Source organism: Pseudomonas baetica, assembly GCF_019733355.1.
Lineage (GTDB): Bacteria > Pseudomonadota > Gammaproteobacteria > Pseudomonadales > Pseudomonadaceae > Aquipseudomonas > Aquipseudomonas baetica_A.
On record NZ_JAIHLQ010000027.1, the window covers coordinates 57672 to 104385 of the forward strand.

33 protein-coding genes (1 of these 33 running past the window's edge) are annotated in these 46714 nt (G+C 60.3%); 12 read left to right on the forward strand and 21 right to left on the reverse strand.

Annotation, left to right across the window (positions count from 1 at the left end):
- Both K5E40_RS22845 and K5E40_RS22850 read left to right on the forward strand, forming a co-directional pair.
- On the forward strand, positions 1 to 1542 hold the 3' portion of the coding sequence (locus K5E40_RS22845) for a nitrite/sulfite reductase (RefSeq protein WP_221732740.1). 117 nt of this gene lie to the left of the window's left edge; 1542 of the gene's 1659 nt are visible here — the last part of the coding sequence; the start codon falls outside the window, past its left edge; the stop codon is at positions 1540 to 1542.
- The gene (locus K5E40_RS22850; RefSeq protein ID WP_221732741.1) at positions 1526 to 2020 is read left to right on the forward strand and encodes a DUF934 domain-containing protein; all 495 of its coding nucleotides are present in this window, start codon (positions 1526 to 1528) and stop codon (positions 2018 to 2020) included. Before K5E40_RS22845 ends, K5E40_RS22850 begins: the two co-directional genes overlap by 17 nt.
- A gap of 67 nt (positions 2021 to 2087) precedes the next feature.
- Here the strand turns inward: K5E40_RS22850 and sohB are convergent, their stop codons facing one another.
- Positions 2088 to 3119: a protease SohB gene (gene sohB / locus K5E40_RS22855; protein ID WP_221732742.1), complete on the reverse strand. Its 1032-nt coding sequence runs from the start codon at positions 3117 to 3119 to the stop codon at positions 2088 to 2090.
- A gap of 204 nt (positions 3120 to 3323) precedes the next feature.
- Here sohB and K5E40_RS22860 point away from each other — a divergent pair, with 204 nt between their 5' ends.
- On the forward strand, positions 3324 to 4034 hold the full coding sequence (locus K5E40_RS22860; protein WP_221732743.1) for a histidine phosphatase family protein: 711 nt from the start codon (positions 3324 to 3326) through the stop codon (positions 4032 to 4034).
- 64 nt (positions 4035 to 4098) lie between these two features.
- Positions 4099 to 4413: an SCP2 sterol-binding domain-containing protein gene (locus K5E40_RS22865; protein ID WP_103302367.1), complete on the forward strand. Its 315-nt coding sequence runs from the start codon at positions 4099 to 4101 to the stop codon at positions 4411 to 4413.
- Between the two features lie 58 nt (positions 4414 to 4471).
- Here the strand turns inward: K5E40_RS22865 and K5E40_RS22870 are convergent, their stop codons facing one another.
- The 3 genes from K5E40_RS22870 to K5E40_RS22880 form a co-directional block, all read right to left on the reverse strand.
- Entirely contained in the window at positions 4472 to 4948 is a 477-nt protein-coding gene (locus K5E40_RS22870; protein WP_221732744.1) for a hypothetical protein, read from the reverse strand.
- Between the two features lie 98 nt (positions 4949 to 5046).
- Positions 5047 to 5553 (reverse strand): hypothetical protein, encoded by a 507-nt coding sequence (locus K5E40_RS22875; protein WP_221732745.1) that lies wholly within the window; start codon positions 5551 to 5553, stop codon positions 5047 to 5049.
- Positions 5554 to 5648: 95 nt separating this feature from the next.
- A complete protein-coding gene (locus tag K5E40_RS22880; RefSeq protein ID WP_221732746.1) occupies positions 5649 to 6566 on the reverse strand; it encodes a hypothetical protein in 918 nt (305 codons plus the stop codon).
- A gap of 118 nt (positions 6567 to 6684) precedes the next feature.
- Between K5E40_RS22880 and K5E40_RS35135 the strand changes: the two genes are divergently transcribed.
- On the forward strand, positions 6685 to 7032 hold the full coding sequence (locus tag K5E40_RS35135) for a hypothetical protein (protein WP_260455950.1): 348 nt from the start codon (positions 6685 to 6687) through the stop codon (positions 7030 to 7032).
- A gap of 253 nt (positions 7033 to 7285) precedes the next feature.
- On the opposite strand, the gene K5E40_RS22890 is transcribed toward K5E40_RS35135, so the two are convergent.
- Positions 7286 to 7588: a hypothetical protein gene (locus K5E40_RS22890; RefSeq protein WP_260455951.1), complete on the reverse strand. Its 303-nt coding sequence runs from the start codon at positions 7586 to 7588 to the stop codon at positions 7286 to 7288.
- 259 nt (positions 7589 to 7847) lie between these two features.
- Between K5E40_RS22890 and K5E40_RS22895 the strand changes: the two genes are divergently transcribed.
- The 4 genes from K5E40_RS22895 to K5E40_RS22910 all read left to right on the forward strand — a co-directional run bounded on the left by K5E40_RS22895 (position 7848) and on the right by K5E40_RS22910 (position 12936).
- Positions 7848 to 9566 (forward strand): hydrogenase maturation protein, encoded by a 1719-nt coding sequence (locus K5E40_RS22895; protein WP_221732747.1) that lies wholly within the window; start codon positions 7848 to 7850, stop codon positions 9564 to 9566.
- Between the two features lie 176 nt (positions 9567 to 9742).
- On the forward strand, positions 9743 to 10606 hold the full coding sequence (locus tag K5E40_RS22900; RefSeq protein ID WP_221732748.1) for a LysR family transcriptional regulator: 864 nt from the start codon (positions 9743 to 9745) through the stop codon (positions 10604 to 10606).
- 111 nt (positions 10607 to 10717) lie between these two features.
- Positions 10718 to 11863: a sterol desaturase family protein gene (locus K5E40_RS22905; protein ID WP_221732749.1), complete on the forward strand. Its 1146-nt coding sequence runs from the start codon at positions 10718 to 10720 to the stop codon at positions 11861 to 11863.
- Positions 11860 to 12936 carry an SMP-30/gluconolactonase/LRE family protein gene (locus tag K5E40_RS22910; protein ID WP_221732750.1) on the forward strand — a complete coding sequence of 359 codons (1077 nt, stop codon included), beginning with the start codon at positions 11860 to 11862 and terminating at the stop codon, positions 12934 to 12936. Before K5E40_RS22905 ends, K5E40_RS22910 begins: the two co-directional genes overlap by 4 nt.
- Positions 12937 to 13067: 131 nt before the next feature.
- Here the strand turns inward: K5E40_RS22910 and K5E40_RS22915 are convergent, their stop codons facing one another.
- Both K5E40_RS22915 and K5E40_RS22920 read right to left on the reverse strand, forming a co-directional pair.
- Positions 13068 to 13238 carry a hypothetical protein gene (locus K5E40_RS22915; protein WP_221732751.1) on the reverse strand — a complete coding sequence of 57 codons (171 nt, stop codon included), beginning with the start codon at positions 13236 to 13238 and terminating at the stop codon, positions 13068 to 13070.
- Positions 13239 to 13336: 98 nt separating this feature from the next.
- Entirely contained in the window at positions 13337 to 13579 is a 243-nt protein-coding gene (locus tag K5E40_RS22920; RefSeq protein ID WP_221732752.1) for a DUF465 domain-containing protein, read from the reverse strand.
- A 206-nt stretch (positions 13580 to 13785) separates the two neighbouring features.
- Here K5E40_RS22920 and K5E40_RS22925 point away from each other — a divergent pair, with 206 nt between their 5' ends.
- The gene (locus K5E40_RS22925; protein ID WP_221732753.1) at positions 13786 to 14307 is read left to right on the forward strand and encodes a DUF4142 domain-containing protein; all 522 of its coding nucleotides are present in this window, start codon (positions 13786 to 13788) and stop codon (positions 14305 to 14307) included.
- Positions 14308 to 14488: 181 nt separating this feature from the next.
- On the opposite strand, the gene K5E40_RS22930 is transcribed toward K5E40_RS22925, so the two are convergent.
- The 10 genes from K5E40_RS22930 to lexA form a co-directional block, all read right to left on the reverse strand.
- Positions 14489 to 17122, reverse strand: a complete 2634-nt coding sequence (locus K5E40_RS22930) for an excinuclease ABC subunit UvrA (RefSeq protein WP_221732754.1) — start codon at positions 17120 to 17122, stop codon at positions 14489 to 14491.
- 30 nt (positions 17123 to 17152) lie between these two features.
- On the reverse strand, positions 17153 to 19264 hold the full coding sequence (locus tag K5E40_RS22935) for a PAS domain-containing sensor histidine kinase (RefSeq protein WP_221732755.1): 2112 nt from the start codon (positions 19262 to 19264) through the stop codon (positions 17153 to 17155).
- Between the two features lie 134 nt (positions 19265 to 19398).
- A complete protein-coding gene (locus K5E40_RS22940) occupies positions 19399 to 20088 on the reverse strand; it encodes a GntR family transcriptional regulator (RefSeq protein ID WP_221732756.1) in 690 nt (229 codons plus the stop codon).
- Between the two features lie 213 nt (positions 20089 to 20301).
- Complete coding sequence (locus K5E40_RS22945) at positions 20302 to 20961, reverse strand: DUF799 domain-containing protein (RefSeq protein WP_221732757.1); 660 nt, start codon at positions 20959 to 20961, stop codon at positions 20302 to 20304.
- On the reverse strand, positions 20958 to 21326 hold the full coding sequence (locus K5E40_RS22950) for a DUF4810 domain-containing protein (RefSeq protein ID WP_221732758.1): 369 nt from the start codon (positions 21324 to 21326) through the stop codon (positions 20958 to 20960). The genes K5E40_RS22945 and K5E40_RS22950 overlap by 4 nt, the downstream gene beginning before the upstream one ends.
- Before the next feature lie 29 nt (positions 21327 to 21355).
- A complete protein-coding gene (locus tag K5E40_RS22955; protein WP_221732772.1) occupies positions 21356 to 22042 on the reverse strand; it encodes a CsgG/HfaB family protein in 687 nt (228 codons plus the stop codon).
- A gap of 263 nt (positions 22043 to 22305) precedes the next feature.
- A complete protein-coding gene (locus K5E40_RS22960) occupies positions 22306 to 25383 on the reverse strand; it encodes an error-prone DNA polymerase (protein ID WP_221732759.1) in 3078 nt (1025 codons plus the stop codon).
- Complete coding sequence (locus K5E40_RS22965) at positions 25380 to 26795, reverse strand: DNA polymerase Y family protein (protein ID WP_221732760.1); 1416 nt, start codon at positions 26793 to 26795, stop codon at positions 25380 to 25382. The genes K5E40_RS22960 and K5E40_RS22965 overlap by 4 nt, the downstream gene beginning before the upstream one ends.
- A 7-nt stretch (positions 26796 to 26802) precedes the next feature.
- Positions 26803 to 27420 carry a translesion DNA synthesis-associated protein ImuA gene (gene imuA / locus K5E40_RS22970; protein ID WP_221732761.1) on the reverse strand — a complete coding sequence of 206 codons (618 nt, stop codon included), beginning with the start codon at positions 27418 to 27420 and terminating at the stop codon, positions 26803 to 26805.
- Positions 27420 to 28037: a transcriptional repressor LexA gene (gene lexA / locus K5E40_RS22975; RefSeq protein WP_221732762.1), complete on the reverse strand. Its 618-nt coding sequence runs from the start codon at positions 28035 to 28037 to the stop codon at positions 27420 to 27422. Before lexA ends, imuA begins: the two co-directional genes overlap by 1 nt.
- 166 nt (positions 28038 to 28203) lie before the next feature.
- Between lexA and K5E40_RS22980 the strand changes: the two genes are divergently transcribed.
- Positions 28204 to 29862, forward strand: a complete 1659-nt coding sequence (locus K5E40_RS22980; RefSeq protein ID WP_221732763.1) for a phosphoethanolamine transferase — start codon at positions 28204 to 28206, stop codon at positions 29860 to 29862.
- 134 nt (positions 29863 to 29996) lie between these two features.
- On the opposite strand, the gene K5E40_RS22985 is transcribed toward K5E40_RS22980, so the two are convergent.
- Both K5E40_RS22985 and K5E40_RS22990 read right to left on the reverse strand, forming a co-directional pair.
- Positions 29997 to 30965, reverse strand: a complete 969-nt coding sequence (locus K5E40_RS22985; protein ID WP_221732764.1) for a Gfo/Idh/MocA family protein — start codon at positions 30963 to 30965, stop codon at positions 29997 to 29999.
- A gap of 24 nt (positions 30966 to 30989) precedes the next feature.
- Complete coding sequence (locus tag K5E40_RS22990) at positions 30990 to 31877, reverse strand: Dyp-type peroxidase (RefSeq protein ID WP_221732765.1); 888 nt, start codon at positions 31875 to 31877, stop codon at positions 30990 to 30992.
- Between the two features lie 359 nt (positions 31878 to 32236).
- Here K5E40_RS22990 and K5E40_RS35690 point away from each other — a divergent pair, with 359 nt between their 5' ends.
- On the forward strand, positions 32237 to 32407 hold the full coding sequence (locus tag K5E40_RS35690; RefSeq protein ID WP_409339143.1) for a hypothetical protein: 171 nt from the start codon (positions 32237 to 32239) through the stop codon (positions 32405 to 32407).
- Positions 32408 to 32484: 77 nt separating this feature from the next.
- Here the strand turns inward: K5E40_RS35690 and K5E40_RS22995 are convergent, their stop codons facing one another.
- Positions 32485 to 44985 carry a filamentous haemagglutinin family protein gene (locus tag K5E40_RS22995; protein ID WP_221732766.1) on the reverse strand — a complete coding sequence of 4167 codons (12501 nt, stop codon included), beginning with the start codon at positions 44983 to 44985 and terminating at the stop codon, positions 32485 to 32487.
- A gap of 202 nt (positions 44986 to 45187) precedes the next feature.
- Positions 45188 to 46297 (reverse strand): substrate-binding domain-containing protein, encoded by a 1110-nt coding sequence (locus tag K5E40_RS23000; RefSeq protein WP_221732767.1) that lies wholly within the window; start codon positions 46295 to 46297, stop codon positions 45188 to 45190.
- Between the last annotated feature and the right edge of the window lie 417 nt (positions 46298 to 46714).

Consider the following 46714-nt stretch of genomic DNA (forward strand, 5'->3'; position numbering starts at 1 on the left):
CGCCTGCAAAATGGCCTCTACATCCAGCGTTTCGCGCCGATGTTGCGAGTGGCAGTGCCTTACGGCCAACTGACTTCGCGTCAGACCCGCATGATGGCCAAGATTGCCCGCGACTACGACAAGGGCTACGCCCACATCAGCACGCGACAGAACGTGCAGTTCAACTGGCCGGCGGTGGAAGACATCCCGGACATCCTGGCGGAACTGGCCACGGTGCAGATGCACGCGATCCAGACCAGCGGCAACTGCCTGCGCAACGTCACCACCGACCAGTTCGCCGGTGTCGCTGCCGACGAAGTGATCGACCCGCGCCCATGGTGCGAGATCGTGCGTCAGTGGACCACGTTCCACCCTGAATTCGCTTACCTGCCGCGCAAATTCAAGATCGCGGTCAACGGTTCGACCGCTGACCGCGCAGCCATTGAAGTTCACGATATTGGCCTGGAGCCAGTGCACAACGAAGCTGGCGAACTGGGCTTCCGCGTGCTGGTCGGTGGCGGCCTCGGTCGTACTCCGGTCGTCGGCGCGTTCATCAATGAGTTTCTGCCATGGCAGGACCTGTTGAGCTACCTCGACGCCATCCTGCGGGTCTACAACCGTTACGGCCGTCGCGACAACAAATACAAGGCACGGATCAAGATCCTCGTCAAAGCGCTGACCCCTGAAGCATTCGCGCAGAAAGTCGATGCCGAAATGGAGCACCTGCGCGGTGGCCAGACCACATTGACCGAGGCCGAACTTCATCGCGTCGCCAAGCACTTCGTTGACCCGGACTACAAGGCGCTGGACAACCAGGCTGCCGAACTGGCCGCGCTGGACAAAGAACACCCCGGGTTCGCTCGCTGGCGCACCCGCAACACCCTGGCGCACAAGAAGCCGGGTTATGTGGCCGTCACCCTGTCGCTGAAACCGACCGGCGTTGCGCCGGGCGACATCACCGACAAACAGCTCGACGCCGTTGCCGATCTGGCCGAGCGCTACAGCTTCGGTCAACTGCGCACCTCCCACGAGCAGAACATCATTCTTGCCGATGTCGAGCAGAGCCAGTTGTTCACTCTGTGGGGCGAGCTGCGTGAGGGTGGTTTCGCCACGCCGAACATCGGCCTGCTGACCGACATCATTTGCTGCCCTGGCGGTGATTTCTGCTCGCTGGCCAACGCCAAGTCGATCCCGATTGCCGAATCGATCCAGCGCCGTTTCGACGACCTCGATTACCTGTTCGACATCGGTGAACTGGACCTGAACATCTCCGGCTGCATGAACGCCTGCGGTCACCACCACGTCGGCCACATCGGCATCCTCGGGGTGGACAAGAAAGGTGAGGAGTTCTATCAGGTTTCCCTCGGCGGCAGCGCCAGCCGGGATGCGAGCCTGGGCAAGATCCTCGGTCCGTCCTTCGCTCAGGAAGCCATGCCTGACGTCATCTCGAAGCTGATCGACGTGTACGTTGAACAACGTACCGAAGACGAGCGCTTCATCGACACCTATCAGCGTATTGGCATCGACCTCTTCAAGGAACGCGTCTATGCAGCGAATCATTAAGAACAACGAAGTCGTCGACGAAACCTGGCACCTGCTGCCGAAGGATTTCAACATCGACGAGATCAGCAACTGCGACGATCTGATCGTGCCACTGCAACTGTGGCGCGAACACAGCCGTATGCTCAAGGCCCGCGACGGCGGCCTGGGTGTATGGCTTGATGCCGACGAAGAGGCCGAGGAAATCGGTGAAGACGTTGCGCAGTTCCAGGTAATCGCGCTGAACTTCCCGGCGTTCACCGACGGGCGCAACTACTCCAACGCACGCCTGCTGCGTGACCGTTACGGTTTCAAAGGCGAACTGCGGGCCATCGGTGATGTATTGCGTGACCAACTGTTCTACATGCATCGCTGCGGTTTCGACGCCTTTGCCATACGCCCGGACAAAGACCCGTACGAAGCGCTTGAAGGCCTCAAGGATTTTTCGGTGACCTATCAGGCGGCCACTGACGAACCGCTGCCGCTATTCCGTCGTCGCTAAACCTGCGGGTTTGCCGCAGACACAAAAACGCCGGTCAATGACCGGCGTTTTTTTATGCGCGACTGTTTTACCAGAAACGTTGCTGGGTCAGACGACTCCACCAGCTCAACAGCACGCGATCCACCGAACCGCTAGCCGCCATGCCGATACGCTCTTGCAGGCTTTTACGCTCGGCGTAGTGCAGGTGGTAGACCTCGGCCTGTTTGGCCTTCTGCGCGAGGTATTCGTCGCTGGTCTTGAGTTCATCAACCAGTTGCTTGTCCAGCGCTGCAACACCAAGCCAGACTTCACCTGTGGCCACTTCATCGATCGCCAGTTGCGGACGATAGCGAGCGACAAAGTTCTTGAACAACTGATGGGTGATGTCCAGGTCTTCCTGAAACTTCTCGCGGCCCTTCTCGGTGTTTTCGCCGAACACGGTCAGGGTGCGTTTGTACTCTCCGGCGGTCAGCACTTCAAAGTCGATATCGTGCTTTTTCAGCAAGCGGTTGACGTTGGGCAACTGCGCGACCACGCCAATCGAGCCAAGGATGGCGAACGGTGCACTGATGATCTTGTCGCCGATGCACGCCATCATGTAGCCGCCGCTGGCCGCGACCTTGTCGATACACACGGTCAACGGCACGCCGGCTTCACGAATACGGGCCAGTTGCGAGGAGGCCAGACCGTAGCTGTGGACCATGCCGCCACCGCTTTCCAAACGCAGGACGACTTCGTCCTTGGGTGTGGCGAGTGTCAGCAGCGCGGTGATTTCATGACGCAGGCTTTCGGTGGCCGAAGCCTTGATATCGCCGTCGAAATCCAGCACGAACACCCGTGGTTTGGCTTCGGGCTTTTTCTTCTGCTTCTTCTCGCTTTTCTCGGACTTGGCCTCGCCCTTGCGCAAGGCCTTGAGTTGATCCTTGTCGAGCAGCGTTTGCTCAAGGCGCTCACGCAGGCCTTTATAGAAATCATTGAGCTTGCTGACCTGCAACTGACCTGCCGACTTGCGCCGCCCCTTGCTGCGCAACGCGGCAAAACTGGCGAGCACTACCAGAATGGCGATCACCAGCGTGACGGTCTTGGCCAGGAAACTGGCGTATTCGGTGAAAAACTCCACAGAGACTCCTTAAAACGATGCGTGGATGTAACACACACGCGGGATGGCGCCAGCATACCCATGCGCCGGCTCCTCGACCAGCCGTGAAACCTCTGGCAACACGCCTGTAACGGGCATTTCAAACAAGCGTATGTTTTTTCATTGACAGCTCCCCATCATCCTCATAACCTCGCCAAACCTTCAACGTACCGGGAAGACGCGGACGTGGGCAGCATCTATTTGATTCGACATGGCCAGGCCTCCTTTGGTGCAGACGACTATGACGTCCTGTCACCGACCGGCGTGCGCCAGGCAGAAGTCCTCGGCCAGCACCTCGCTGAACTGGGTATCCGCTTTGACCGCTGCCTCGCGGGTGACCTGCGTCGCCAACAGCACACGGCCACCAGCGCGCTGGAACAATTCACCGCGCAAGGCCTGTCGGTACCGATGCTGGAAACCGATTGTGCCTTCAACGAATTCGACGCCGACGCCGTGATCCGCGCCCTGCTCCCGGCCATGTTGCCGGACGAACCGGAAGCGCTCGACATCCTGCGCAATGCCGCGCAAAACCGCGGCGAGTTCCAGCGCATTTTCGCTTTGATCATTGAGCGGTGGCTGGCCGGCACTTACGACCCGCCGGGGCTGGAGAGCTGGCTGGGCTTTGTCGAACGGGTTCAGGCCGGATTGCACCGAATCCTCGAACAAGCTGAAAAGAATCAGAAAATCGCCGTGTTCACCTCCGGCGGCACCATCACCGCACTGCTCCACCTCATTACGCAAATGCCTGCGAAACAGGCCTTTGAATTGAACTGGCAAATCGTCAACACCTCGCTCAACCAGCTGAAATTCCGCGGTCGCGAGGTGGCTTTGGCTTCCTTCAACAGTCATGCACACCTGCAACTGTTGAAGGCCCCGGAACTCATCACCTTCCGCTGAGTCCGGATTACTGTGAACCTTGCTGTAATCAACCTGCTCTTATTACCCAAGAAAGGATCGAACCATGACCTCCGTAGCTGATGCCGTACAAGCAATGAAAGCCAAGTTCAACCCAGCCGCTGCTGCCGGTCTGGATCTGGTCTTCGGTTTCCGCATCGACGAGACCAAGAACTTCTCGCTGATCGTCAAGGACAGCACCTGCGAACTGCAAGAAGGCGAGAACCCGGACGCCCAGGTCACTCTGGTGATGGACGGCGAAACCCTGGAAGGCATCGTCGACGGTTCGACCGACGGCATGCAAGCATTCATGGGCGGCAAACTGCGCGCTGAAGGCGACATGATGCTGGCGATGAAACTGTCCGAACTGTTCCCGTCGTAAGACTACGATTCGGAAAAAAACAAATCCCGCCTTGGTGGCGGGATTTGTCGTTTCAGGGTCAATGGATGCCGGCGGCGTCCAGCGCCTTGAAGACCTGCCGATCGGCAACCTGGGGCTCACTGTCGGGGTACATCAACTGAACGCCGCCTCCGGGAAGGATTTCAGCGGTTTGCGCATCACGCGCGAAGGTGATGACATACCGCTCCCCCTGATACTTCAAGTAGATATTGTAATAATCCTGCGGCTGATCCGGTGCTGCGAAAGCACTGTAACGATAGCGGGGGCTTGGCACCGGCATCGGAGGATCCTTTCGCAACGACTCTCCACCCACGTCAGGATTCGCAGACTCCAAGGCCACAATCGCCGTAGCGACCAATTCATCGTTGTTTGCCGATACCAGAAGTAAAGTCAGGGTGCGTTGCAAGGTAACGGAGCTGACTTCGCCATTCACAACATCACGACGGTACATGCCGTTGTGAAACCACTTAGAGGCGTCAAAGCGGTTTTCTTCCTGGCTCCAATCGCCGTAATACATTAGAAGGGAGCACAAATTGAATAAGGGCTGGCACTGCGCGTAAGCGCCCAATGCCTTTCGATTTAATGAACGCAGTGTTCACATTCAACTAACAGCCCTTAACGGCGCAGGCTCTGAGCCTCGTCCAGTTCCTTGAATATCCGCACGTAATGCGCATCGGATTCCTGGTTCGGATAAACCAGTTTTGCACTGTTTTTATCGATCAGCTCTCCCGTTTGCGCATCTCGGCTGAAGGTGATGACAAACCGTTGATTTCCCAGATTCAGGAACAGGTTATAGAGATCGACTGGCTTGTCCGGCTTGTCGAACTTGCTGATCCAGTACCTGACACGCCCAGTCAGATCCGGTGGGTCGTTGATAAGCGAGTCGGTATTGACCTGGGGAAAGTCATACTCAAGCGCCACCCCTGCGATGGCGACGAGGTCATCGTTCATGTTCGCCGTAACCGGCAGAGGTTTATTGCGCAGCATGCTTTCGGCGCTTGCTTCGGCCGGGGTTTCCATGAGACGGCGGCTGTACATTCCGCTTGTAAACCAGCGAGTGGCGTCGAAACGATTATCGTCTGGACTCCAGATGCCGTAATACATCATTACTTTCGAGGACATTTCGTCTTCCTTGCCAACGAGATATAGACCCATCAAAACCGCGACGGCCAATAGCCCGATCGCACGAAAAACCGTTGGTTTTTTTATAGTTGAGGTCATTTGGCTGGTTTGTATTCGCACAGCTTTTTGGGAACGCCATCCGGTGTATTGCCAGATCGTACGCCATGGACAGCCCCCTCAGCGTCTAGGGGATATCCGAGTGTGTCGTTGTAATGTCCCCGTCCTTGAGCTTGTTTCAACAGCGCGGGATCTTTGCTGGCGGTGCGGTGGGCTGTCAACCGACGCTGGTAATCACTGAGATTCTCGCGGTAGGCACGGCTGGCGGCCTTGTCCGTTTCCTGCTTGGTCGGTGCCTGCTCCACCGCGGCACGATCTTCGTTGGTTCCATAGGTCTGGTCATACAGACTGCGCCGAGGAAATGCCCACACGGTTGTTCCAGTGGCATCAGCCATTATTTGCGCCAGACTGAGTTCAAAGTGCGGGTCTTCATTTTCCGCTACCTTCACGCTCGCGTTGATCCCTAATCCGGTTCGGCATGCGTAGGAATAGATCTTCGCGCCATAGGCGAACGCGTCAGGCGTAAACATGCGAGCCTGGGCATCACGTAAACGGTAGCTGTCACGTTTGTCCAGCTCGTACCCCAGTTCTATGCTGCCTACAACGCCGTGTGAAAAGAAATCCATTTGCTTGATTTCCCGACTTCTGCGTTTTCGACTCGCGACAAAATCAACCAACTGCGAAATTGAATCGTACTCGCGATACTCGGCACCATAACCCTCGGTCACGATCTTTTTGACTTCAGCCAACAGATTTGGGTCGTACTCATCCTTGAAGATCAGAAATGCCCGTTGAATAGAGTAACTCGGCGTAGACGGTGGATAGCTTTTGAGCTGACGTATGCCCTGGTTGATGAAGTTCATCATGTTGCCCCGCTGGCCACGAATATTCGCGATAAAACCCAGGTAGGACGCTCCCACTACCGTCACATAGTCCTGCGCCAGAGTCCCCTTCACTTGCGTCGTCGCGTGTTGATCGTTCGTCTGGCCCTGATTTTTTTTGGCGTTGCCACGTAAAACCTTCCTTAGTAAGCGATACCCAGAGCATCCAGGTGGGCGGCGGCTTCCTTACCCAATGCACGACAATGGAGGTCGGATCGGCAGTGAACACGCGTACGGCGTTGCCGTGGTTGTCAGTGTGGCCGACAAGGCGTTGGCCGTCTCCGGTTTCGATGCAATAGAGCATATTGGGAATCGCCTCGCCGGTGGTTTCATCAACCAGTTGGAAGCGTTCGCTGTGTTTGGGCACAGTCACGATAGGCGTGAAGGGTGCGGCGCTGACTTGAGTGCCCACGAACACGTCGCCAGAGCCGGTGATGATCATACCGCCATGGGCGGTGCCACTGCCGAGAAACGCAATGGGTTGGCCGTTGATCAGGATGTTGCCGATCCCTTCGGTGACCGATTCACCGCACGCCGTTGATATTCACGTTGGGCGAACCGCTGGTGCTTGGGTTGGTACCGTGACCGGTCACCGGACAGGCATTGAGATCGCTGAGTCGAGCGGCTGGTTTTGCCATCGTCTACTTCCTTGTATTGGCTAGGGCGCGGAATGTACCGGATCTATACCAGGGGTAAAAGTCTATCGCCGCCTATAAAGGCCGAATCTGGCGTAGCGAAGGACGCCGCCAGCAACTCACGGGTATCGGGATGGGCCCGGCAATCGCGTCCGAACCTTAGATCCTCGAGCCGCCGCTGCTGAGGATTTCGTTACGCTCAATCACCGCCCCGGTCAACGCACTGCCATCGTCCAAAGTGAAATCACGTCGTTCAGCAGTATCGGTCGCCAACTCCCCTGCATCCGGCAACCCGCCGTAACGCCGCCCGAGCAACCCGGCCAGCAGCACAATACCGAGCACACTCAAACTGCCGCTGATAAATCCACGACTGCTCGACGCCGCATTGAGGCTCTGCAGCAGACGGTTGCACGGCAACCAACGCAAAGTCGGATCGCACAGCAGGACCAGACTTGCGCCCATTTGTTCGATGACATGCGGATGCTAAGGATCGGCGGTACGCAAGACATCGAATGCAGCGCACGAGGCTCACGAATGGGAGGCCGGTAGCGCCAAGACCCGTAAAAAGAAGACGCTTCGTCGCCGCGCAAAACATTGGCTGACAGAACGTTGACCTCGATCACTGGCGCACGGGTGAGACTGATTAATCTTCCGGCTCCATCGAAGGCCAGGGAAGGCTCACCGGGAGCCTGCGGCTGATCCCATTCAAGGAAGAACTCTCATGCGACCACTCAACATCATTCTGCTGTCGTCGGCATTCAACGGTTTGACTCAACGCGCCTGGCTGGAACTTCGTCAGGCCGGGCATTCGCCCAGTGTCGTGGTGTTTACCGACGAAGCTTCGGTGTGTGAACAGATCGAACGCAGCGGCGCGGATCTGGTGATCTGTCCGTTCCTCAAGGACCGCGTGCCGCAAGTGCTATGGCGCAACACTGAACGTCCGGTGGTGATTATTCATCCGGGCATCGTCGGCGATCGTGGCGCCAGTGCGCTGGACTGGGCGATCACCCATGAGCTGTCGAGCTGGGGCGTGACCGCGTTGCAAGCGGTTGAAGAGATGGACGCCGGCCCGGTCTGGGCGACCTGCGAATTCAACCTGCCGACGGGCCTGCGTAAATCCGAGCTATATAACGGCCGGGTCAGCGACGCGGCGATTCGTTGCATCCGCGAGGTCGTAGAAAAATACGTCGAAGGTTTTGTACCCGTGTCGGTGGACTACACCGACCCGAAGGTGCGTGGGCGCTTGCAGCCGAACATGAAACAGATCGACCGTAGCTTCAACTGGCACGACAGCGCGCACTTCATCAAGCGCTGCATCGACGCGGCGGACGGCCAGCCCGGCGTGCTGGCAAGCCTGGCGGGAGGTCAGTATTACGTGTACGACGCGCACCTGGATTCGCGCACGGGCCTGCCCGGCGTAATTCTCGCCGTGCAGGACGATGCCGTGCTGGTCGCGACCGGCGATCAGAGCCTGTGGATCGGCTCGCTGCGGCGCAAACCGCAGCCTGGCGAAGAAACCTTCAAGCAACCGGCGCGGCATGTGCTGGCCGGGCAATTGGCCGATGTGCCGACGCTCGACAGGTCGATTGCTACCCAGCCGTTCAGCGACGCGGCCTATCAACCGATTCGTTACCGCGAATCCGGGCATGTCGGCGAACTGACCTTCGAGTTCTACAACGGTGCCATGAGCACCGAGCAATGCCAACGCTTGGTCCACGCGCTGCGCTGGGCCAAGTCCCGCGACACTCAGGTGTTATTGATCAAGGGCGGACGCGGGAGTTTTTCCAACGGTGTGCATTTGAACGTGATTCAGGCCGCGCAGGATCCGGGGGCTGAAGCCTGGGCGAATATTCAGGCAATCGATGATGTCTGTGAGCAATTACTGACGGCGCGACAACTGGTGGTCAGTGGCGTAACGGGCAGTGCGGGCGCCGGTGGCGTGATGCTCGCGTTGACGGCCGATATCGTCTTTGCCCGGGCCGATATCGTGCTCAATCCGCATTACAAAAGCATGGGGTTGTACGGCTCCGAATACTGGACTTACAGCCTGCCCCGCGCCGTTGGCCCGGCGATGGCCGAGCAACTGACTCAAGCCTGCCTGCCGGTCAGTGCCCACCAGGCCCTGCAACTGGGTATGGTTCAGGAGATCGGCCCGCGTTGCCCGGATGAGTTTTCGCTGTGGCTGCTGCAACGGGCCAACAGCGTTCTGAGTGACCCGACCTATGCCGCTGTGCGTGAACGCAAGGCCCGGGTTGATCAGATGCTGATCCAGCAATGTCGTGAAAGCGAGCTGCAGGAGATGCAGGAAGACATGCTCTACAACCGCAGTGGTTTCGCCGAGAAATGCGCCAATTTTGTTTACAAGCGCAAGGCGTGTGGCACGCCAGCGCGGCTGATCGCGGATTGGGCACGGGGGCATGAGATTGAGCTAACCGACTGATCTTCACCGTTCATGGTGTCCCAATCGCTGGCAAGCCAGACTCCCACAGGATCGACTGGCGCCCACATGCCTGTGTGCGACCACGACACCGTTGGGGGCTGGCTTACCAGCGATGATCGATGACGCGGTAGCCAGAGGGCCCTTACAATGCGCCCACCTCAAACACCGGCCCGCCCATGGACATCGACCTCGCCCGCACCTTTCTGGAAATCGTCCGCCACGGCAGCCTCGCCGCGGCGGCGCAGAAGCTGTTCGTCACACAAACGGCAATCACTGCCCGGGTGCAGAAACTCGAAAGCCAGTTGGGGAGCACCCTGTTCGTGCGCAATCGGGCCGGGGCGAAACTGACGCCCAACGGCGAGGCCTTTGTGGTCTACGCCAATCAACTGGTGCAGACCTGGGAGGCCGCGCGCCGCGATTTGCCGCTGCCCGAGGGTTATCACAACGTGCTGCACATCGGCGGTGAAGTCAGCCTGTGCAATCCGCTGATGCTCAGCTGGGCTGCCGAACTGCGCGAGAAAATTCCCGGGCATGCCTTGCGCATGGAAATCCGCGACGGCGAAAACCTGCTGCGCCAACTCGAACTCGGTGTGCTCGACGCGGCGCTGGTCTATCAGCCGGAATACTGGCCGGGGTTGCAGGTCGAGCAGGTGCTGGAAGAAAAACTGATCCTGGTGCGCGCGCCTGATCGCCCGGATCCCTACGTCTACATCGACTGGGGCCCTGATTTTCGCCGCCAGCACGATGCCGCTCTGCCGGAAAAAGCCAAAGCCGCGCTGAGTTTCAACCTCGGCCCTCTGGCCCTGCAATACATCCTCGAACACGGTGGTAGCGGCTACTTCCGCACTCGCGTCGTGCGCACCTACCTGGAGAGCGGCGCCTTGGAACCGGTGACCAAAGCCCCTGAATTCGGTTACCCGACCTATCTGGTGTACTCGCGCGATCGCGACTCAGCGACGCTGCAACAAGCCTTCGATCTGCTGCGCGAAGTGATTCGCAACGATGACGACTGGTCGCAACGCTGGAACCCCTTGAGTTAAGGCGGCCGCTATACAGGCGATCATGGCGCATGTGACCTCAAGGTCTGGCCTGCATAAACGACCGAATCGGCTAATCTGCCGGGTATAACAACGATCCCCGCAGGTGACGCAGTGAGGCAGACCACCGAGGCATTTCGCAGCCGCTACCGTGCGGCGATCCATCCGCTTTACAACCCGTGGTTGCATGGCGCCTTCGTGCTGCTGTTCGGCGTACTGGCCATCAGCATGTTCTGGAGCAATGTGCATCAGGTACAACCGCTGCAATGGCTGACCGTGCCGCTGACCCTGCTGTTCTTCAATTTCGGCGTGTATTGGGTGCATCGCCATCTCGGCCACCATAAAAAAGCCTTCGCGAAAATGTTCTACGCCCGACATGCGGGCGATCATCACAGTTTCTTCACCCCCGGCCACATGACCTACGACAGTGCCCGCGACTGGCGGGTGATTCTGTTCCCGGCCTGGCTGATCGTGATCCACACACTGTTCATCACCCTGCCGGTGTCGTGGCTGCTCGCGCAGGCCAATGTCAACGTTGCCGGGCTGTTCGGCGGCTGCATGGTGTTGGGCTATCTGACCTACGAGGTGTTTCACGCCTGCGAGCATCTGCCGCCGAACAATCCGCTGGCCCGGCTGCCATGGATCCGCCAGATGCGTCGCCTGCACGAATTGCATCACCGCCGCGAGCGCATGCAGGAATGCAACTTCAACATTGTCTTGCCCTTGATGGACTACCTGTTCGGCACCCTTTACTGGGAGCCGGAAACCACCCCTTTGAGCTATTCGAGAATGCCCATGACGCGCATGCAGCACCAGATCGATATCGCCGGTGAACCGATGGCTGTGCTTGCTTACGCCACCAGCGTCAGCCGCTGGCCAGAGTGGCACCCGTCTTCGCTGAAAATCAACGGCCCGCAGGGGCCACTGCATGCGGGTTCACACTTCGAGGAGGATATTCATGCGGGTGGCCGGCCAGGTCACTTGAGCTGGGAAGTCACTGAGTATCTGCCCGGTCGGCGCTGGTGTGCGCGGGCTCAGGGTGATCATGGGTTGTCATTGTTGCTCCGTTACGAATGCTCGACCGAAGGCAGCGGTACACGGTTTGTGCGCACGCTGGAGTATCGCTTCGAGGGTCTGGGCATGCGCATCGCCAATCAGTTGCTGCTCAAACGCCGTATTGGTCGCGAGTCGACGGCGTCAATGCTCGCGCTACGCGACATGGCCACGCAATCCATCGCATCGGCGAGGGCAAGCGCATGAAGTGGCGACATGGGTTGGTGCTGCTGATCATCCTCGTTTTCGCGTTTTTGTTGCTGATGCCTACCCGGGTTGAGCCGGTTGCCTGGAAACCACAGACCGCGCCGTCGCTGACCAATGGAATCTACGCCGAAAACCAAAAACTCAAAGGCGTTGCGCAGGTCGGCCCGAGTGACATCGAAGGGCCGGAGGCGCTGCTGCTGGAAGGTGAATTTCTGATCACCGGATTGCATGACGGTCGGCTGATTCGCAGCAGTCTTGACGGTCAGGAACGCCAAGTGCTCGCAGATACCGGCGGACGACCCTTGGGTCTGGCCCGACATCCCAATGGTTTGCTGGTGATCGCCGACGGCGTCAAAGGTTTGCTCTCGCTCGATGCACAAGGACGCTTGATTCCCCTGGCTACAGCCGCCAATGGACTGGCGTTCGGTTTCACCGATGATGTGGCCATTGATCAATCCGGGCATTACGCCTACTTCAGTGATGCCTCCAGCCGTTGGGGTTACGGCCATGACGGCGAGGCGATTATCGAGCATGGCGGTGACGGACGTCTGTTGCGCTATGACTTTCAGACCGGCAAAACCAGTGTGCTGCTGGACAAACTGGAGTTCGCCAACGGCGTGACCCTCGGCCCGGATGACGCCTATGTATTGGTCAACGAAACCGGCGCTTACCGCATCAGCCGCTACTGGCTGACCGGGTCCAAGGCCGGCACCCATGACCTGTTCATCGACAATTTGCCGGGGCTGCCGGACAACCTCGCCTTCAACGGCAGCGACCGGTTTTGGGTGGCGCTGTATGCACCGCGCAATGCCTTGCTCGATGGCACAGCCGGGTATCCGCTCGTACGCAAGATGATCGTGCGAGCGCTGACCGTGTTGCCCAAACCGATGGAAAAGCGCGGGTTTGTGCTGGGGCTGGATCTGGACGGCAAGGTGATTGCCAATTTGCAGGATGCCAGCAGCGGTAATTACTCACCGATTACGACGGCGCGCGAGTATGGGGCGTGGTTGTATTTCGGGTCGTTGAAGGCTTCGCATATGGCGCGTTTGCCGTTGGCAGATGCGCTTAAGTGAGCCCGCAGCATGAGCACTGGATTGACCGACGCTATCGCTGGCAAGCCTGCTCCCACGCGGTTTGTGAAACATCGAAAATCATTCGATAACCACAAACCTTTGGGAGCTGGCTTGCCAACGATGGCGGTTGGTCAGTTGCTGGACTTGTCGAACTTGTCGGGATCTTCGTCCTTCGGCAACCCCTCCAGCCCGGCATCTTCGTCCGGGTGAAAGGTGGTATGCGTCGGGCTATTGGGCTCGGGATGCGTCGGAACGGGGTCGAATGCGCCCTGCTCTTCACTGGGGAATTTGGGATCGGTCATGGGGCACCTCGCAAGGAGTCGATGAATTCGGACTCTGAACATTCGAGGTGCCGGGCGTGGTTGTCGTTCCAGTCAATCTACAACCGTAGGTCGGCGGATCAGGACGGGGGCTGCAAATGACTGACGATCTCGTCCTTGACCTTCAGACGCTTTTCTTTAAGTTTTTTCAGTTCATCGTCGCTGGGGGCATCCGAGGTGGCCGTTTCGGCCTTGACCACATCGGCATCAGCCTGGGAGTACTTGTTGATCAATGAATCCAGTCGTGGATCCTGGGTGCGTTTTTGCTGGATCTCTTCCTTCGTGCAGCTCAAGTCCTGAAACAGGTCATGGGGAACCGGCATGGAACACCTCCATCAGTTGATCGGGAGGCCAACGCGACCGATTGCGCTGGCCAGTTATCAGAATGGCCTTGGTTGAACGGTTCTGTCGACCACCTGTCAGACCAGCGGCGCCCGTTCGTCGCCCTGTCGCAAATGCGATAAAACCTTTGCTCCCGACGCGCCCTCCACTCCATAACGCTCACAACAAACTGCGTGGAGAGACACACATGGACGGATTCAACCTGCGTCACCTGGTACTGGCTATTACTTTGAGCACCGGCATGGGCAGCGCCTTCGCCGCCACCGACAATAACTTCGTCGATAGCGCCACCGCCGGCGGCATCGCCGAAATTGAGACAAGCCGCCTCGCCCTGGAAAAAAGCCAATCGGCCGACATCAAGGCCTTCGCCAACATGATGATCACCGATCACAGCAAGGCTAACGATGAGCTGGCCACAATTGCCAAGGCCAACGACATCGAAGTGCCGGACAGCACAACCCTGATCAAGCTGGCCAAGGAAAAGATCCTCGACATGCGTGATGAATCCTTCGACCCGGCCTACGCCAACAACCAGGTCAAGGCTCACGAAGAAACCATCGAGCTGTTCAAGAAAGAAGCCAACACCGTGACGGATGACAAGGCAAAAGGCGCGACTGAACTCAAAGCGTTTGCACAGAAAATGCTGCCGGCACTGGAAAAACATCTCGCTGCGGCGAAAGACCTGCAGGCCAAACATCCCAGCAAATAGAGGCCTTTGCCCGCACCCGGAGATGATATAGATCACTGAGTGGTGTTCTTTCGAGAGCACCCACTTCAAAGCCCACCATTTGATCCCTACCCCTTTGGGGAGAGGGGGACAAAACCCATTGGTACACACCAAACCTGTGGCAGCCAGCTTGCTAGCGATGAAGCCATTCGAGACAGCACATTTACCGACTCAAGGCTCGGGCAAGGAATGGCGCAGTCCGGCTCTTCCTGCTCGTAGCGACTTTCTGCGGCGTACCCGCCGCAACTATCTTGCCGCCCTGATCCCCCGCCCCCGGGCCGATGTCGATCACCCAGTCGCTCTGCGCGACCACGCGCATTTCATGCTCGACCACGATCACCGTATGTCCCGCCGTCACCAGTGCATCCAACTGCTCCAGCAACCGATCGACATCGCGCGGATGCAGTCCGGTGGTCGGCTCATCCAGCACATACAAGGTGGCGCCGCGCTGATTGCGCTGCAACTCGGTAGCCAGTTTGATCCGCTGCGCCTCACCGCCGGACAGTTCCGTGGCTGGCTGCCCCAGGCGCAAATAACCCAGACCGATGTCGCGCAGCACCTCCAGTGAACGCCGAATGCCCGGTTGCTCGATAAACACGCTCACCGCCTCATCGACAGTCAGTTGCAACACCTGAGCGATGCTCAAGCCTTGCCACATTATCGCCAGCGTCTGCGGGTTGTACCGTGCGCCATGACAGGTTGGGCACGGTGCATACACGCTGGGCATGAACAGCAATTCGACACTGACAAAGCCTTCCCCCTCGCACGTCGCGCAACGCCCCTTGGCGACGTTGAAGGAAAACTGCCCGGCGTCATAACCCGCCGCCCGCGCCTCGGGTGTCGCGGCGAACAGCTTGCGCACGTTGTCGAATAACCCGGTGTAGGTCGCCAGATTGGAGCGTGGCGTGCGACCGATGGGTTTCTGATCGACTTGCACCAGTCGCTTGATCGAATCCAGTCCGGCGCTGACTTGCCCGCCGCTGACCTGCGGTGCGTCGTCTTCGAGGGTGAGTTCTTCCGGCTCGTTATCAACCGCCGGCCGCCCCAGTTGCGCGCCGACCAGTTCCAGCAACGCCTGACTGACCAGACTCGATTTCCCGGAACCGGACACGCCCGTCACCGAAGTGAAGCAACCCAAGGGAAACTCCGCGCTGAGATTGGTCAGGTTGTTGCGGGTGATACCGTCGAGTTTCAGCCACGCTGTCGGCTTGCGCGCCGTCCGCGTCTGCCGTTGCGCTTCGGCAAACAGATAGGCGCGCGTCTGCGAATGCTCAATAGCGGCCAACCCCGCCGGTGGGCCGCTGTACAACACTTGACCACCCTGCTCGCCCGCCGCCGGCCCGACGTCGATCAACCAGTCGGCACGGCGCATGGTTTCCAGATCATGCTCGACCACAAACAGCGTGTTGCCCTCGGCTTTCAAGCGCTGCAAGGCTTCGAACAAGGCCTCGCCGTCCGCCGGGTGCAAACCGGCGGACGGTTCGTCGAGCACGTAAATCACGCCGAACAATTGCGAGCCCAATTGCGTGGCCAGTCTCAAGCGCTGCAACTCCCCGGACGACAAGGTCGGCGTGCTGCGCTCCAGCGCCAGATAACCGAGGCCCAAATCGGTCAGCGTACTGACCCGCTCGAGCAAGTCCTCGGCAATACGCTGCGCTGCCAGGCGTTTTTCCAGGGACAGGTTCGGGGTGTGCCGCACGTCCGGCGCGCTCGTGTGCCCACTGGCGCCGTGGGCCACACGCTGCTGACGGGCTTCGCGAGTCTGCGCATGGCTCAGGGTTTCGCCGCTCTCTTCGGCGTGGTCCAGATAGCTGGTGGCCGCCACGGGTTTCAGTACCTCTGCCACTTGCAGCAACGGCATCTGCGACAACTCGCCGATGTCATACCCAGCGAACGTCACCGACAACGCCTCGCGCTTGAGGCGTTTGCCCTCACACAGAGGACAAGGACTGCCGAGCATGAACTGCGAAACACGCTTCTTCATCAGCGCACTTTGCGAGTGGGTGAAGGTGTGCAGAATGTAGCGCCGGGCGCCGGTGAACGTGCCTTGGTAACTCGGCTCCATCTTGCGCTTGAGGGCAACGCGGGTTTCTTCCGGGGTCAGCCCGGCGTACACCGGAACGGTTGGGGTTTCTTCGGTAAACAGAATCCAGTCACGCTGCTTTTTCGGCAGCTTGTGCCACGGGATATCGACGTCGATGCCCAGGGTCACGAGAATGTCGCGCAGGTTCTGGCCTTGCCACGCCAATGGCCAGGAAGCCACCGCGCGTTGGCGAATGGTCAGGCCAGGATCAGGCACCATCAAGGCTTCGGTGACTTCATACACCCGGCCAAGCCCATGACACTCAGGGCACGCGCCCTGCGGGGTATTGGGCGAAAAATCCTCGGCATACAGCATCGCCTGCCCCGGCGGATAACTGCCGGCACGCGAATAAAGCATACGGATCAGGCTCGACAACGTGGTGACGCTGCCCACCGATGAACGCGTGCTCGGTGTACCGCGCTGTTGTTGCAGAGCCACCGCAGGCGGCAGGCCTTCGATGGAGTCGACATCCGGCACGCCCACCTGATCGATCAGGCGCCGCGCATACGGCGCCACTGATTCGAAATAACGCCGCTGGGCTTCGGCATACAACGTCGAGAAGGCCAGCGATGACTTGCCCGAACCCGACACCCCGGTGAACACCACCAACGCATCGCGGGGAATGTCGACGTCAACGTTCTTCAGGTTGTGTTCACGGGCACCGCGCACCCGAACCATGCCAGTGGGTGCTTTGGAGGTACGCTTGGAAGTCATCAGCCTGCCTTGGTAATGGAATGTTCAAGCTCAGCCACTGAGCACGTCACGAATCATCTGCAACAACGCTTCCGGGCTGTAAGGCTTGCTGAGCAAATGCGTGTCAGGGCTCAGTTGGTGATTGCGCGAGATGATGTCGCGGGTATGCCCGGAGGTGAACAACACCGCCACCGGTGGTACCTGCACTTTGGACCAGACAAACAGATCGGAGCTTTTGATCAGCCCCGGCATGACCACGTCGGTGAAAATCAGGTCCACGTCGCAGCCTTCGAGCAACATCTGCATCGCCACGTCGCCATTGCCGGCGGTCAGCACGCGATAACCTTCCTCGCGCAGCAACTCGACCGCCGAAGCGCGCACCGCGTCGTTATCCTCGACCACCAAAATTGTCTCGTGACCACCCCCCAACTGACTTTCGATGTTCGGCGCTTCTTCGCGGATCGGTCGCAGGCTGCGTGCAAAGTACAACTGCACGCGTGTTCCCTCACCTGGCGCACTGTCGATCTCGACGTGCCCGCCACTCTGTTTGACGAAACCGAAGACCATGCTCAGGCCCAGCCCCGTGCCTTGACCGTCAGCCTTGGTGGTAAAAAACGGCTCGAACACTTGTTCCAGCATCTGTGGCGGGATGCCGGGGCCCGTGTCGCTGACTGCGACCCGGACAAACTCTCCGGGGGTGATGCCCTTACCGACACAGAACTCGCCATCGAGAGCAACGTTGGACGCACTGAGCACAATGGTGCCCTCGCCCTTCATCGCATCCCGTGCGTTGATGGCCAGATTGAGAATGGCGTTTTCCAACTGATTGCGGTCGACGTTGATGTGCCACGGTGCTTGCGGCAGTTGCACATCAATCTGAATGGTTTCGCCCAGCGCCCGTTGCAGTAATTCACCGACACCTTCGAAAATCTGCTGCAGATTACACACCGCCGGTGACAACGGCTGACGCCGGGCAAACGCGAGCAATTGCGAAGACAACTTGGCCCCCCGCTCAACCGCCGCCAACGAAGCGCTGACCCGACGCTGCACGTTGGCGTTATTGGGCTCATGGCGAGCCAGCAAATGCAGATTGCCGGCGATCACCTGCAACAGGTTATTGAAGTCGTGAGCGACGCCACCGGTCAGCCCGCCGATGGCTTCCAGCTTCTGTGACTGACGCAACTGCTCCTCGGCGGCCAGTCGCGCACCGACTTCATCGGCGACACGCTGTTCGAGGTTGCGCGTGAATTTGAGCAGGGATTCTTCGGCAATCTTGCGCTCATGAATATCGATCAACACACCGGGGAAGCGAAACGGCTCGCCCTGCTCGTTGAATTCACAGGCTCCGCTGGCCTGTACCCACATATAATTGCCGTCCGGGCGCAAAACCCGGTATTCAGCGTTGTACGGCTCGCCGGTCTGCAATACCTGATTGACCCGCTCCTGCACCCAGGCCAGGTCATCAGGGTGGATCCTGGCTTCGGTGAGTTTCTGAGGCAGATCGGTCAGATCCTGATCCGCCGGGTACGAGAACGTCCGAGCAAAACGCTCATCCGCCGACAACACATCATTGCGCACATCCCAGACAAACGAGCCGAGCAAGGCGCCGGCATTCAGCGCCAGACGCACCCGCTCATTATCGGCGCGATACGCATCTTCAGCGGCTTGGCGCAGACGCTCGGAGCGCATGAACTCCGTGGTATCAACCACTATCGCCATGACCCCGGACGGCACCCCTTCATCGTTGGCGACAGGGCTGTAGTACAAATCCAGGCAGACTTCTTCGGGAATGCCATCACGCAGCAGCACCATGTCTTTATTGCGAAACGACAAGGTGCCACCGGCAAGACAGGTATCGACGACATGGCGGTTGAACTCGGCGACTTCCGGCCAGCCCAGCTCCACCGGTGAGCCCAACAAAAATGGATGGCGGCCACCGGCAAACGTCGAATAGGCGTCGTTGTAGATCATGTAGCCAGCACGGCCCCAGAGCATGACCAACGGCAACGGCGATGCCAGCATCATTTGCACGGTGCTGCACAGGCTGGCGGGCCATGTCTCCAGCGGCCCCAGTTCGGTTTGACGCCAGTCGAACGCGCAAATGCGTCCGGCCATTTCGCCTTTCCAACCTTCACAACCGTGGCTATCGGATAAAAACTGCATCGCCTGACTCAGTGTCCTGTGGTGGTTGCCCGATCAATCACTACGCCAAAACGACGCGGCGTCCTTGTGTTTCGAGCATCGCAGGTCGTATTGGTTTCATAAGAGGCATAGCCGGTTTCATATCCGCTTCAGGTTCAAACCCCGATCAGATGTTTCAGCGGGTGATAGCCCGTTTTCATCTTGGCGGCAACGTCGAGAATCGCTTTCTCGATGCCGTTCAGGTGCACGCACGTCAACTCGATCGCGGCGCTCTGATCGCCGGCCTCGATGTACTCGATCAGACGCAGGTGTTCGTTGTCGCGGCAGGCTTCGTGACTGTCGTCGTCCAATGCGGCGATGTACAGGGAGGCACGGGAAATCAGCTTCTGAAACCAGTCGAGCAGTACCGGGTTATTCAGGCTGCGTGCAAGTTTGAGGTGGAACTCACCAAGCAGATGAATCAGCCGCTCGTGGTCGCCGGCTTCATGGGCTTGATCTTCCAGCAACAGGTGATCGCGCAGCACCTGCATCGCCGCAGCGTCCTTGCGTCGACACAGCTCGGTGACAATACCGATCTCGATCAGACGGCGGGTTTCGAACAGCGAACGAATTTCTTCGTTGCTGGGCAACGACACCGATGCCCCTTTGTTGGGCTCGGTGGTCACCAGGCCCTCGGCTTCCAACTGCTTGAGCGCGGCCCGCACTGAGGTGCGGCTGACATTAAATAATTGCGCGAGCGAGGCTTCGCCCAGTTTCATTCCCGGACGCAGTGAGCGCTTGCAGATCGCCTCGTAAACCCCTTGGTAGACGCGGTCGACCGTGGTTTCCAGTTTCTTTTCGGTCACTCGAAAGCTCCTTCATTGCTGGCAACGCTGCCGTGGCGCATGAACCGTGGCGCAGAATATCGCCTTCGGCCCCAAGATGCAGGCTCTTGATTGCAAGTCGTGACCGGGGTGGCTCAAGAAATGTCCGGGCAAAAAAAATCGCAGCCTGCGGCAGTGGCTTGGAAAGGTCATCCCAAGGCGCTGCCGCAAGCTGCGATCTTTTGACGTCCGCGGTTAATCCGTGCCGTATTTCGGCGAGCGTGGTCCGTACAGCAGGCCTGCCGGGTGCCCGGCTGACAACAGACGATTGCTCGCCACACCGGCAATCGGATAACCGGCATCGGTCGAGCTGTTGATGATCTGCTTCACCGCTGCCGTGATCAGCATGCCGATCAGGCCGCCGCCGCCGTTATTGTTGCCCTCTTCGCTCGACGCCCGAGCGGAGCCGGTCCACAAGGTAGTGCCGGATTTCAGGTCGACCAGTTTCGCCGTCGCAGTGACTGCGGTTTCGCTGCTGATCACCATGTAACGCGTACCGTACTCGGTAACGGTGATGTACAGCGCCGCATCCGCGCCGAAGATTTCCTTTAGCTTGTTGGGCGGTGCCTGATGGATATCGTCTGGCGTGGTCAGGCCGTTCTGACGGAACGTCTCATCAACCAGTGCTATCGGCAGCACGTAGTAACCGGCTTCCGCCAGCGGGAACGTCACTTGCGACAACAGGCTGTACGACGCCTTGACGTCCGGCGAGGTGTTCAGCGGCGGCAGCACCAGAATGCTCTTCGGGCGCGCTTGTTTGTACGCCGAGTAATCCACGGTCTTGGGTTTTACGCAGCCACCAAGCATGGTCAGCGCCAGCACGCCCACCAGCAGTTTCACCGCACGCGGGATCATTTCGCATCTCCGGTCTTGGCGTTTTTAAGCAGGAAATCCATGTACGTGCCGGACTCTGGGAACAGGGTCTTTTCGGTACGGAACTGCTGCACCATCTGATCGTCTTTTCCCATGCTCAGGTACAGCAGACCGAGGTGCGCGTGGTATCCCGGTGGCACGGCCTTACCCGTGGAGCGGATCTTCTGCAAATCGGCTTCCAGTGCTTCTGCCTGGGCTTCTTTCGGTGTTTCGCTTTTGAAGTACTCGTAGACCTGGGGTTCGTAGCCTTCCCACTGATACAGGGTTTGCGGGCTGCTGCAACCGGCCAGCAGAGCACTGGCGGCCAGCGTCAGGGCCATCAGCGACCGCGACAAAGTCGAATTCATTGGATGTTGCTCCTTGCAATGGGCGTCAATCAGTTGCCCGGTTTCCAGGCACCGGCGTTCATGCCATCCACCAGACGATTGATCGCCTCGCGCATGGCCAGATCCAGGACTTTGCCGTTGAGGGTGGAGTCGTAAGCAGCGGTGCCGCCGAAGCCGATGATTTCGCGGTTGGACAAGGCGTACTCGCCGGCGCCCTGGGTCGAATACACCACTTCGGAGGTGCTGATGTTGACGATATTCAGGTTGACCTTGGCGTAAGCGATCTGGGTCTTGCCACGACCAAGAATGCCGAACAATTGGTGGTCGCCAATCTCTTTGCGACCGAATTCGGTGACGTCACCGGTGACCACATAATCGGCGCCTTTGAGACGCTGAGCCTGGCCCTTGATCGCGGCTTCCTGCTGGATTTCGCCCATGTTGTCGCGATCGAGCACGGAGAAACGGTTGGTCTGCTGCAAATGCGTGATCAGGATGGTCTTGGCCTGACCGCCGAGACGGTCGACACCGTCGGAGAAGATCCCGCGCATGTAGCTGGAGCGATTATCAAACTTGCCCACCGCCATCGGCACGCGAACGCCAGTCCAGACTTGAGTGGCGCTTTCTACCTTGGCCACCGGCAGCGCGCGGGAGCTTTCGGTGGCGCAACCGGCAAGCGTGCCGGCGATGGTGCCAAGCACGGCGATTGCAACGCCTGAGACCAGCATCCGGGAGATCATTCTCACTGAATATTCCTTCTTGAAAAACGGTGTGTCCCGGCACGGTAACGTGATGGGGCGCGGAAAAGGGGCCGCATTATGACAAAGTGCCATCATTGATGACAGGTTTTTTTGACGCCAGTGAATTGGCCAATCCCCGCATACCAAAACAACTGTGGGAGCGAGCTTGCTCGCGAATACGGAGTACCCGATCAATACTCTCTGGCTGACAGATTGCTTTCGCGAGCAAGCTCGCTCCCACAGGGTTTGTGTTGATCAGGCGATCAATGAAAGTCGCGGCTCTGCACGCGGATGCCGTTGAGCAACGGGCTCAGGTCGCTCAGGCGGCCGGCGATCAGGTGGCGCACTTCGCCCTCGCGCTCCCAGCGGCCATCAACCTTGAGCAATTGCGAGCCGACCAGTACCTGGCGTTGACGCTCGGCCAGATCGCGCCAAACCACCACGTTGACGTTGCCGAACTCGTCTTCCAGGGTCACAAACGTCACGCCGCTGGCGGTGCCTGGCCGTTGGCGTCCGGTCACCAACCCAGCGACGCTGACCGGGCGCCTGTGTTCGATTTCGAGCAACTCCTGCGAACTGCGGCAACGCCGCGCCTTCAGCTCGTCGCGCAACAACGCCAGCGGATGCGGCCCCAATGTGGTGCCAACGGTCGTGTAATCGGCGTGCAGATCCTCGCCGACGCTGGGTTTGGGCAGCACCACGTCGGGCTCTTCCTGACTCGGTAGCCCGGCGAACAGCCCGAGTTGCTTCTGCACCCCGGCCACTTCCCAGCGCGCCCGATGCCGATGACCGGCCAGGCCGCGCAACGCCCCGGAATCGGCCAGCAATGCTTGCGCTCGACTGTCGAGCCCGGCCCGTTCACCCAGATCGGCAACATCGGCGAACGCCCCACGCACTCTTGCGACTTCGATGCGACGGGCATCGTCCTCGCGAAACCCCTTGATCATGCGCAGGCCCATGCGGATCGCCGGTTGTGCGCCGGTGATGGGTTCCAGGCTGCAATCCCAGTCACTGGCACGCACATCCACCGCACGGATCTGCAACTGATGCCGACGGGCGTCCTGGAGAATCTGGTCCGGGCTGTAGAAGCCCATCGGCCAACTGTTGATCAGCGCACAAGCGAACGCCGCCGGTTCGTGGCACTTGAGCCAGCAACTGGCATACGTCAACAAGGCGAAACTGGCAGCGTGGGACTCAGGAAAGCCGTAACTGCCGAAACCTTTGATCTGCTCGAAAATCTGCGCGGCGAATTCCGGCGTGTAACCGTTTTTCTTCATGCCGGCGGCGAGTCTTTCCTTGTGTGGCTCCAGCCCACCATGACGCTTCCACGCGGCCATGGAGCGGCGCAACTGATCGGCTTCGCCGGGGCTGTAATCAGCGGCGACAATGGCGATCTGCATCACCTGCTCCTGAAACAGCGGTACGCCAAGGGTGCGTTTGAGCACCACTTCCAGTTCCGGCGACGGGTAGGTCTCCTCCTCTTCCTTGTTTCGGCGGCGCAGGTACGGATGCACCATTCCACCCTGAATCGGCCCCGGCCGGACGATAGCCACTTCAATCACCAGATCGTAGAACTTCGCCGGCTTCAGGCGTGGCAGCATCGACATCTGCGCCCGGGACTCGATCTGGAACACGCCGATGGTGTCGGCGCGGCTGATCATGTCGTAGGTGGGTTTGTCCTCGGGCGGAATCGTCGCCAGGCTCAGATCCAGATGGCGATGACGGCGCAGCAAATCGAAACAGCGGCGGATCGCACTGAGCATACCGAGGGCGAGGATATCAACCTTGAGCAGCCCGACCGCGTCGAGATCGTCCTTGTCCCACTGAATGATCGTGCGGTCGGCCATCGCCGCGTTCTCCACCGGCACCAGACTGTCCAGGGGCTGTTCGGAAATCACGAAACCGCCAGGGTGCTGCGACAGATGCCGGGGGAAACCGATCAGTTGCCCGGTCAGGCTCAGCACCCGGCACAACACCGGGCTGTCAGGGTCGAACCCGCCTTCCAGCAAGCGCGTCAGCGGCGGCGTTTCATCGCTCCAGTGGCCGCAGCAATCGGCCAGTGCGTTTATCTGATCTGGCGGCAGGCCCAAGGCCTTGGCCACATCGCGCACCGCGCCGGCGGCGTGATAGGTGCTGACCACCGCCGTCAGTGCCGCACGATGTCGGCCGTAGCGGCGGAACACGTATTGCAGGACTTCTTCGCGGCGTTCGTGCTCGAAGTCGACGTCGATGTCCGGCGGCTCGTTGCGCTCCCTGGACATGAAGCGTTCGAACAGCAGCGTGGTGCGATCCGGGTCGATTTCCGTAATGCCCAGGGCAAAGCACACCGCCGAATTGGCCGCCGAACCACGGCCCTGACAAAGAATCTTTTGCTCGCGGGCGAAGCGCACCACGTCGTGCACGGTGAGGAAGTAGCTTTCGTAGCCGAGTTCGGCGATCAGTTCCAGCTCATCGTCGATCTGCTTGAGCACTTTGGCCTGCGGACCTTTCGGCCAGCGCCAGGCGATACCCTCTTCGGTCAGGTGACGCAACCAGGTACTGGCGCTATGCCCCTCAGGCACCAGCTCCTTGGGGTATTGATAACGCAACTGCCCCAGGTCGAAAGTGCAGCGTCGGGCCAGGCTCACCGAGGCCTGCAGCAAAGCCGGCGGATAGACCTCGCGCAGCACCTCGACGCTGCGCAAATGCCGCTCGCCATTGGGGTGCAGACGCAGACCGGCCTCGGCCACCGGGACGTGATGACGGATCGCCGTCATGGTGTCCTGCAGGGCCCGGCGGCCACGGGCGTGCATGTGTACATCGCCGCTGGCCACCGGCGTGATTCCCAGCTCAGCGGCCAGACTCGACAACGCCGCCAGCCGCCGCTGATCGTCCTGCCCACGGTGCAACTGCACCGCCAGCCACAGCCGTTCGCCGAAGGTTTGCTTCAACCAGCGGCCCTCTTCCCTGTCGTCCACCGAGTCCGGCACCCACAACACCAGCAACCCGGGCAGCGCTTGGCTGAAATCCTCGCGCAGCACCTGGTACTGGCCTTTCTGCGTGCGCCGCCGGGCACGGGTGATCAAACCGCACAACGCCTGATAACCCTCGAGGTTCTCCACCAGCAGCACCAGTTTCGGGCCGTTTTCGATGCGCACCTCACTGCCGATGATCAGCGGCAGTTCAACGGATTTCGCCGCTTGCCAGGCACGCACAATTGCGGCCAGCGTGCATTCATCGGTGATCGCCAGTGCCTGATAGCCGTGTTGTTTCGCCCGCTGGAACAGTTCCAGCGCACTGGACGCACCACGCTGGAAACTGAAGTTCGACAGGCAGTGCAACTCGGCATAACCATCGCTCATGCAAACCAGCCTTGCAGCCACAACGGACCACCCTCGCCCACGGTTCGATAAGCCCAGCCTTGCTGACCGGCGCGGTTCTGGATCAGGTAATAATCGCGGCGCACATCGTCACCGTCCCACCAGCCTGATTCGATGCGCTCCGGGCCCATGAGAATACGCGCCGAACCTTGCGCCACGCTCTGCGGTTCGCCCAACAACCAGCCCGGCCGATAGACACTGGGCAAACCTGCACAGCGTTGTTTGTCGACGCCGTTCTGCCAGGCGCACTCCGGTCGGTGATCGGCCTGAAAGCGCAGCCCTTGCACCGCTTCATCGCCCAGCCGTGCGCGCAGACGCTCGCGCAATTGCTCCCATGGCAAGGTTTGTTGCGGGCGGTCATCGAACAGCTCCTGAAACTGCGGCACAAAACTCGGCAGATCTTCGGCGCGCAAACGAAAACCGCGTACCGGCGCTTCGACCTGCACTTGTTCCAGTCGCCCACGGGCCAGTTCGAAGAGCATCGCCGGATCGCGCTCGGCGCTGAGCAAGCCGACTTTGATCACTGTGTCCGGCAACCCGGCGTGTTCAAGATGCAAATCGAACCGCTGCACGCCGCTGTCGCGTCCGCAAAGGAATGCCGACAAGTCAGCGGTCAAACGTCGTAACGGGAACAGCAGCGCCTGATGGGATTGCACGTCGAAATTGAGTTCGATGCGCACATCGAAACGGTCCGGCGGCAGGTAGAACGCCAGCGCGAGTGGGCGTGCGCCGGACAAGGTGTCGAGGTGCTTGAGCATCTGCGCCTCGAAGCGTCGGGCCAGCGCCTGACGCGGCAAGCTTTGCACCTGACTGAGGTTGCGCAGGCCCATGCGCGACAACGCCGTGGCCACAGCCGGCTCCAAGCCAACGCGATCGACGGGCAATTGCCCGAGGTGATGCCGCAAGACTTCGTCATCCGGCACCACCAGGCTGTCATAAGCATTGGCCAACACCCGCGCCGCCACCGGGTTTGGCGCGGCGACGATACGGTGACGAAAACCCAGATCCGTCAGTTCCTTGCGCAACCGCGCCTCGAACTGCGCCCAGGACCCGAACAGGCCCAGGCTCGACTCGATCTCGAACACCACAGTACGCGGGTAATGCACGCTGACTTGCGCACTGAAACGGTAGGCCCATGCGGCCAGAAACTGCTGCCAGTGCTCGACGTCGGCAACATCATAATCCGCCGTGGCAAAGCCCTTGCTCAAGGCTTGCGCGGCGGTCATTGACTGACCGGGCCGCAGCCCGAGTTGGCGCGCCGCCGGGTTGACCGCTTGCAGCACCCGGCGCTGGGCCGGACCGCTGAGCAGCACCAACGGCTCAGCGGGATCAGGGCGCTGACGCAGCACCGCGTCCAACGCCAATTGCGGAAACACAATACACACCCAGCGCATGACGACCTCAGTGACCCACGGCAAAAGCAATCGGTGCCGGGCGCGCCAGTCCGCCACGACACTTGAGGATACGTAATTGCGCGGGTTTGGCGTCGATGGCAATCCGTAAGGCAGCGGGCGAAGGGTTGATCGCTTCACTCAGCGGCCGCCACGCAAATGCCAGGGTCTGGCCCGTTTCCGCCGCCACCTGCAAACGCCGCAACGCGCGGTCATCCGCCTTGTGCGGCCAGCACAGCACCGCGCCACAACTGCCTGAACGCAGGCATTGCTCCGCCGCCCACAAGGCATCGCGCTCACTGGCCTGAATGACCGACAACTGGCGAAGATCGACCCCGGCGTTTTCCCACGCCTGGGGGTACGGCACGAAGGGTGGTGCGACCAACACGATGCGTTCACCTGCCGCCGATAACCGCGCCAATGTCGGCCAGACCAGTTGCAGTTCGCCGACACCGGGGCCGGCCAACAGGATTTCGCTCAACGCGGCTTCCGGCCAGCCACCGCTGGGCAGCGCCGCATCCAGTGCCGCATGCCCGGTGGGTTGCGGACTGGCGGCCGGTGGCGCAGGCCGGCCCTTCCAGACCTGGCCGCCATTGAACAGCGTATCCAGCGCAATGACGGCGCCCATCAGCCTTGCCTCACCAGACCACAGAACACCCCTTCGATGGCCAGATCCTGATCATCGCCCACGACAATCGGCCGGTACGCCGGGTTGCGCGGCAACAACCGCACCCCATCGCCTACACGTTCGAAGCGTTTTATGGTGACTTCACCGTCGAGGCGCGCCACGACGATCTGGCCATTCAGCGCCTCGGGATGGCGTCGCACGCCGACCAGATCACCGTCGAGAATGCCGTCTTCGATCATTGAGTCGCCCTGCACCCGCAGCATGTAATCCGGTGTGCGAGAGAACAGCGCCGGGTCGAGCATCAAGCGACTATGAATGTCGGCATCGGCGCCAATCGGCGCACCGGCGGCCACACGGCCGAGCACAGGGATATCGAGCCACTCCGGGCGCGCCGATTGACCGAGCAAGCGAATGCCCCGGGCCTGATGCGGGTTGACCTCGATAAACCCGGCTTCGGTGAGCGCCAGCACATGCTTGCGCGCCACGCTACGGGAGGCAAAACCAAAAGCCTCGCTGATTTCAGCGAGGCTTGGGGGCTGACCGTGTTCGGCGATGCGTTCGCGGATAAAGGTCAGGATGGCGGTGCGGCGGGGAGTCAGATTCGTCATGGAGTACATTTGTACTCCTGTAGGATTTTCCTGACAAGCACCATCAGTCAGGTGGGTGTCGCTATAGGAAAATGTGAAACATGTGACAGGATGTTTACGATTTTTTTACTAATGTTCTTCTACAGTTACACACGTTACTGCGTGTGTTTTCTATTCATGTAGAGGAAGGTTTGACATGGCTTTAGGCAACGGACTGCGTTTACCGTCCATCACCCCTACGCGACTGGTGTTGCTGTTTTCCCTGGCGCTGGTGGCGTTGTACAACCTGGCGACCTGGAAGGCGCTGGGCACACTGATCACCCTGCAAGGCGCGTACAAACTGGCATTTTTCGCCTCTTTCGGGCTGTTTTTATGGGCCGCGATCACCCTGCTGCTGACCCTGGTGTCGTTCCGCTGGACGCTGAAACCGGTGCTGACCGTGGTCGCCCTGCTCTCGGCTTGCGCCGCGTATTTCATGAACGAATACGGGATCACCATCGACACGGTGATGATCCAGAACGTGTTCGAAACCAACCCCGGTGAAGCCACCGCGCTGTTCAGCGGCAAGCTGATGGCCTATGTGCTAGTGCTCGGCGTACTGCCGGCGGCGCTGATCTGGCGTTGGCCGGTGAGCTATCGACCGTTCTTTCGCGGCCTGCTGAACAAGATTCTGGTGATCATCGCCTGCGTGCTGGTGATCGCGGCCTCGGTGGGCACGTTCTATTCGACCTACGCGCCGATCTTTCGCGAAGAAGACAAACTCACCCACTTCATCAACCCGACCAACTACATCTACGCGATCAGCAAATACACCAAGCAACGCCTGGGCATCAAAAAGCACTTCGTGGTGCAGGCTATCGGCGAAGACGCGGTGATGAGCGCCAAGGCTGCCAGCCGCGAGAAGAAATCGCTGATGGTGTTCGTGGTCGGTGAAACGGCCCGCGCCGATCACTTTTCGTTGAACGGTTATGAGCGTGAGACCAATCCAGAGCTGAGCAAACTGGACATCCTCAACTTCACCCAGGTGCATTCCTGCGGCACGTCGACAGCGGTGTCGGTGCCGTGCATGTTCTCGATGTTCCCCCGCGAGGATTACAGCGACAAGAAAGGCAAAACCTACGAAGGCCTGCTGGACATCCTCCAGCGCGCCGGCGTGCAGGTGCTGTGGCTGGACAACAACAGCGACTGCAAAGGCACCTGCCTGCGCGTACCGCATCGCGATATTTCGAAGAACCAGCCGGGACCGTTCTGTGACGGCAACAACTGCCTCGACGAAGCCTTGCTGGCCGATCTGCAAAGCTACATCGACAGCCTCAAGGGCCACGCGATCATTGTTCTGCATGCCGATGGCAGCCACGGCCCGGAATACTACGAGCGCTATCCGAAGGACATGGAGCGTTTCAAACCGATCTGCCATACCAACCAATTGGGCAGTTGCAGCCGTGATGAGCTGGTGAACGTCTATGACAACACCATCCTCTACACCGACCATTTCCTGGCCAAGGTAATCGAGTTGCTCAAGCGCAATCAGGATTCACTGGATACATCGATGGTTTACGTCTCTGATCACGGGGAATCGCTGGGGGAAAACGGGTTGTACCTGCATGCAGCGCCTTATGCGCTGGCACCCGAGGCACAGACCCATGTGCCAATGGTGATGTGGTTTGGCGACAACACCTTGGCCAGTGAAGGCATCGACCGGGGCTGCCTGCAAGGCAAGACCGGCCAGGCGGATCTGAGCCATGACAACCTGTTTCATTCGGTGCTGGGGTTGTTTGGGGTGAAGACGTCTCTGTATCAGCCAGGGCTGGATATTTTCCACGGCTGCCGCCCGTCCATGACAGCCGCACAATAACCCAGCCCCCACAAAACCCTTGTGGGAGCGGGCTTGCTCGCGAAGGCGCTGTGTCAGACCATGCATTGGATAAATGACCCACCGCTTTCGCGAGCAAGCCCGCTCCCACAGGGGATGGTGTGTCGCTTGAGGGGTCAGTGACGCTTGAGGATCTGGTCCATGACCCAGTCGGTTTTCAGGGCCTGTTCAGCCATCGCCGGGTGTTGCGAATCACCGCGAATGTGGGCGTTCATGCCCAAGACGTGATGCCACTGGATGTGTTCGTGATGGGGGATGTCCAGGCTGACGGTTTGATCGGTATGCAATTGAACGGGATGTTCATCAAACACCGAAAAGCTGATCCGCCCCAGGCTTCCGATGATCTCGACCCGATCCTCGCGCCGATCGGCAACAAAGCTCCAGCACCCCATGCCCAACGCTCCGCTGGCGAAGCGCCAACTGGCGCTGACCGCATCTTCCGCCGCGTACAACCCGGCCTGATGCGCGATGAAACCAGCGACTTCAATGATGTCGCCGAGCAAATACTGGAACAGGTCAAAGCCATGGCTGGCCAGATCGGCGAAGTAACCGCCACCGGCGACCGCAGGATCAGTACGCCAGTTGTGACGGCCATCCAGGTCCACAGGGGACGGCGCTTTGGTCAGCGTCCAGCTCAGGTGCCGCACCGCACCGATACGCCCCTGCTCCAGCCATTGCCGCACTTGCGCAAAGCGCGGCAACGAACGCCGATAGTAGGACACGAACAGGTGCAACCCGGCGTCGGCAAACGCCTGCTGCATCTCACGGCTTTGCCCCGCATTGAGCGACATGGGTTTTTCCACGCAGCCATGTTTACCGGCGGCAGCGACTTTCAGGCTGTAGGCGTGGTGACTGTCGGGAGGCGTGGCGATGTACACCGCGTCCACCTCGGGATCGTTGATCAGCGCATCGACATCGGTGTAGACCCGTTCGATGCCGTGGCGCGCGGCGTAATCGCTCACCGCGTCAAGACGTCGTCCCATCACCGCGACCAGCGCCGAACCGGGCGCCTTGTAAAAGGCCGGCCCGCTCTTGCGCTCGGCGACGCTGCCACAACCGATCATGCCCCAACGCACCACGTCCATTGTTGCCTCCCTGTGTCTTGACGATCAGCCGATACGCAAGGCACGCAGATCGAGGTGGCCGTCCTTGAGCGGCGGGCACCAGTAGTAGCCGCCAGTGATCGGCCGGCTGATGCGATACAGACCATCGGTGATGCCATCTTCCAGACCGCTCATGCGGCGCAGTTGCGCTTCGAAAGCATCCAGCGAAAAACCGAACGCGAGGAACATCAGGCCAGCGCGATCACCCTCGATCCAAGGCATCGAACGGCGCACGACAAACGCTTCAGGGGCGAAGCTTTCCTGCGCCGTGCGTTTAACGTGGGCGGAAATGGGCGCGTCGTCGATTTCTTCGTTGTCACTCAAGCGACGCCCCATGATGTTGTCCTTGTCTTCGGCGGACAATGTGCGGAAACCCTTGAGGTCGTGCTGCCATTGCTGGATCGCCGCGAAACTACCACCGACCAGGCCTTCAGCGCCCTCTGCTAGCAACGCAGCAGCAATGGCCGCTTCATCGTGCGGGTTTTCAGTACCGTCTTCGTAGCCCGTCAGGTCATGACCTTCCTTGTGGCGGAAGGCTTCCTGGGCCTCTACCAGACACAAGGCCGGCGCCAGTGCCGTCTCAAAAGCATTGCAACGATTGAGCAGTTCACCACGGTCGACACCGTGCAGCCAGACCCACAGCGCGTGCTGGGTCGACGGGTTTTCCACGCCGACGCCGGTCATGGCCGGGAAACTGCGCAGGCCGTCGATTTCTACGTTGAGGGCCTTGGTCAGGGATTCACCGAAACCGACCACCACCGACTTGCCATCCACCAGAGTCATCAGGTTGTCGATCGCCTGCGGCAGCGCTGCAACCGACTCAAGGGCAAAGAACAGATGACGTGCTTGCGCAGGAACAGGGGTGGCGAGAATGCCCGGCTGGTAGTAACTCATGTGAACTCCTTGGGAAAGTGCGCGGGAGTTTACCTGTGGCCGGAGGGTTTGTGTGGTTGAAACGCTGACGACGTGAGCCCGAAGCCACCTTGTGGCGAGGGGATTCATCCCCGATGGGCAGCGAAGCGGCCCTAAACCCTACAACCTCGGGACGGCTGAAATACCGAACTGGCCGAATGTGCGACTGCTGCACACATCGCTATAGCCGACTTCTTCAGCGATTCGCTCGATGGGCATGACGTGGACGACAGCGTGCGTGGCAAGGTGTTCGCGATTGGCTCTCTGACCCGGTTCCTGCAGTGACATTGTGAACGTGCCTACAACGCCGCTGGGAGTTCCTCCTTGAGCGAAAGAAGCGTCTGACATCTTTACGGGATACTAGGCACTTCGTCTTGCCAGTGACGACAGCGAGCTACGACCGCTGGTATCGCGCCAAAGTACGAGCCGCACTTGACGATCCGCGCCCGGGTATTCCTCACGATGAGGCCATGGTGCGGTTCGATCAAATGCTGACAGTGCTGCACACTTGACGAAAATACCCCTGACTTTTTCCAACCTGAAAAAAGGGCGACCAACCGGCAGCCCAAACGTACTGCACGAGAGTCTTCTATAACGTCAGTTGCCCACGCTCCTCCTCGGTCAACTGCTGTTTGGCGTGTTCATCCAGCGCCCCGGCGCCCAGCACCTGTACCGGGCTGTTCGGGTTGTAGCCCGGCGTCGGCGCAAGGCTGGCGCCATCGCGGGACGGTGCGAGCTGTTCGTTGCCGAAGCTCAGCACCTGCACGGTGAACACCGACGCCTGGTTCTGCCGCGACGCTGCCTGCTGCTGACGGGCGACGTCTTCTGCCGCTTGCGTGGCAGACGATGCGGCGGAACTGGCCGAGGTGATCGCCCCGGTATTGACCGCCGAAACCACTGGCACACCCGTCGACTTGCCCTGCACCGAGATGTTGGCGGCGTTGACCACCGTCAGCGCGGCGATGTTGACGTTGCCCGACACCCGAATCCCCGCCTCGCCCGCATCGATGGTGCCCAGCGGCGCGATCAGGTCGATATCGCCCGGCGCCACTTCGGCAATCGGGTTAAGCGTGGCGATACCGGCGCCGGTGCTCGGCACCGATGGCGACAGGCTCACGTTGCCCCAGGTGTCGTACACGCGCTTTGGCGGGCTGTAGACCACGGTGGTTTTCGAACCACGACCGGCGTTGATGTCGCCTTCGGCCGACCAGCCGAGGATCGACCCGCCGAAGGTGGTCATGATCCGGCTCTGACCGAGCAGAATGCTGCCTTGCGAGTAGAGCTGAATATTGCCCGAACCCTGGGTGATGATCCCCGCCGTCGATGGCGGCGCCGCGCCTTCGATGCCGAACACCTGGCCACCGCCCGGCGTGAGCATCTGAATGTCGCCGCCGAACAGGGTCTTGACCCCTGCTCCGCCGTACAGCGTGATGTCGCCGTCGTAGCGGATCGGATTGCCGGCCACATCGGTGGTCGGGAACAGCGCCGCGATGGCATTGCGACCGCGCAAGTAACTGCCCTGACGCGGGCCGTCGACATCGTTGTATTCCAGGCCGCCGGCACGCAATTCGGCGAAGTACACCTGCCGCGCGAAAATCGCCTGCTGGGCACTCGGCAGCGCGGCGTAGAACGCTTGCGCCTGTTCTGCATTGCCACTGAAGCCGTAGCCGAGGGTCAGCCAGCTCTGCAACTCGTCGAGGTAGGTCTTGACCACTTTGCCCGGTTGCCCGGTAAGGGAAGTATCCGGATTGGCGAGATTCTGCCGGCTCAGATAGCGCGCGATGAACTGCGCATAATCCGGGCCTTGCGCCCCCGCGCCGGCCTGCAGCACCACACTGGCACCCGCACGATTATCACCCGCCACCAACGACCCGAGGCTGGTGATGCTGGCACGGTTTTCCATGAGAATGTTGCGTCCGGCGTTGATATCCAGAACACCCGGCCCGGCGATATCGAAACTGCTATAGAGGATGTCGCGACCTGCCGAAACCCGTGAAACGTCTCGCGGATTATTGTGAATGAACAGGTTGCCAGCGGAGGTGATGAGCTCTCGCCCGACACCCATTTCATCCGACTGGACTTGAGTGGGCTGGCCCAGATTGGTCCCGGACGCCACGATATCGCGACCGGCAATCATCCACACCGGCCCCGCCGCCTCATACCAAGTACGTTTGGACGTAGTGAAATTCAGAGTTTCACCGTTGCGCACGCCCACCAGATCGCCAGTTAATGCATAGAAGCGTGCGGGCCCCTGCACTCCGCTGAGACCCGAATACGTGTTGGGGCCAAATGCGAACAACGGATAACGCAAGTTGCCGTCCGATGCGACGCCGTCACTGCTGTAATTGGTGGCGACGGGTCTGACTTGCGCATTGTTGTCAAAGCGGTTGAACGCCGGATTGAACGGCGTGGCAATGGACGCTGGACTTGCTCCGGACTGATTGATCGCATAGCCGCCGGCGTAGATGGAATCGCCCGCCAGCATTTCCAACTGGCCAGCTGTCGACGGCGCCAAGAGCAATGAGTAGGCGGACAGCGGGAAATCGTTCCTTTTTACCGATGCTGAAGGCCCGGCATAAATCGATCCCTGACCCGCCACTGCGCGCAAAATCGACGGATAGACGAATCGACCGTCTGTAGGCGATGTGTTTCGCCCCAGCGGTAAACTGAAGTTGTTGAACTCATTAAACTCTGCCATTTGGGTAGAAGGCGTAAGGTTTCCCCCGGCCGAAAACAAGTCGATGGCGGTGTGCTCGGTCCACAATGAAAACCCACTGAGGATCCCGCCTCTCTGGATGTCACCATTGGCATCAAAGACCGGGGTAGCGTTCTGCAGGCTGACGCGTCCCGGGTCGCCTGCTCCGCCCAGTACCAGATCGCCACGGGTGCTGAGGCTCATCCCCGAGTCACCGGGGATCAATACCAGACCACCAGAGGCTGTGCTTGTAGTTGATGTAAACGGGTCAAGCGCACGGGTTTCCCTGATGTCATGCGAACGTGACGCGGCGCCGTACTGCAGATCGATACCGCCCAAGGCGCCGCCAGTCAATTGCACCGCGCCGCGCAGGTTGACCAACGCACCTTGCAGGTCGTGAAACGGCCGCGCCCCGCCGGTATCGCCAGCCCGGGCCTGCAGTGACGGGTTGAGCTGGCCGCCAATGCGGATATCCATGTCACCGCCACCCGTCATTTGCACGCGGCCATCGCTGCCGACCCTGCCGGTGCTGCCGACTGCAACGTTGAGCCCTTGGCTGCGCAGGTAACTCGTCGCGTCTCCCAGCGGCTTCAACATGCCCGCATCGGCCCCGGCGCGCAGACTGATGTTGCCGCCGCCCAACGTACCAAAACCGGTGAAACCCACCAGGTACGGCTCGGTACTCATATTGCTGTCGGGTATCGGTTGAGTGATGTAGCTGCCGAAATTGATCCACCAGGCCGTTGGAACATCGGCATTCCCCGTGCCTTGACGCCACAGCCAGTTGCCAACGGCAACACTGGCTATCTGCTCACGAGTACCGCCCGACTTCTGCTCTTTACGCCCCACCGAATCGCCGGAGATCGAGCCACCGGCATTGATGCTGAGGTTACCGCCCAGTTGCGGATACCAGGCCTGATAGAGGCTGTCAGTGCCGCCGTTGACCCATTTCTCGTAGTCGGCTCCCGTGCTGCCTAAAACCGAGTTTGTATCGGACAGGTGCCCGCGCATCTGGTTGTAGAGCGGGTCGACATTGGCCGACTGCGTCCCTGCGGTGTACACACCGAAAGGCGAATCCATACTCAGATTGCCGGCCGCCATCAAGTCGAGATCGCCCGTGCCGGTTCGCAGCACGCTGAACATCTGGGTATGCACCTTGGCGGATTTTTGCGGGTTGTTTTCCAGACACAGGTCCGGCTGCAGTTCGCAGAGGATCAGATAATCATCAGGAACCGGCTCGTAATCAGCGCCCATGCCGCTACCCGGCGCCCAGACCCAACGCGCCATCGGCGCACAATCGCTTGGGCCGATTTCACAAAGAATCAGATACTCGTCGGGGATGGGTTCGTAGGCCGGGAAGCCGTACTGATTGTCTACGGCCCAGACCAGTTTCGCTACGCCCTGCGTAATCGTCGCACCATAGTGAGTGTCCGCCAGCCGCAGATGACCACCGCTGGTCAACGGCTGGACCGTGCGATTATCCGCCGCATCAAGATCAGCGCCGGCCACCACACGCATCGACCACGAGGCAGTGCCTGCAGGCAGCATGCTCGCCACCGCCCAGTTCTTGCCCTGCTGGGTGCCGTTGAACGACCGCAATTCGATAATCGTTGTCCCATCAGCCAACTTTACGTCCGTCATGGACGGGATGAGTGACCCGCGCAGCAATGCCAGTGAACCGCTCAATTTCACCCCGGAAACGGTTCCCACATCCACATCGTATACGGCCGGCAGCGGCACGCCTTTTGGCCAGGTCATAGCTTGCAGCGACGTGGCGTTGTTCAGGCGAATCCCCGCCCCCAGGCGCGTTGACGCCGGCAACGTCACACTCTCGGAGAGCAAGGTGCCGGCGGCAAACAACAGATTGCCATTGCCGTCATGAATCGCCGCCGCCAGCACGGTGCCAGCGCCAAAGGTATAGGCCTGGGCCAATACCGCTTGAGTCGGCAGCAAGGTGCCGCTGGCCAATACCGCGCCTTGAATCATCACGTCGTAATTAAGCACGGCGCCCACCGGAAACTGCGTGCCTTCGGCCAGTGAAACGCCAGTGCCCGGCACGATAAGATCGCCACCGAACGGCTGCACACCGGTGATCAGTTTCCAACCGGCGTCATCCTGGGTTTGCGGTGGCGGCGCAAAGCCGTCGTTGATGCTGCCGTAAATATCGAGGTTGCCGCCGGCGCGGATGACCAGACTGCCGGCCTCACCCGAGCCGTAAACCGACGGGTCCAGTCGCGTGTGCGGATTGAGGCTCGCGTAGCGATAGCCAGACAAGTCCAGATCACCCTCCACCACCAGGTCGCCGTCGGCAGTCTTGCTGGCAATCTCTACGCCCGGGCGCAGATGGAACGCATCGGCATAGGTGGCGTTGTTCAGCCCGGCGAGTTTGCGTTGCAACAGATCATTGTTGCCCAGAGCGGCGTTGATGAAGTTGTTGCTGTCACCGTGAATGCGATCGAGCATGGCTTGATCGATCACTTGATACGGGCGGCCAGTGACGGCCTGATCGGTGCCATCGAGAGCATCGGTGTAGCGACGCACGCCATTGAGACCGATGGAACGTGCGCCCTGAATGGTCAACGCACCACGGGCATCAATGGCGATGTCATTGCTGCCCAACCGCGGCGCGTTCAGCTCCAGCGTGCCACGCAGCATTCCATCGTTTTGCCCCGCGAGAATGCCAGGTACCGCATCAGTGCCGTGACGCAGATCGATCCGCGCACCAGAAGCCAGGGTGAGCAGACCATCACCGGAATTGAGCTCGACCGTCGCCCGGTTCGGCGCATCGATGATCTTGCCGTAGCTGTCGACCCGCAGCACACGACCATGGGCATCGAGCACGCTGTTGCCGGTCAGGGTCAGAGCGTTTTTCGCCGACAGATGAATACTGCCGACACGCTCACCACTGGCGTCGATCAGACCGGCCACCGTCAGACTGCCATTGTCCACCGAGACATTGACCTCGCCAGCCTTGAGGCCGTCGCCGATGAGCAGGTTGCCTTGCTTGAGCTGCAAGCTGCGGCTGCCGAAGACCTGCCCGGCATTCAAACGCTGGTTGAGCGCGGCGAACTGTTCAGTGGCATCCCCCCCCAGACGCTGCGCGCGAATGTCAACGCCGCCGGCCTTGTACGGCACCAACGTGCCCCCGGCGTCGTAATAACCGCTGCTGCCACCAAGGATCTCGCCTTGCAGATCGACCATCCCGGCCGCATCGGCCAACGCGACGACGCTGAGATTACCGGCCTGATTGTTCTTCGCCGACAGATCGATTCGCGAGCCCGCCGCCTGACGAATATTGCCGTTGGCGCTGTACAGCGATATGTCACCGCCCCAGCTGTACTTGCTGACATCGTTGAACGGCAAGGTACGCCCGGTCAGATCCAGCACGGCGGCGTTGCCAAGGCTTAAATCATCTTCGGATTTCACGGTCAGTTTGCCGCTGGCCAAGGCGATACGGCTATCGAGAACGATGTTGCGAGCCTCAAGGTTGAGTTCCGCACCCAAGGCATCCGCCACCCCGTAAGCCCCGCCACTGCTGAGCGTCAGGCTGTTGCCGGCCTTGAGCAAACTGACCGACGCCGCTTCACCGGTGAGCAGCGGCGTGCGCAGGTTCAGATTGCCGCCGCTGTAGCTGTAGCCCTTGACCGGGTCGTAAGCGCCCTGCTCCTGATACACCGCCAGACTGCCCTTGTGGTTGGCGGTGATGCGTTCGCTGGCCGTCAGGTTGACGTTGGCAAAACCCAGCGCCAGACGATTGTTCTGATCCAGGCCGCTCGGCTGTGGCATCGGGCCGTAACCCAGTTCGATGCGTTGCGCCTGGATATCCAGCGTGCCGCTGCCCGTGCCGGCGCCGCCAGTGATGACGCTGCCGGGTGTTTGGGTGGCGCCGTTCCAGATCAGGTTATTGGTGCGGATGGTCGCCACATCGTTGGCATCGCCCAGACCGTAGATCGCCGGAGTAATGAGCACCAGGTTCTGCAGTTTGCTTTGGCCGGTCTGCGGATCAAGCGTGTCGAGGCTTACGCTGCCGTAGAAATTGAAGGCATCGCGGGTAGTCAGGCTCAAGGTTTCCAGAGCCGGTGCGCCAAATTGGGTATCGCCGCGCAACAGTCGATCAAGCACGTTCTGGTTGAGGGTCAAACCTGCCGGTACGCGATTGCCTGCCGCCGCCAGCGCCTCAGCGCTGCCGGCATTCACCGAACCGACCGACAACGCCAGATGACGCGTGCCGAAGCGCACGGCTTCACCGAGCTCAAACTGGTTATCCGTGGCAGCGGTGATGCTGCCGTTCGAATAAAGCAGCGCCGGATTACTGCATGAATCAGCAGCACAGGTGCCAATTCGGATACTGCCAGCTCCGCTCAGATTTGAGCCCGCTTGTGGCGCCAGCACGTTGGTCCAGCCGTTCGACACGAGCAACAGGCTTGATGCCCCCGGCTGATATATAAAGCCCGCCGTTGAATCGTAAGGTACGTTGCCGCGACCGAGCGTGTTGATCCCGGCACCCGACTCGACCGTGATACCGCCAGTGGTCAAGGTGGTGCGCAGCAAGACTTCCGGCGCAGAAAGGACGGCCCCCTCACGCAACACGATATTGGAGGTGGTGCCGAGGAAACTGATGATATTGCCTGACGTGTTGTACACAACGTCCGGCATTGCACCGAGGGTCAAACGCCCGGCGTTGAGGTTATTCAGCGTGTCGGCGTACAACGACACACCAGCGACGTGCGCGGTCGGCGCCTGCCCGGCGCCGAGGATTTCCAGATCACTACCGGCATAACCACCGCGCACCACCGCCGTCCCGGTCAACCCACCCTCGGCGGCGTTGAACAGCGCGCGCCCGTTGAACTGCAAAGCAATGTCTTGCTGACCACCGGTACTCAAACGCAGATCCAGGGTCTTGCCGTCCATAGGCGCCAATGCACGGGGCACCCCGCGCCTGGCGGCATCATTGCGGATGAATGGGGTAAGCCCGGTTTCGTTGTACTGCGAGTAACGGCGCAGCATGTCCGCCGACGTCAGGATGACCTGACTGGCCAGGCTGTCGCGCAGGCCGGTATTGGCAATCGACATCTGCCCGCTGCTGGTCCACGAACCATTGCGCAGTTGCAGCGCCGCCGTCGTCGCAGTCGGTGTTGCCTGACCGTTGACTTCGACCCGGAACGCCCCCGGCAACAGGGCAAAGGTGGATGGCAACAGCGTGTAAGTTCCCGCCGCCAACCCCGGGACACCGGCGCCAATGGTGATTTGCTGACCCACGCGCGGATCGACCGCGCCCGCTTCCGCCAGCACTGGCGCATAGCGGCTCTGATTGCCCGGAACGATGGCGTAGACCGGATTGCTCGTCAGCCCCGGCAAGCTGAAAGTGCCGTCGGTGGCATTGCGCACCAGCGGATTGAAACGCGCATCGGTAGAACCGCCGCGCCCGGAGATGAAACCAGCGCCGCGAAGATCGCCACCACCGGACAGATCAATCAGCGCACCACTCTGCACATCAACGTATTGCCCACCGATTGCCACACCGTTTTTTTCGCCAGTGATGCCGTTCAACACCACGGATTTGCCGTTGTAGAGATAATCGATGCCGTCGGTAGTGCCGCCGTAGGGCATGACCAGACCGGCACCGCTCACCGACGTTGTACTGCCAGAAAGCAGGCGTACCTCGTGGCTGGTAGTCAGCAAATCGTCGCCCAGGACAATCTTGCCCAACGGTGCCCGCACAACACCGCCCTGCTCGATGTACGCAGCGGAAAAGCTCAGATTGCCGAAAACCGAGTACGGCACCTCAGCGGGCGCCGCGCCGTGGCCGCTGATGCGCAGGGTGTGGTCGGATACCGCAACGGCGCCCTGATAGCCGACCCGCACTTCAGCCTGGACGCCAGTGCCCGGATAGATCTGCGCAGCACCAAGATTCAAGTCACCCGGCGTCCACAGCCGGGTTTTCTCGGCACCATCGTTTGGCGCGAGGAAACGCAGGTCGCCGCGGCTGTCGAGAGACACCACACCGAACGCCCGGCGGCTGTACTCAACAGCCGGGGCATTGAGTTGCAGAATCGAACCCTGCGTACCGACGGAAAGGCCATTACCCACGTCCAGCAAGTCTGCCGACGCATTGAATGTCGCGTCCGACAGTTGAGCCGTCGGGTTATTGGTCAACCGCGGCCGGATCCTGTTGACGCCCGCGAAGTAGCTGCCCACACCGGACAAACGCAAGTACGGAGCGCTCAAGTCGACACGTGTCGTTTCCCTGGACGTTTCGGCCAGCGACAACGCCCCGGCGTACAGATTGAGGCTCTGGTTCATGTGCAGACTAACGTCGCCGTCAAACGACAGCAGGCCGTTGCTCAACAGGCTCAGGTTATCGAAACCGCCCGCCATCAAGCCGTCGGCACTCAGACGAGCCTGGCCATAACGCAAGCCTTCGGCGCCCTCGCCCGGTCGCAGATTGACGGCCAGCGATTCATCACCTGCGCCTTGGCCGATGATGATCTCCCTCGGCGCCCGCACCGCATTGCTTGCCGAGTCAGCGTAAAGCGGCGTCTCAAGGGCGATGTCCAGACGACCGCCGGCAGCGCCGACACCGCCCGCCGCCGCACGCAAGTGACCATCAATGAACAGGCCGTTGTAGGAACCCAGGCTGATGCGACCGCCATCCGTCGCAACGCGGGTTGGCCCCTGACCGGCGACATCCAGAATCGCCTCGGTGCCAGAGGCATCAAGCCGCGCGCCCGGACGCACAATCACGTAGGCGTCGGCAGCCGTGGCAGTCGCCCGTTTCGAATCGATTTCACCGCCGATGATGATGCTGCCACCCTTGCCGACCTGCCCGTAGGTTCGACCCAAGGCATCGAGCGCGGTGTTGGCGCGTCCGGCGACATCCAGCACCGCCTGCTCGCCGATCCAGATAGAACGGTTATGCGCAGTCGGATCGGCCAATTGAATCGACGTATCCGGTTTGATCGAGCCGAACGGTTGCTGGCGGATATCCACCGTGCCGCCCCAGGCATTGAGCTCACCTTCAACCGTGATCTGCCCGGCACCGCGAAGCTTGATGCTCTGCCCCGGATCGACGCTGATGCGCGAACCACGGCCAAGCGTCAACGCACTGTTGGCCGCGTCGATCAGACCGACCAGACTGGCCCCGCCCTGCAATGTCAGGCTGGCACCGGCACGTTGGGTCAGCACTCCCTTGATCGGGTTTTCCTGGAAGAGCGTTGGCGTCCACAGTTCCAGTGCCGATTGCGGATCAACACCGCTGACCTGATTCGGCGCGGCATCGGCGAAGCGGTACACCGGCATGCTTACGTCAATCGCCGTGTCTTCGACAACATCGAGCCCGCTCAGACCGATCAGGTTGTAAGCGCTGAACCCCTTGTTGAACAGGTCGGCAGACAACTGCAGGGTGTTTTCGGCCAGCACCTTGTCGGTCTGCCCGATGAGTAGCTTGTTAGCCTGCACGGTGAGGGTGCCGCCGCCCGTCACACCGTAGCCACGCACTTCGCCATCAAGGTTCAAATGCGATTGGCCCGGTGCGCTAATGGCGCTGGATTCCAGCGTCAAATCACCGCCCTTGCCGCCCCGGGTCTTGCCGTTGGCGAGCAGCGCGCCGCCAGAAGACACATCGAGCAGACTGCCGGCGTCGATATCGATATCGCCACTGCTGCGAATCGACACCAGACCACCGTTGAGGTACGCCAGGCTCGCGCCATCGTCCGGATTAGTGCGCAGGTTGCTCCACACACCGCGAGTATCCAGTCGCACGCCTTCGGCAACCACTACCTGTGTCAACTGGCCGGATTTCGCCGTGATTTGCGTGTCGGTGGTTGTCGAGCCGTTGAACTGATTGAGCACGTTACCCAATCGCACACTGCCACCGCGAGCCGTCAGGTCGGCGCCCATTTGCACATCCGGGGCATACAAGGTGATGTCGCCACCGGCATCGACCGTGAGCGCGCCATCCACGGCGACTTGATCCTTGGCCGACACCTTGAGCGCGCCGAGGCGGAAGCCATTGAGCTGCTCGTTATCCAGAAACAGCTTGCCCTTGCGCGAATCAGATACCGCGCCGGCCAGATCCAGATCACTGCCGGCAACCGGACGCTCGCCGCCAATCTGCACCTGATCCAGCAACGGATTGAGCGTGTAAAGCAATCCACTCGCCGCCGCCACATACGCCGGGTCATAACTGCCGACAATCAATTGCGCACGACGCGCCAGCGCCGTCTGGCTCTGTTCGTAGCCATCAAGCAACGGTTTCGGCGCCTGATTCTGCCGCTCGCCCTGATACACCTCGCCAATCATCTGCCCGTCGAGCACGGCGTTGGCGGTGGCGATCACCAGTTGCCCGGCATCACGACCCACGGTGTACCCCGACTCGAAACGCGAGCGCGGCGCAATCAGCGGATTGTAGAAGTAGGTCGTCTGGCCCCAGTGCTCGCTGTTGTCTTCATAACCTTTGTAGAGCCCGGTATAGAGCAGATCCCCCGGAGCACGGGAGACTTCATACAAGCGCCCATCCGCGCCACGCAACCAGCTCTGGCGGATCTGCCCGCTCTGCACATCCAGGGTGCCGCCGGACAGGTTGATCAGCGAGCCCTTTTCAGTGACCACATCGTTGCCGGCAAAACTCACCGTGCCGCCCTGCGCCATCCACTCGCCAACGCTGTGGCCCTGAGTGCCGAGGTAGCCGCCGACTTCAAGCAAACCGCCCGCCGTGTACCAACGATCCGTGGCATAGCCGTTGGTGCCGGCCGGTACGTAGACCAGCTCGCGCACATCGACCCAGATGTCATTGCTGTTGAGCGCACCTTTCTCACGGTTGACCGAGGCATCGCGCTGCTCGTTGCCCTGCACGTTGATCTTGATGTTGTTGTTTTCCATCGCCACTTTGACGCCGAGGGCACCGGACACATCGATCATCGCGCCGTCACGCACCAGACTGCGGCGCCGGGCATTGACCGCGACCTGACCACCAGTGGCCAGGGTGATCGAGCCGTTCTGAAACTCGACGCTGGCGCCACTCTGGATTTCGATGCGCGACTGATCGCCACGAATCCGGTTGTTCGCGCTGACGGCGGTCAGGGCCGCGTCGCGCTGACTGTCGAGGGCCGTGAGATCGCTGCTGTCGAGCATGATCGCCGTGGCACTGCCCTGCCCCAGCGTGACGCTGCCACTGGTGTCGGTGATCGGGTTCGTCAGGTGAATCGTGCCGCGTGTCGCGACTGAAGTGCTGGCGAGCAACACGCCGTTCTGCACCACTTCATGACCGGTCAGGGTGATGTCGCCGGTGGCGGATTGAATCAATCCATTGTTAGTGACTTTGCCCGCCACAGCGCCGGCCTTGAAGGCCGGAGTGACTTCGTTACCGAAGGTGGTGGACAGCGCATTGCCTTCGGTGCCCGAACCTTTACGGATGTAAAAACGGTCACCGGCCGCTAATACCGCCTGGCCCTTGATGGTGCTAATGCTGCCGTCGTTCTGCACTTCGTTGCCGAGCAGCAAGGCATAGCCGCCAGCATCGGTGGAGGCCGCCGGTTTATGCGTCGCGATGGAGGCGCCGCGCTCCACCAGCACCTTGCCGGCGGCATCAGTGAAGGTCGGCGCTGTGCCGGTGCTGTCGAAGTACAGGCCACGATCACGGAACTGGATATCGGTGATATTCGCTGCCGCCGCCACCAGGTTGCGCACGTTGACCTGGCTGCTGCCGCTGAAGACGATGCCGTTGCGGTTGATCAGCATCACCGTGCCGTCACCCTTGATCTGGCCCTGGATCTGGCTGGCGCGTGCGTTCGGATCATTGACGCGGTTGAGCACTGCCCAGTTCGCTTGTTGGGCGAACTCGACCGAGGTGTTACGACCGACGTTGAAGGTTTCCCAGTTGAGGATCGCCTTGTCGGCGGTCTGCTCGATCTTCACCGTGGTCTTGCCGTCGGCCTGCGTCTGTTGCGGCCCCTTGGCGTTCTGCCAACCTTGCGCAAGGCTGTTATCGACCTTCAAACCGCCCTCGCCCAGACCGTCCGGGACAAACTGCACCGAACCCAGCGCCGTTGCGCGCCCGGCCGCCTGCGCCGCTTGCTGTGCTGCAATCGCGGCAACGGTGTTGTTCAAGGTCTGGATCGACCGCTGCAACTGCTGATTGGCCTTCTGTTGCTGAGCCAATGGCGGCGTCATCCCCGGCAAACCACCGACGCTCGGCCGTGCTGCCGCTGCTTGCTGTGCGGCGCCCTTGGCAGCGAACCAACTCGAACTGAAGGCCGTCTGCGCGTGCGCGCTGCCCGCCACCAGACACAACGCCACCGCTTGCGCCAACGGCTTGAGCAGCCACAGCGCCGGGTCCACGGCATCACGCTTGAAGGACTGAACGTTGGTACGACGACGGGATGGGCGAGCGAGCATCACTACGAGATCCTTTTTGATTGCCACACTTGGGTTGCCACGCAAGGCCGCAGGCGTGCAAAAACCTGCTGTTACGACATAGGCAGTTGGCGAGGGTCACGACCGAACGGATGTCACACAAACTTCATGTTCGGGGTGTATTCGAGCAAAAAAATGGCGGCAACCCGAAGGTTGCCGCCATTTCGATTACGCCAGCTTGAGCTTACAAAGGACGACCGATAGCGTTGCAGACGCTGGCGTTGTTGATGTCCAGGTTGTAGCCCGAAGTGTTGGTGATGAAGTTGGCGGTTACAGCGGTTTTCCAGGCGTTAGGCACAGCGACAAATTTGTGCGCCTGAGTCGCGGTGTTGTTACCCGGGTTGCTGTAGTGAGTGGTCAGGAAGGCTTTGACGTCAGCGGCCACCGCTGCATCCTTGTAGCACTGGCCGAAGATGAAGTTGGTGTAGGCAGCCAGTTTGTAACCCACGGCAGGGTTAGGTACCACTGGCGACCAGTTGGCTGGGTTGGCAGCCTGAGTAGCGGTAGAAGGAGCAGCAACAGCGGCCAGTGCCAGGTTGACGTTAGCCGAAGTCGGCTGAACACCGTTCACACGAGCAACAACCGCGTTGCTGGTCGCATCAACACCGTCCGGGCCGACATAACCGATGGAACCGTCTACAGCGTTTACGGTGGTGGCAACTTCGGAAGTGTTGGCGACACCAACCCAGTTCGAAGGCAAGGCGATACCGCCGATACGGGCGCTGGTGAAGGTGGAGCTGGTGTTGAACTGAGTCGGGCAAACCGCGTTCAGGTGGCGGGTCAGGATTTCCGAAGTGCCGCTGGAAACGTTGCGGTAAACCACGCGGATGGCGGTGGTATCAGCAGTGCCCAGCAGCGCGCCCCAAGTGGTTTTCTCGCCGGAGAACACTTGGCACAACTGCGCACTGGTCAGGTTCAGAGCAGTCTGGCCGGCCTTTTTGTACGGAATGGCAACCGAAGTGGCAACCGATGGCAGTTGGATCAGCGGGCCGTACGAAGCACCGAAGTTGGTGTTGTAGGTGTTGATTTCCGAAGCGCTGAGAATCGAGTCGCTACCGGCGAAGTGCACAGTGCCGGTGGTGCCGAAACCGGTTGGGTTGTTGGTCAGGAAAGCCGTTTTGCCACCGCCGCTACCGATGGCGGCGTAGCTGAAGTTGGCTGGCAGGATGCTGTCGGCAGAACCTTTGTACAGAGCGGCTGGCAGAGTTGCACCACCACCGGTAACGGCCATGGCTTGAGCAGAGGCCAGAGCGGCGACGGTCAGGGAAGCTGCGATCAGAGTGCGCTTGAACATGAAGAATCTCCTTTTCAACTAGGGTGTGAACACAGGGTTTCAGGGGCTGCATGACACTTGAAAGACTCACCTGGCCCTCGCTGGCGTTGGCCCTGGTTAAGTCGCACTGAGAAATTCGCAGGTTCCGGTGACAGATAAAGGAAAAAACCTCGGGAGGTGCGCGGTGATTTTCGGGGGGATTTCTCGGGTGTTCAGGGGGATATGCGCAGTGTCTGGATCAAGGCTTTGGCTGAATCGGGCTGGAGCCGTTGACGGGTCGTTGCAGATGACAGAAAGGAGAACCCGAGGATGGTTGAGTCAACGGTCGGGTGATGCTGAAGTCCTGGGAAAAAATCTGGATTATTTATTGCCCTGACGGGCCTCTTCGCGAGCAAGCCCGCTCCCACAGTTGAAATGCGTTCCCCTGTGGGAGCGGGC

What these genes read in the sequence shown, in the direction of transcription:
- K5E40_RS22850 (WP_221732741.1), top strand. Translation starts at nt 1,526, where the DNA reads ATGCAGCGAATCATTAAGAACAACGAAGTCGTCGACGAAACCTGGCAC.
- K5E40_RS22865 (WP_103302367.1), top strand. Translation starts at nt 4,099, where the DNA reads ATGACCTCCGTAGCTGATGCCGTACAAGCAATGAAAGCCAAGTTCAAC.
- K5E40_RS22870 (WP_221732744.1), bottom strand. Translation starts at nt 4,948, where the DNA reads ATGTATTACGGCGATTGGAGCCAGGAAGAAAACCGCTTTGACGCCTCT.
- K5E40_RS22875 (WP_221732745.1), bottom strand. Translation starts at nt 5,553, where the DNA reads ATGTCCTCGAAAGTAATGATGTATTACGGCATCTGGAGTCCAGACGAT.
- K5E40_RS35135 (WP_260455950.1), top strand. Translation starts at nt 6,685, where the DNA reads ATGCACGACAATGGAGGTCGGATCGGCAGTGAACACGCGTACGGCGTT.
- K5E40_RS22890 (WP_260455951.1), bottom strand. Translation starts at nt 7,588, where the DNA reads ATGGGCGCAAGTCTGGTCCTGCTGTGCGATCCGACTTTGCGTTGGTTG.
- K5E40_RS22895 (WP_221732747.1), top strand. Translation starts at nt 7,848, where the DNA reads ATGCGACCACTCAACATCATTCTGCTGTCGTCGGCATTCAACGGTTTG.
- K5E40_RS22900 (WP_221732748.1), top strand. Translation starts at nt 9,743, where the DNA reads ATGGACATCGACCTCGCCCGCACCTTTCTGGAAATCGTCCGCCACGGC.
- K5E40_RS22910 (WP_221732750.1), top strand. Translation starts at nt 11,860, where the DNA reads ATGAAGTGGCGACATGGGTTGGTGCTGCTGATCATCCTCGTTTTCGCG.
- K5E40_RS22915 (WP_221732751.1), bottom strand. Translation starts at nt 13,238, where the DNA reads ATGACCGATCCCAAATTCCCCAGTGAAGAGCAGGGCGCATTCGACCCC.
- K5E40_RS22920 (WP_221732752.1), bottom strand. Translation starts at nt 13,579, where the DNA reads ATGCCGGTTCCCCATGACCTGTTTCAGGACTTGAGCTGCACGAAGGAA.
- K5E40_RS22925 (WP_221732753.1), top strand. Translation starts at nt 13,786, where the DNA reads ATGGACGGATTCAACCTGCGTCACCTGGTACTGGCTATTACTTTGAGC.
- K5E40_RS22930 (WP_221732754.1), bottom strand. Translation starts at nt 17,122, where the DNA reads ATGACTTCCAAGCGTACCTCCAAAGCACCCACTGGCATGGTTCGGGTG.
- K5E40_RS22935 (WP_221732755.1), bottom strand. Translation starts at nt 19,264, where the DNA reads ATGCAGTTTTTATCCGATAGCCACGGTTGTGAAGGTTGGAAAGGCGAA.
- K5E40_RS22945 (WP_221732757.1), bottom strand. Translation starts at nt 20,961, where the DNA reads ATGATCCCGCGTGCGGTGAAACTGCTGGTGGGCGTGCTGGCGCTGACC.
- K5E40_RS22950 (WP_221732758.1), bottom strand. Translation starts at nt 21,326, where the DNA reads ATGAATTCGACTTTGTCGCGGTCGCTGATGGCCCTGACGCTGGCCGCC.
- K5E40_RS22955 (WP_221732772.1), bottom strand. Translation starts at nt 22,042, where the DNA reads ATGATCTCCCGGATGCTGGTCTCAGGCGTTGCAATCGCCGTGCTTGGC.
- K5E40_RS22960 (WP_221732759.1), bottom strand. Translation starts at nt 25,383, where the DNA reads ATGAGCGATGGTTATGCCGAGTTGCACTGCCTGTCGAACTTCAGTTTC.
- K5E40_RS22965 (WP_221732760.1), bottom strand. Translation starts at nt 26,795, where the DNA reads ATGCGCTGGGTGTGTATTGTGTTTCCGCAATTGGCGTTGGACGCGGTG.
- imuA (WP_221732761.1), bottom strand. Translation starts at nt 27,420, where the DNA reads ATGGGCGCCGTCATTGCGCTGGATACGCTGTTCAATGGCGGCCAGGTC.
- lexA (WP_221732762.1), bottom strand. Translation starts at nt 28,037, where the DNA reads ATGTACTCCATGACGAATCTGACTCCCCGCCGCACCGCCATCCTGACC.
- K5E40_RS22980 (WP_221732763.1), top strand. Translation starts at nt 28,204, where the DNA reads ATGGCTTTAGGCAACGGACTGCGTTTACCGTCCATCACCCCTACGCGA.
- K5E40_RS22985 (WP_221732764.1), bottom strand. Translation starts at nt 30,965, where the DNA reads ATGGACGTGGTGCGTTGGGGCATGATCGGTTGTGGCAGCGTCGCCGAG.
- K5E40_RS22990 (WP_221732765.1), bottom strand. Translation starts at nt 31,877, where the DNA reads ATGAGTTACTACCAGCCGGGCATTCTCGCCACCCCTGTTCCTGCGCAA.
- K5E40_RS22995 (WP_221732766.1), bottom strand. Translation starts at nt 44,985, where the DNA reads ATGCTCGCTCGCCCATCCCGTCGTCGTACCAACGTTCAGTCCTTCAAG.
- K5E40_RS23000 (WP_221732767.1), bottom strand. Translation starts at nt 46,297, where the DNA reads ATGTTCAAGCGCACTCTGATCGCAGCTTCCCTGACCGTCGCCGCTCTG.